This is a genomic window from Curtobacterium sp. NPDC089991 (assembly GCF_044748425.1).
Lineage (GTDB): Bacteria > Actinomycetota > Actinomycetes > Actinomycetales > Microbacteriaceae > Curtobacterium.
In genome coordinates this window covers 398,753-445,416 of record NZ_JBIVGB010000004.1, presented here as the reverse complement: position 1 = coordinate 445,416, position 46,664 = coordinate 398,753, and the positions used below count along the sequence as shown (strand labels likewise).

Annotated in this window: 50 protein-coding genes (1 of these 50 cut by a window edge); 33 read left to right on the top strand and 17 right to left on the bottom strand. The window is 71.2% G+C overall.

Going from position 1 to position 46,664, the window contains the following annotated elements; all coding sequences use genetic code 11:
* Nucleotides 1–210: 210 nt before the first annotated feature.
* Complete coding sequence (locus ACIPV1_RS14180) at nt 211–813, bottom strand: DUF1992 domain-containing protein (RefSeq protein ID WP_402726677.1); 603 nt, start codon at nt 811–813, stop codon at nt 211–213.
* A gap of 13 nt (nt 814–826) precedes the next feature.
* Nucleotides 827–2,656, bottom strand: coding sequence for a glycoside hydrolase family 15 protein (locus ACIPV1_RS14175; RefSeq protein WP_402726676.1), 1,830 nt, complete (start codon nt 2,654–2,656; stop codon nt 827–829).
* 497 nt (nt 2,657–3,153) lie between these two features.
* On the opposite strand from ACIPV1_RS14175, the gene ACIPV1_RS14170 reads away from it, so the two are divergent.
* The 4 genes from ACIPV1_RS14170 to ACIPV1_RS14155 all read left to right on the top strand — a co-directional run bounded on the left by ACIPV1_RS14170 (nt 3,154) and on the right by ACIPV1_RS14155 (nt 7,428).
* Nucleotides 3,154–4,320: an RtcB family protein gene (locus ACIPV1_RS14170; RefSeq protein ID WP_402726675.1), complete on the top strand. Its 1,167-nt coding sequence runs from the start codon at nt 3,154–3,156 to the stop codon at nt 4,318–4,320.
* Nucleotides 4,321–4,428: 108 nt separating this feature from the next.
* On the top strand, nt 4,429–5,262 hold the full coding sequence (locus ACIPV1_RS14165) for a DUF1206 domain-containing protein (RefSeq protein ID WP_402726674.1): 834 nt from the start codon (nt 4,429–4,431) through the stop codon (nt 5,260–5,262).
* Between the two features lie 139 nt (nt 5,263–5,401).
* Nucleotides 5,402–6,277, top strand: a complete 876-nt coding sequence (locus ACIPV1_RS14160; protein ID WP_402726673.1) for an SMP-30/gluconolactonase/LRE family protein — start codon at nt 5,402–5,404, stop codon at nt 6,275–6,277.
* 71 nt (nt 6,278–6,348) lie between these two features.
* The gene (locus tag ACIPV1_RS14155) at nt 6,349–7,428 is read left to right on the top strand and encodes an alpha/beta fold hydrolase (RefSeq protein ID WP_123937341.1); all 1,080 of its coding nucleotides are present in this window, start codon (nt 6,349–6,351) and stop codon (nt 7,426–7,428) included.
* Between the two features lie 99 nt (nt 7,429–7,527).
* Here ACIPV1_RS14155 and ACIPV1_RS14150 read toward each other — a convergent pair whose 3' ends face one another.
* The 5 genes from ACIPV1_RS14150 to ACIPV1_RS14130 all read right to left on the bottom strand — a co-directional run bounded on the left by ACIPV1_RS14150 (nt 7,528) and on the right by ACIPV1_RS14130 (nt 11,385).
* Nucleotides 7,528–8,721 (bottom strand): NAD(P)/FAD-dependent oxidoreductase, encoded by a 1,194-nt coding sequence (locus tag ACIPV1_RS14150; protein ID WP_402726672.1) that lies wholly within the window; start codon nt 8,719–8,721, stop codon nt 7,528–7,530.
* Between the two features lie 14 nt (nt 8,722–8,735).
* Nucleotides 8,736–9,536 carry an SDR family NAD(P)-dependent oxidoreductase gene (locus tag ACIPV1_RS14145; RefSeq protein ID WP_131844787.1) on the bottom strand — a complete coding sequence of 267 codons (801 nt, stop codon included), beginning with the start codon at nt 9,534–9,536 and terminating at the stop codon, nt 8,736–8,738.
* 8 nt (nt 9,537–9,544) lie between these two features.
* Nucleotides 9,545–10,051, bottom strand: a complete 507-nt coding sequence (locus tag ACIPV1_RS14140; RefSeq protein WP_123293434.1) for a Dps family protein — start codon at nt 10,049–10,051, stop codon at nt 9,545–9,547.
* A 111-nt stretch (nt 10,052–10,162) separates the two neighbouring features.
* Nucleotides 10,163–10,675, bottom strand: coding sequence for a MarR family winged helix-turn-helix transcriptional regulator (locus ACIPV1_RS14135; RefSeq protein WP_123293435.1), 513 nt, complete (start codon nt 10,673–10,675; stop codon nt 10,163–10,165).
* A gap of 152 nt (nt 10,676–10,827) precedes the next feature.
* Entirely contained in the window at nt 10,828–11,385 is a 558-nt protein-coding gene (locus tag ACIPV1_RS14130) for an NADPH-dependent FMN reductase (RefSeq protein ID WP_111086916.1), read from the bottom strand.
* A gap of 121 nt (nt 11,386–11,506) precedes the next feature.
* Between ACIPV1_RS14130 and ACIPV1_RS14125 the strand changes: the two genes are divergently transcribed.
* The 6 genes from ACIPV1_RS14125 to ACIPV1_RS14100 all read left to right on the top strand — a co-directional run bounded on the left by ACIPV1_RS14125 (nt 11,507) and on the right by ACIPV1_RS14100 (nt 17,723).
* Entirely contained in the window at nt 11,507–13,162 is a 1,656-nt protein-coding gene (locus ACIPV1_RS14125; protein ID WP_402726671.1) for a glycoside hydrolase family 13 protein, read from the top strand.
* A gap of 110 nt (nt 13,163–13,272) precedes the next feature.
* Complete coding sequence (locus ACIPV1_RS14120) at nt 13,273–15,237, top strand: hypothetical protein (protein WP_402726670.1); 1,965 nt, start codon at nt 13,273–13,275, stop codon at nt 15,235–15,237.
* A 146-nt stretch (nt 15,238–15,383) separates the two neighbouring features.
* Nucleotides 15,384–16,043, top strand: a complete 660-nt coding sequence (locus ACIPV1_RS14115) for a DUF308 domain-containing protein (protein WP_123293438.1) — start codon at nt 15,384–15,386, stop codon at nt 16,041–16,043.
* A complete protein-coding gene (locus ACIPV1_RS14110; protein ID WP_111086912.1) occupies nt 16,040–16,303 on the top strand; it encodes a hypothetical protein in 264 nt (87 codons plus the stop codon). Before ACIPV1_RS14115 ends, ACIPV1_RS14110 begins: the two co-directional genes overlap by 4 nt.
* A gap of 123 nt (nt 16,304–16,426) precedes the next feature.
* Complete coding sequence (locus ACIPV1_RS14105) at nt 16,427–16,966, top strand: RNA polymerase sigma factor (RefSeq protein ID WP_111086929.1); 540 nt, start codon at nt 16,427–16,429, stop codon at nt 16,964–16,966.
* A complete protein-coding gene (locus ACIPV1_RS14100; RefSeq protein ID WP_131844783.1) occupies nt 16,956–17,723 on the top strand; it encodes a hypothetical protein in 768 nt (255 codons plus the stop codon). Before ACIPV1_RS14105 ends, ACIPV1_RS14100 begins: the two co-directional genes overlap by 11 nt.
* Before the next feature lie 72 nt (nt 17,724–17,795).
* Here ACIPV1_RS14100 and ACIPV1_RS14095 read toward each other — a convergent pair whose 3' ends face one another.
* A complete protein-coding gene (locus ACIPV1_RS14095; RefSeq protein ID WP_402726669.1) occupies nt 17,796–18,707 on the bottom strand; it encodes a LysR family transcriptional regulator in 912 nt (303 codons plus the stop codon).
* A 48-nt stretch (nt 18,708–18,755) separates the two neighbouring features.
* Between ACIPV1_RS14095 and ACIPV1_RS14090 the strand changes: the two genes are divergently transcribed.
* Nucleotides 18,756–20,039 carry an MFS transporter gene (locus ACIPV1_RS14090; protein WP_402726668.1) on the top strand — a complete coding sequence of 428 codons (1,284 nt, stop codon included), beginning with the start codon at nt 18,756–18,758 and terminating at the stop codon, nt 20,037–20,039.
* A gap of 131 nt (nt 20,040–20,170) precedes the next feature.
* Nucleotides 20,171–20,776, top strand: a complete 606-nt coding sequence (locus tag ACIPV1_RS14085) for a hypothetical protein (RefSeq protein ID WP_402726667.1) — start codon at nt 20,171–20,173, stop codon at nt 20,774–20,776.
* Nucleotides 20,777–20,949: 173 nt separating this feature from the next.
* On the opposite strand, the gene ACIPV1_RS14080 is transcribed toward ACIPV1_RS14085, so the two are convergent.
* On the bottom strand, nt 20,950–21,870 hold the full coding sequence (locus tag ACIPV1_RS14080) for a cation diffusion facilitator family transporter (RefSeq protein WP_111086907.1): 921 nt from the start codon (nt 21,868–21,870) through the stop codon (nt 20,950–20,952).
* Nucleotides 21,871–21,917: 47 nt separating this feature from the next.
* On the opposite strand from ACIPV1_RS14080, the gene ACIPV1_RS14075 reads away from it, so the two are divergent.
* From ACIPV1_RS14075 to ACIPV1_RS14065, 3 genes are read left to right on the top strand one after another with little or no spacing between them, the layout of a single operon-like run.
* Nucleotides 21,918–22,472, top strand: a complete 555-nt coding sequence (locus tag ACIPV1_RS14075; protein ID WP_402726666.1) for a DUF4166 domain-containing protein — start codon at nt 21,918–21,920, stop codon at nt 22,470–22,472.
* A gap of 32 nt (nt 22,473–22,504) precedes the next feature.
* Nucleotides 22,505–22,645, top strand: a complete 141-nt coding sequence (locus tag ACIPV1_RS14070; protein WP_402726665.1) for a hypothetical protein — start codon at nt 22,505–22,507, stop codon at nt 22,643–22,645.
* Between the two features lies 1 nt (nt 22,646).
* Nucleotides 22,647–23,624 carry a DUF1731 domain-containing protein gene (locus tag ACIPV1_RS14065; protein ID WP_173169944.1) on the top strand — a complete coding sequence of 326 codons (978 nt, stop codon included), beginning with the start codon at nt 22,647–22,649 and terminating at the stop codon, nt 23,622–23,624.
* Here ACIPV1_RS14065 and ACIPV1_RS14060 read toward each other — a convergent pair.
* A complete protein-coding gene (locus tag ACIPV1_RS14060; protein WP_402726664.1) occupies nt 23,593–24,567 on the bottom strand; it encodes an EamA family transporter in 975 nt (324 codons plus the stop codon). The two genes, ACIPV1_RS14065 and ACIPV1_RS14060, sit on opposite strands and share 32 nt — an antisense overlap.
* Nucleotides 24,568–24,638: 71 nt before the next feature.
* Between ACIPV1_RS14060 and ACIPV1_RS14055 the strand changes: the two genes are divergently transcribed.
* A complete protein-coding gene (locus tag ACIPV1_RS14055) occupies nt 24,639–25,568 on the top strand; it encodes a LysR family transcriptional regulator (RefSeq protein WP_402726663.1) in 930 nt (309 codons plus the stop codon).
* A gap of 86 nt (nt 25,569–25,654) precedes the next feature.
* Here the strand turns inward: ACIPV1_RS14055 and ACIPV1_RS14050 are convergent, their stop codons facing one another.
* From ACIPV1_RS14050 to ACIPV1_RS14030, 5 genes are all read right to left on the bottom strand, one after another.
* Complete coding sequence (locus ACIPV1_RS14050; protein WP_402726662.1) at nt 25,655–26,464, bottom strand: L,D-transpeptidase family protein; 810 nt, start codon at nt 26,462–26,464, stop codon at nt 25,655–25,657.
* Nucleotides 26,465–26,466: 2 nt separating this feature from the next.
* Nucleotides 26,467–27,732 (bottom strand): hypothetical protein, encoded by a 1,266-nt coding sequence (locus tag ACIPV1_RS14045; protein ID WP_123937356.1) that lies wholly within the window; start codon nt 27,730–27,732, stop codon nt 26,467–26,469.
* A 134-nt stretch (nt 27,733–27,866) separates the two neighbouring features.
* Nucleotides 27,867–29,252, bottom strand: a complete 1,386-nt coding sequence (gene purB / locus ACIPV1_RS14040) for an adenylosuccinate lyase (protein WP_123672158.1) — start codon at nt 29,250–29,252, stop codon at nt 27,867–27,869.
* Nucleotides 29,249–29,761 carry a low molecular weight protein-tyrosine-phosphatase gene (locus ACIPV1_RS14035; RefSeq protein WP_111087056.1) on the bottom strand — a complete coding sequence of 171 codons (513 nt, stop codon included), beginning with the start codon at nt 29,759–29,761 and terminating at the stop codon, nt 29,249–29,251. Before ACIPV1_RS14035 ends, purB begins: the two co-directional genes overlap by 4 nt.
* 47 nt (nt 29,762–29,808) lie before the next feature.
* Nucleotides 29,809–30,207 (bottom strand): phage holin family protein, encoded by a 399-nt coding sequence (locus tag ACIPV1_RS14030; protein ID WP_123293450.1) that lies wholly within the window; start codon nt 30,205–30,207, stop codon nt 29,809–29,811.
* Nucleotides 30,208–30,279: 72 nt separating this feature from the next.
* On the opposite strand from ACIPV1_RS14030, the gene ACIPV1_RS14025 reads away from it, so the two are divergent.
* The 6 genes from ACIPV1_RS14025 to ACIPV1_RS14000 all read left to right on the top strand — a co-directional run bounded on the left by ACIPV1_RS14025 (nt 30,280) and on the right by ACIPV1_RS14000 (nt 36,739).
* Nucleotides 30,280–31,359, top strand: coding sequence for a histidinol-phosphate transaminase (locus ACIPV1_RS14025; RefSeq protein WP_123293828.1), 1,080 nt, complete (start codon nt 30,280–30,282; stop codon nt 31,357–31,359).
* Nucleotides 31,360–31,382: 23 nt separating this feature from the next.
* Nucleotides 31,383–32,519, top strand: coding sequence for a thiamine pyrophosphate-dependent dehydrogenase E1 component subunit alpha (locus ACIPV1_RS14020; protein ID WP_111087051.1), 1,137 nt, complete (start codon nt 31,383–31,385; stop codon nt 32,517–32,519).
* 86 nt (nt 32,520–32,605) lie between these two features.
* On the top strand, nt 32,606–33,565 hold the full coding sequence (locus ACIPV1_RS14015; protein WP_131845166.1) for an alpha-ketoacid dehydrogenase subunit beta: 960 nt from the start codon (nt 32,606–32,608) through the stop codon (nt 33,563–33,565).
* Nucleotides 33,566–33,611: 46 nt separating this feature from the next.
* Nucleotides 33,612–35,222 carry a dihydrolipoamide acetyltransferase family protein gene (locus ACIPV1_RS14010; RefSeq protein WP_402726661.1) on the top strand — a complete coding sequence of 537 codons (1,611 nt, stop codon included), beginning with the start codon at nt 33,612–33,614 and terminating at the stop codon, nt 35,220–35,222.
* 71 nt (nt 35,223–35,293) lie between these two features.
* Entirely contained in the window at nt 35,294–35,875 is a 582-nt protein-coding gene (locus ACIPV1_RS14005) for a GNAT family N-acetyltransferase (protein ID WP_165901144.1), read from the top strand.
* 129 nt (nt 35,876–36,004) lie between these two features.
* Complete coding sequence (locus ACIPV1_RS14000; protein WP_123293453.1) at nt 36,005–36,739, top strand: GntR family transcriptional regulator; 735 nt, start codon at nt 36,005–36,007, stop codon at nt 36,737–36,739.
* A gap of 88 nt (nt 36,740–36,827) precedes the next feature.
* Here ACIPV1_RS14000 and ACIPV1_RS13995 read toward each other — a convergent pair whose 3' ends face one another.
* Nucleotides 36,828–37,280, bottom strand: a complete 453-nt coding sequence (locus tag ACIPV1_RS13995) for a glucose PTS transporter subunit IIA (RefSeq protein ID WP_123293454.1) — start codon at nt 37,278–37,280, stop codon at nt 36,828–36,830.
* A complete protein-coding gene (locus ACIPV1_RS13990; protein ID WP_071253138.1) occupies nt 37,277–37,513 on the bottom strand; it encodes a PTS transporter subunit EIIB in 237 nt (78 codons plus the stop codon). The genes ACIPV1_RS13995 and ACIPV1_RS13990 overlap by 4 nt, the downstream gene beginning before the upstream one ends.
* A gap of 178 nt (nt 37,514–37,691) precedes the next feature.
* On the opposite strand from ACIPV1_RS13990, the gene ACIPV1_RS13985 reads away from it, so the two are divergent.
* The 11 genes from ACIPV1_RS13985 to ACIPV1_RS13935 form a co-directional block, all read left to right on the top strand.
* Nucleotides 37,692–38,960: a PTS transporter subunit EIIC gene (locus tag ACIPV1_RS13985; RefSeq protein WP_133937539.1), complete on the top strand. Its 1,269-nt coding sequence runs from the start codon at nt 37,692–37,694 to the stop codon at nt 38,958–38,960.
* A 187-nt stretch (nt 38,961–39,147) separates the two neighbouring features.
* Complete coding sequence (locus ACIPV1_RS13980; protein ID WP_402726660.1) at nt 39,148–40,059, top strand: metal ABC transporter solute-binding protein, Zn/Mn family; 912 nt, start codon at nt 39,148–39,150, stop codon at nt 40,057–40,059.
* Between the two features lie 47 nt (nt 40,060–40,106).
* Nucleotides 40,107–40,952, top strand: coding sequence for a metal ABC transporter ATP-binding protein (locus tag ACIPV1_RS13975; RefSeq protein WP_123293829.1), 846 nt, complete (start codon nt 40,107–40,109; stop codon nt 40,950–40,952).
* A complete protein-coding gene (locus tag ACIPV1_RS13970; RefSeq protein WP_243834061.1) occupies nt 40,952–41,923 on the top strand; it encodes a metal ABC transporter permease in 972 nt (323 codons plus the stop codon). The genes ACIPV1_RS13975 and ACIPV1_RS13970 overlap by 1 nt, the downstream gene beginning before the upstream one ends.
* Entirely contained in the window at nt 41,920–42,363 is a 444-nt protein-coding gene (locus ACIPV1_RS13965; RefSeq protein ID WP_123293457.1) for a Fur family transcriptional regulator, read from the top strand. The genes ACIPV1_RS13970 and ACIPV1_RS13965 overlap by 4 nt, the downstream gene beginning before the upstream one ends.
* A gap of 10 nt (nt 42,364–42,373) precedes the next feature.
* Nucleotides 42,374–43,066 carry an alpha/beta fold hydrolase gene (locus tag ACIPV1_RS13960; protein WP_402726659.1) on the top strand — a complete coding sequence of 231 codons (693 nt, stop codon included), beginning with the start codon at nt 42,374–42,376 and terminating at the stop codon, nt 43,064–43,066.
* Between the two features lie 230 nt (nt 43,067–43,296).
* A complete protein-coding gene (rpmB, locus tag ACIPV1_RS13955; RefSeq protein ID WP_111085377.1) occupies nt 43,297–43,533 on the top strand; it encodes a 50S ribosomal protein L28 in 237 nt (78 codons plus the stop codon).
* Nucleotides 43,533–43,703, top strand: coding sequence for a 50S ribosomal protein L33 (gene rpmG / locus ACIPV1_RS13950; RefSeq protein ID WP_017886456.1), 171 nt, complete (start codon nt 43,533–43,535; stop codon nt 43,701–43,703). The genes rpmB and rpmG overlap by 1 nt, the downstream gene beginning before the upstream one ends.
* Nucleotides 43,704–43,705: 2 nt before the next feature.
* Entirely contained in the window at nt 43,706–44,011 is a 306-nt protein-coding gene (gene rpsN / locus ACIPV1_RS13945) for a 30S ribosomal protein S14 (RefSeq protein ID WP_111085378.1), read from the top strand.
* 278 nt (nt 44,012–44,289) lie between these two features.
* Nucleotides 44,290–44,577, top strand: a complete 288-nt coding sequence (locus ACIPV1_RS13940; protein WP_111085379.1) for an HU family DNA-binding protein — start codon at nt 44,290–44,292, stop codon at nt 44,575–44,577.
* Nucleotides 44,578–44,785: 208 nt separating this feature from the next.
* Nucleotides 44,786–46,664, top strand: the 5' portion of a protein-coding gene (locus ACIPV1_RS13935) for a cytochrome c oxidase assembly protein (RefSeq protein WP_402726658.1). 59 nt of this gene lie beyond the right edge of the window; the window shows 1,879 of its 1,938 coding nt (coding positions 1–1,879); it begins with the start codon at nt 44,786–44,788; the stop codon falls past the right edge of the window.

Below are 46,664 nucleotides of genomic sequence, written 5' to 3'. Positions count from 1 at the left end.
AACGCCATCCTGACCGGCACCACCGTCCACGTCTCCGAAGACGCCGCCGGCCTGCTGAACAAGACCTTCGGCACCGACGCCGTCAAGCGCGGCCTGCTCGTCGGCACCGCCACCATCACCGCACAGATCAAGTAACACCCCGCACCACACGCACCACCGCACCACTCGTGAAGGGCCGCCCCGGGCAACCGGGACGGCCCTTCACCACGTTCAGTGACGCCGGCGCCACCACCGACGAGGTCGGTCGTCAGACCCGGCCGCCAGTGCAGCCGCAGCCGCTGCGGCCACAGCGAGACGGGCCTCCCGGCGGTCACGCCACGCGGTGACCTCGTCATCGACGTCCCGCAGCGGCGTCACGACCGGCGGCCCACCGAGCAGCTGACGTCGGGCTTCCTTCACCCGGGCGTTGAAGTCCACCAGGACATCGCGCACGTCGGCCTCCGTCGACAGTGCGTCGAGGGCATCGTCGAGTTCCGCGTCCTCGGTGCGGAGTGCGAGAGCGGGAGGAGCGATACCGCGGATGTCCTCGCGTTCGATCTTGGAGCGGATCCACCAGTCCGGGTCGTGCTGCCCGTCGTTCCCGGGCAGGGGCTTGCCGTGGTACGGATTGCCCTCGAAGACGCCGCGGCGCTCGGCCTCCTCGATCTGCGCCCGAGCGTGCGCGGCGACGTCGGCCGCCTTCAGCAGCCGGCGTTCCTCACGCACCTCGTCCGGATCGAGCGACCCCCGCTCGATCTCACTGTCGACCAGCTGCTGGTAACGGTAGCGAGCGGCCCTGCGGAGCCGGTCCATCCGTGCATCGACGTCGTTCATGACCCCTCCATGATCACTCCGAGTGGTCGTCCTCGCCAGTCAGTTCCTCGATGGTCAGCGCTGCCTGGATGAGCGCCAGGTGCGACAGTCCCTGGGGGAGGTTGCCCATGAACGAGCCGTCCTCGCTGATCATCTCGCTGAACAGCCCGACGTCGTTCGCCTGGCCGACCATCTCGTCCATCAGGGTCCGAGCGTCGTCGATCCGGCCCGTGCAGGCCATCGCGGCTGCGAGCCAGAACGAGCACGCGACGAAGGGCGACTCCTCGTCCTCGATGCCCGAGTAGCGGTACACCAGCGGTCCGCGCTGCAGCTGCTCCTCGATCGCCCGGATGGTCGACGCCATGCGTGGGCCGCGGTCGAAGGAGCTCATCGCGTGCAGCAGGATCGACGTGTCGAGCCCATCCGAACCCGGGTACATCACGTAGTGACCGCGTTCCTCGTCCCAGCCGTGTTCCGCGACCCACTGCGTGATCAGTTCGCGGTTCTCGACCCACTTGGCGCGCGGCCCGTCGATCATGCCGGCATCGTGGAGGTCCACCGCGGCGTCGAGGGCCTGCCAGCAGCCGATCTTGCTCGTGACGTAGTGCTGGGTGTCCTCGAGCTCCCACATGCCCGAGTCCGGTTCCTCCCACCGGTGGCAGGCGTCGTCGGCGAGTTGCTGCAGGACGGCCGCGGTCTTCCGGTCCAGGACGTTGCCGGCGTTCACGTACTGGCGCAGGATCTCGAAGACGTCACCCCAGACCCCGAGCTGCAGCTGGTCGCCAGCGCGGTTGCCCACCGTGACCGGGCCGATGCCGTTCCACCCGGGGACGTCGCGCTCCTCGACGTCGTCGCTCTTCGTGCCGTCGAGCTCGTAGAAGATCGGCATGTCCTCGTCGTGCTCGGCGATGGTGCACATCACCCACGACACCGCCGCGTGGGTCTCCTCGCGCAGGCCGAACCGGGTCAGGGCGTGCACGGTGTACGACAGGTCGCGCACCCAGGCGAACCGGTAGTCCCAGTTCTTGCCGCCGGTCCGGTCCTCGGGCAGGCTCGTGGTCGGCGCCGCCGCGATCGCACCGGTCGGCGAGAAGATGAGCAACTTCAGGGCGAGGGCGCTGCGCTGCACCGCCTCGGCCCAGGGGCCGTCGTAGGAGAACTCCTCCGACCAGGTCGCCCAGTTGTCGATCGTCCGGTCCATCGCGGCGAGTGCACTCTCCGGCCGCGGCATGAAGATCGGCTCGTCGTGCGTGCCCACGATGGTCAGGATGTGCTTCGATCCGTCGCCGGTGGTGAACCGGCCGGAGAAGCGCGGGCGGTCGTCGTCCACCGGATCGAACCCCTGCTCGACGATCGCGATCGTGATGCCGTCGATGCCGATGACGGCGCCGTTCGCGGTGTCGAGGCGCTTCGGCTCAGCGGTCCCCAGCAGGGTGCCGGGCACGACGGCCCACTCGAACTCCACGGACCCGTTGACCCCCTGGACACAGCGCGCGACCTCGGCCCACGGCAGGCGACCGGCGACCCCGGTGACCATCGCGTCCGTCACCGTCGCCCGCCCGGACGGTGTCGTCCACGTGGTGACGAGCACGTTGGTGCCGGGCAGGTACTCGCGGGTGACCTCGGCCGATCGGTCCACCGGGCGGAGCGCCACGTGGCCGCCGTGTTCGGCGTCGAGGATCTCCGCGAACACGGGCGGCGAGTCCATCGAGGGGATCGGCAGCCAGTCGATCTGTCCGTCGCGGGCGATGAGCGCGACGGTCCGACCATCGCCGATCGCTCCGTAGGTGCGGAGCGGGGCGTAGCCGTCGGTGCGTGCGTGGGTGTCGACCGCGTCGAGGGTGTCTTCGGTGCGCTCCGTCATGCACCCAGACTGCCCGCGCCCGAGGCGCGACCATCAGGCGGACGTACCCCGCTGTGGAGGACGCGGGACGGACCTCCCGGCTGTGGACGACCGCGACACGCCCGGGTGAGTTGCGCATCCCGGGCGTGTCGCACTACTGTCGCTCTCCTGCCCAACGGCAGGAACGCCAGCGGCACCAACGCCGCCGGCAGGAACGCCCGTCCCGGGCACACCGGAAGGACCGCGCATGCGCGCCGTGCAGCACAACGAGGAACGCGTCGAGCTCCAGCTCGACGCGACCGCCGTGCTGCCCGAACCGCAGCAGCAGTGGTCCCTCCGCTATCCCGCGTAGGCACGGAACGTCCCACGACGCCCCGTGCCCACCCGGCCCGGGGCGTTCGTCGTCCTGCTCATCCTCGCCACGTCGCGCTCGACGTCGCCCGGAGCGCAGGCCGGACACCGTCCCGGACCGTCATCGAAGACCGTCCAGACGGCCATCCTGAAAGCGAGACGAAGCAATGAAGAAGATCAACGACCGCCTGCTGAGTTGGGCCTCGATGCTCGAGGACAACACCGAGCAGCAGGCCCGCACGACCGCACGCATGCCGTTCGTGTTCCCGCACCTGGCCCTGATGCCGGACGCCCACCTCGGCCTCGGCGCCACCGTCGGGTCGGTCATCCCGACCCTCGGCGCGGTCATGCCGGCTGCCGTCGGCGTCGACATCGGCTGCGGCATGATCGCGGTCCGGACCCAGTTCACCGAGGCCGACCTGCCCGACGACCTGCAGGAGCTGCGTGAGCAGATCGAGCGCGCGATCCCGCTGTCGGCCGGCGCGTCGAACCGCAAGATCGTCGCGACCGCCGAGCCGCGGATCGCCGAGCTCGAGGCGATGGCCGACGCCGCCGGGTTCGACCCCGCACAGGCGCACGGCGGGTGGCGCAACCAGCTCGGCACGCTCGGCTCCGGGAACCACTTCATCGAGGTCTCCCTCGACGAGGAGAACAGGGTCTGGCTCTTCCTGCACTCCGGATCGCGGGGCGTCGGCAACAAGATCGCACAGCGGCACATCAAGGTCGCCAAGCGGCTGATGGAGCGCTGGTGGATCCAGCTGGCGGACCCCGACCTCGCCTACCTGGTCGAGGGCACGCCGGAGTTCGACCGGTACATCGCCGAGCTGCGGTGGGCACAGCACTTCGCCCTGCTCAACCGCGAGGAGATGATGGACCGCGTCGTGCGGCAGCTGTCCGAGGTCGTCGGTACCCCCGTCGACGAGCAGGAGCGGATCAACTGCCACCACAACTTCACGCAGCGCGAGACGCACTGGGGGAAGTCCGTGTGGGTGTCCCGCAAGGGTGCGATCCAGGCGACGGCAGGTCAGGCCGGCCTGATCCCCGGGTCCATGGGCACGGCGTCGTACGTCGTCGAGGGCCTCGGCAACAAGCCGTCGCTCGAGTCGTCGCCGCACGGAGCCGGTCGGCTGTTCTCGCGGAGCGCGGCACGGCGGACCTTCACGCACGACCAGCTGCGGGAGGCGATGGTCGGCATCGAGTACCGCGACACCGACGCGTTCCTCGACGAGATCCCGGGCGCGTACAAGCCGATCGACCAGGTCATGGCGGACGCGTCGGACCTCGTGTCGATCCGGCACACGCTGCGGCAGGTCGTCAACGTGAAGGGCGACTGACGGGAGGCGCGGGTGCAGCCCGCCCCGCGCCGCCCGTCCGGCTCCGGGTCAGCCCCACTGCCCGGCGCGGCCCGGACAGACCGGCCCGCGTCGGGCACGCTTGACCGGATGAGCGACACAGCAGAGCACGCAGCACGGGAGACCGGACGACAGGTCCGACGAGCGGCGGACAGCCGCTGGTTCGAGCTGACCGCTCGCGCCGGCTTCGTCGGCAGCGGCATCGTCCACCTGCTGATCGGGTACCTCGCGATCCTGCTCGGCATCGGCAACGCGTCCTCCGGCGGTGAGACCGACCAGTCCGGAGCACTGCAGCAGATCGCTGCCGTGCCGGGCGGGGTCTTCCTGCTCTGGCTGATCGCGATCGGCACGGCAGCACTCACCGTGCGGCTGATCGTCGAGGCCGTCGTCGGCGGCCGGTTGGACAGCACGCGTGGGTGGCTCGCCCGGGCGAAGGACGTCGCGAAGGCCGTGGTCTACGGCATCATCGCGTACTCGTCGGCGTCGTACGCCCTCGGCGCCGGGTCGAGTTCCAGCAGCTCGTCGCAGAGTGCCGCGGCGAAGACCCTCGCGACGCCCGGCGGGGTGTTCGTGCTGCTCCTCGCCGGCGCGATCGCGGTCGCGGTCGGCATCGGGCTCGTGGTCATCGGGTGTCGGCGGACGTTCCGGAAGCAGATCACCCGACCGTCCGGGACGCTCGACCGGGTGGTCACGGTGCTCGGGGTCGTCGGGTACGTCGGCAAGGGCATCGCCGTGGTCATCGTCGGTGTGCTCATCGGTGTGGCCGGACTGCGGAGCGACCCGGAGCAGGCGACGGGCCTCGACGCGGCGTTCGACGCGGTGCGCTCGATGCCCGGTGGCGTGTTCGTCCTGGTCGCGATCGGCATCGGGTTCCTCGCCTTCGGCGTCTACAGCTTCTTCCGCGCGAGGTACGCCCGCCTCTGATCGAAGCGGGGCCTGCGGACTTTCGTGCCAGGCGACACTCCACGCGCCCGCGGTCTCGTGAGGTGTCGCCCAGCGCGTGAACTGGTGGGCAGCGCGCCCGGCTGAGGGAGCACGGAGCCGGCGCCGGTAGACCGGTCCGATGAACACCAGCGCGACGACCGGGCCCGTGACCGTCTTCTCCGACGCCCGGGCGGTCCTCGCCGAGAGCATCGTGTGGGACCCGTCGGCGCAGCTGCTCCGCTGGACCGACATCACCCTCGGCACCCTCGTCACCGCGCAGTCCGACGGCACCGTGGTGTCGACGGTCCCGCTCCCGCCGCCGCTCGCGAGCTTCCAGCCGCGGGCCTCTGGCGGCTTCGTCGCAGCGCTCGGGGACACCGTCGTCGTGACGGACGAGCACGGGGTGGTCGAGCGTGAACTCACCCGCGTCGAGCACGCCACGGCCGGGCTCCGGTTCAACGAGGGCAAGTGCGACCCGTTCGGCCGGTTCCTGGTCGGCAGCATGAACCTGACGACGGGCGAGCCGGACGGTGCGCTGTACTCGGTCGAGGCAGACGGCACGACGCGACTGCTCCGCGGCGGCTTCGGCGTGACCAACGGCTTCGAGTGGTCGGACGACGGCACCGTGATGTACGTCACCGACACGAGCGCGTCGACGATCTACCGTGGGTCGTACGGTCCGGACGGCGAACTCGGCGAGCTCGAACCGTTCGTCGTCGGCCACGCCCACGACGGCCTGGTCCGCGACGACGAGGGCTGCTCGTGGAGTGCGGTCTACGGCGGCGGCCGGGTGGAGCGGTACGGCCCTGACGGATCGCACCTCGAGACCGTGGAGCTGCCCACCCCGAACGTGACGTCGGTGGCCTTCGGCGGCCCCGACATGTCGACGCTGTTCGTCGCCTCGGCACGGGAGAACCTCACCGAGGATCAGCTGGAGCAGCACCCGTCCTCTGGGGCGATCCTGGCGGTGCCGACGCGGGTGCACGGGTTCCCCGCGAACACCTTCAGCGGCTGACCGGGCGGGAGCGCACGCTGCGGCGGTGTCCGCGGGTATCGTGGGCGCTCGCCCGACCCGAGGAGACCCACGTGAACGACGAGCGCACGGCAGCCACCCCGGACCCGGCCGGCGAACTCGCGGAGGCCGAGAACGCCGACGTCACCGTCGAGGTGGACCGGGTCGCGGTCGACGGCACGTACGTCCGCGTGAGTTCGATCGGCGAGCCGGGGGAGCGCGCCTTCCTGCTCGTCGCCGGCCTCGGCATCGCGGCCACCTACTACGAGCGGCTCGCCCCGCACCTCAACGAGAACGGCCCGGTGCACGCCCTCGACCTGCCCGGCTTCGCGGGCGTTCCCCGGTTCCGCGGGAAGGTCTCGATCGAGCGGTACGCCGACGCCGTCGAGAAGGTCATCGACGACCTCGGCCTGGTCGACCCTGTCCTGGTCGGCCACTCGATGGGCACCCAGGTCGTGACCGAGGTCGCGGCGCGTCACCCCGAGATCTCGGACCTCGTGCTCATCAGCCCGGTCGTCGACTCGCACGCGCGCACGGTCCGCCAGTCCGCGTTCCGGTTCCTGCGGTCGACCCTGCACGAGCCCTCGGCGGTCCGGTGGCACGGCATCACGGCGTACGCGCTGTGCGGGTGGCACTGGTTCTCGAAGGTGCTGCCGCGGATGATCGCGTTCCCGATCGAGGAGCGCGCGGCCCACGTGCAGGCGCGCACCCTCATCGTCCGCGGCGAGCACGACGCGATGGTCCCGCGGGACTGGATCCGCCGGCTCGCGCGGGTGTTCCCCTACGCGGTGCTGCGCGAGGTCGTCGACGGCGCCCACTCCGTGATGCACGCCCAGGCCGACGCGGTCGCACGGCTTGCGGTCGCGCACGTCGACCACCGGCTGCCGGACCGCGGGGTGGGTTCGCTGCAGCGGGTGCGCGACGACTCGACGGCGTCCGACCTGTCGCGCCTGAGTCCGAGCGAGGCGTGGATGCTCGTGAAGTCGCGCTTCGTCGAACTGGTCGGCATGGCGAAGAACGACGACGAGACCCTCGAGGCGGCGAAGTCCGCCCACGCGGTCGCGATGGCCGACGGCGACGACCTGCCGGTCGACCCCGCCGACCGCAAAGCGGTCGTCGACGCGGTCGCACCCGAGGCCGACCCGAACCGCTGACACCGGGCACTGCAGGCGACGTACAGGAGGCCCGGTGCCGGTTCACGGAACCGGCACCGGGCCTCCCGTCGGTCGCGTCCAGGGCGACCAGCGTGCCGGTCAGGCGGTGATGCGGCCCGGCAGCATGTCCGACGTCAGGGAGTTCGCCTCGGCGAGGACCTTGCGGGCCTCGTCGGTCTTGTCCCACACGTTCCAGAGCAGCACGCCGCGCACCGTGTCATCGTCGTCCAGGTAGTAGACGACACCGGTGACGGTCGGGTCCTGCCAGTCCTCGACGGTCCGGAGCTTCGTGGAGACCTGCCCCACCGCCTCGTACCCCATGTCGAAGACGTCGGAGTAGAACATCGGCGTGTGGTCGTAGGTCTCGTCGGCATCGGCGAGGTTCCGGCCGGCCTGCCGACCCTGCTGCTGCGCGTTGTCGACGTGCTCGACCCGACGGGTCCCGAGGATCCGGTCCGGGTACTCGGCGACGTCGCCGGCCGCGAAGACCGAGTCGTCGTCGGTGAGCAGCGTCGACGAGACCACGATGCCGTCGCGCACGGTCAGACCGGCGTCGGCGGCGAGCTGGGTGGCGGGCTCGATGCCGAGTCCGGCGACCACGGCGTCTGCTTCGAGCACGGAGCCGTCGTCGAGCGTGAGCGTGACCCCGTCGGCCGTCTGCGTGCCGGACTCGACCCGGCGTCCGAGTCGGAGGTCCACGCCGGCGTCGACGAAGCGCTGTTGGAACGCGCGCGCGAGGTCGTCCGGGAACATCCGGCCGCCCACGATGTCGTCGGGGTCGACCAGGGTGACGCGGGCGCCGTTCTGCACGACCCCCGCGGTGATCTCCTGGCCGATGTAGCCGCCACCGACGACGACCACGTGCGCCCCGGCGTCGGCGAGCTCGCGGAGCTTCCGGTAGTCGTCGGCGCTGCGGTAGTCGAGCACGCGGTCCGAGGGCTCCAGGCCCGGCAACCCGCGGGGCTTGCCGCCGGTCGCGATGAGCAGCCGCTCGTAGCCGTGGGTCTGGCCGTCGGCCGTGGTCACGGTCTTCGATGCACGGTCGATCCCCGTCACCGCGGTGCCGAGGACGAACGACGCCCCGGTCTCCTCGGTGTGCAGGTCGACCTTCTCTTCCCAGCTGAAGTCCGGGTCGGTCCACAGCTTCTTCGACAGGGCCGGGCGGGCGTAGGGCCGGTCGACGTCCTCACTGAGGATGCCGATCGTGCCGTCGGCGTCGAGCTCGCGGACACCGCGGGCGGCGGCGTCGGCGACCATCCCGCCGCCGATGATGAGGTATCGGTAGTCGGTCACGGTGCCTCCCGGCGTCAGATCGTGGCGACCGAGCCGGAGTCGACCCGGTAGTTGGAGCCGTTGACGAAGCTCGCGAGGTCGGAGCAGAGGAACGCGATGACGTTCGCGACCTCTTCCGGCTCACCGCGGCGCTTCAGCTCCATGTAGGGACGTTCCTCGTCGAGGAAACTCGTGATCGCGTCGTCGAAGCTCTGGTTCGTCTCCTTCGCCCGCTTGTTCATCATCGCGTCCGTCATGGGCGTGTGGATGAACGCGGGGCTGACGGTGTTCACGAGCACGCCCTCCCGCGCGTAGGTGCGCGACAGGCCCTTCGCGAACGACAGGACCCCGGCCTTCGCGGCGCAGTAGGGCAGTTCGTCGTCGTAGGGCTGCGAGGCGTCCTCGGACACGAGGTACACGATCCGGCCCCACCCGCCCTGCCGCAGGTCGCCGATGAACTCGCGCGTGATGCGGACAGGACCCATCAGGTCGACGTCGATGGTGTCGGCCCAACCCTGCTCGTCGATCTCGTGGAACAGTCCCTGGGCGCCGGTGACGCCCGAGGACTGCACCAGGATGTCGATCGCGCCGACGGCGTCCCGCACCTTGCCGTGCAGGTCCGCCAGGCTCGCCGCGCTCGTGACGTCGGCCGCGAACGCGTGCAGCTTGCCGAGCGGCGCTTCGAGCTGGTCGGCGCTGTTGTCGAGCTGCGCCTGGTCGAGGTCGCTCACGACCACGGTCGCACCCTCCGCCAGGAGGATGCGAGCCGTGTTCCAGCCGATGCCGGAGTCGGCACCGAAGACGAGCGCGGTCTTGCCCTGGATGCCGAGGTCCACTCGGTCCCCTAGGCGTGCGCCGAGGCGTCGGCGACGGCAGGCGTCGTGGCAGATGCCAGCGGCGTGCTCGGTGCGCGGTTCTCGGCGGAGACCATCCACGCGAGCTGCTCGAGGCGCTCGATGAAGCCGTGGAGCAGGTCCGCGGTCGTCGGGTCCTCGTCGTCGACCTCGTCGTGGACGTCGCGCATGGTGCCGGTCGCCTGGTAGAGGCGGAGCGTCACCTGGTCGATTGCGTCGTGCGTGGTGATCTCACCCTCGGGGAACTGGTCGAGGTGGCTCGACGCAGCGACCGTGCTCGAGCGTCCGTCCGGCACGGCGTACAGGGCGCGCATGCGCTCTGCCGTGTCGTCGGCGAACTCGCGTGCGGCGTCGACGATCTCGTCGAGCTGCAGGTGCAGGTCGCGGAAGTTCGTGCCGAGGATGTTCCAGTGGGCCTGCTTGCCCTGGAGGTGCAGGTCGATGAGGTCCACGAGGACCGCCTGGAGGTTCTTGGCCATCTTGTCCGAAGCGTGCATGGTGGTGGCTCCTTTCGCGTCGGTGACCCTTCCGGTCTACGCGGTGCGGCCGTGACCACTCTCAGTGCGCACGGAACCGCACTGTCCCCCGGGGTGGTGGCGGGGCGACGCTCAGTGCGCGGGGGCCGGGTCGACCTGGTCGACGGCGCCGCGCATCTGCTCGAGGAACGACGCGACGATGCGTGCCTCGTCCGCTGGCAGTCCCTCGGCGATCGACATCATCCGGCGGTGCATGATGCCGAGGGTCGCGCGGACCTCGTCATCGGTCTCGGTCGTCGGGGTGATCACGAGCGCTCGACGGTCGGTGGGGTGCGGGTCTCGGCGCACGTGGTTCGACTTCACCAGGCGGTCGATCAGGATCGTGGTCGACGCCGACGAGATCTTCAGGTAAGCGGCGAGGTCCTTCGGGCTGACGCTGCGGCCCGAGCGCTGCGACTGCAGCAGGAAGCGCACGGCGAGCAGGTCGGTCTCGCCCATGCCCATCGAGTCGCGGGTGCGGCGGCGCATCGCGGTCTCGGCGGCCCGGTAGCGACGCAGGGCGTTGAGCACGGCGACCCCGCGCTGGGTCGCGTCGTCGTCGGGGAACCAGTACCCGGACGCCTCGGTGATCTCCTGCGTTGCCATTGCCACAGGCTAGTCCGTCTCGTATGGAGGCCGTCTAGCGACTTCCTGTGGGTGTGCCTGCTCCGTTCCCGCATGCAGGACGGGAGGCCCGTGGCGGGGTCGCCACGGGCCTCCCGTCCGTCCTGTGGTGCGGTCGACCGCACCCGGTCGCTCTACGCGGCGGCCTGCTCGGTCGAGGCGTCGGCGAGTGCGTTCAGCGCGCCCTGGACGAGCGAGGTGACCTCGGCGTCCTCGCGCGGGTGGGTCTCCGCGAAGCGGACGACCGACTGCGGGATCGCGACCTTGACGTCCTCGAGGACCTTCGCACCGGCGATGCCGGCGACCTTGCGGGCGTCGTCGTGGGCCCACACGCCGCCGTACTGCCCGAACGCGGAACCGATGGCGGCGAGCGGCTTGCCGGACAGCGGCGAGGCGCCGAACGGACGCGATGCCCAGTCGAGGGCGTTCTTCAGCACGGCCGGGATCGTGCCGTTGTACTCGGGGGTGACGAGCAGGACGGCGTCCGCGGCGGCGATCGCGTCGCGGAAGGCGACGGCGGCGGCCGGCGGGGTGTCGCCGTCGATGTCCTCGTTGTAGAACGGCAGGTCGACGATGCCGTCGAACGTGGTGACCTCGATGCCCTCCGGCGCGTGGTGCGCCGCGGCCTCGGCGAGCTTGCGGTTGATGGAGTCGGCGCGGAGGCTGCCGACGAGTGCGAGGACGTTCGTCATGGTGATCCTTCTGGTTCGAGACGTTGTTCTGGGACGGAAAGGTGTCTGCGACAACCAATCCGAGCCTACGGCGTGCTATTCCCAGACCGCTGGGTACGGTGGCGATGGGTACGGTGGCGACGTGAGCACGCTTCGGACGCCGGCCAGTACGCCCCGCACGACGAACCCGGACTGGTGGCGCGACGCCGTCGTCTACCAGGTCTACCCACGCAGCTTCGCGGACTCGAACGCCGACGGCCTGGGCGACGTCGCGGGCATCACCAGCCGCGTGGCGTACCTGGCGGCGCTCGGCGTCGACGCCCTCTGGCTCTCACCGTTCTTCCCGTCGCCCCTCGCCGACGGCGGGTACGACGTGGCCGACTACCGGGCGGTCGACCCACGACTCGGCTCGCTGGCGGACCTGGACGCCCTGCTCCGGGCCGCGCACGAGCACGACCTGCGGGTGATCGTGGACATCGTGCCGAACCACACCTCGGACGAGCACGAGTGGTTCCGGGCGGCGCTCGCATCCGCGCCGGGCTCGCCGGAACGGGCGCGCTACGTCTTCCGCGACGGGGCGGGTGTGTCCGGGGAACTGCCGCCGAGCGACTGGGTGTCGAACTTCGGCGGGAGCGCCTGGACCAGGGTCGCGGACGGTCAGTGGTACCTGCACCTCTTCGCACCCGAGCAGCCCGACCTGGACTGGTCGAACCCGTCCGTCCGTGCGGATTTCGAGGACACGCTGCGCTTCTGGTCGGACCGCGGGGTCGACGGCTTCCGGGTGGACGTCGCACACGGCCTGGCGAAGGACCTGTCGACGCCGTACCGCGCATCGAACGAGCACGCGCTGCCGCTCGACGGCTCCGACCCGCTGTACGACCGCGACGAGGTGCACGAGGTCTTCGCGTCCTGGCGCACCGTGCTGGACGAGTACGACCCGCCCCGGGCCGCCGTCGCCGAGGCCTGGGCACCGGCCCCGCGACGCGTCCTGTACGCCCGGCCCACCGAACTCGGGCAGGCGTTCAACTTCGACCTGCTCGAGGCGCCGTTCGAATCCGCTGCGTTCCGGAGCATCATCGAGCGGAACCTGGCGGCGTCCGAGCAGTCCGGTGCGTCGAGCACCTGGGTGCTGTCGAACCACGACGTCGTGCGGCACGCCAGCCGGTACGGCCTGCCGGACGACACCGACACCGACGCCTGGCTGCTGACGGACGGCACCGCGCCCGAGCTCGACCGGGAGCGGGGCCTGCGCCGAGCCCGTGCCGCGACCCTGCTGATGCTCGCGCTGCCCGGGTCGTCGTACGTCTACCAGGGCGAGGAACTCGGCCTGCACGAAGCCGCCGCGATCCCGCGTGACCAGCTGCAGGACCCGAAGTGGCTCCGTTCCGGGCACACCGTCAAGGGCCGGGACGGGTGCCGTGTGCCGATCCCGTGGACGACCTCCGGACCGTCGTTCGGCTTCGGGGACGTCGCGCCGCTGCTGCCGCAGCCGGCGGACTTCGGAGCGTCGTCGGTTCAGGCGGAGGACGGGGATCCCGCGTCCACCCTGACGCTGTACCGGGCAGCGCTGGACGCCCGCCGTCGGCTGCAGCGGGGCGAGGAGCTCACCTGGCTGGAGTCCGGCGACGGCGTCGTGGCCTTCGCCCGGCACGACGGGTGGCGGTCGGTCACGAACTTCGGCACGACGCCCGTTCCGCTGCCGTCGGGTGACGTCGTGGTCGCGTCCGGGCCGCTCGGTGACGCGGCCGGCGTGCTGCCGGGTGTCCTCCCCGGCGAGACGACGGTCTGGTTGGCCTGAGCGGACCAGCTCCGTCCGTTCTTCCTCCACAGCCAGGAGGCCCGTGGCCGCGTTCCACAGATCGGTTCCGGCCCGCCGTCCGGTGACGCCCGGATCGCGACGATCGGGGCATGACAGAACCCACTGCTCCAGCATCCGTCCCACGTCCGGTCCGGTCGCGGGTGGCCCGTCGCCTCGCAGCGGCGTGCACCGCGCTGACCGCGCTCGCCGTGCTCGCGGCACCGACGATCCTGCCCACGGGGTCGAGTGCGGCGACGCTCGACTTCCCCTACGTCAACCAGTTCTCCAGTGCGTCCGGCGGTGCCCTGCACGGTGACGCCGCGGTCTCCGGCGGACGACTCCGGCTGACCGCGGACATCCGCAACCAGGCCGGCGCCTGGTCGACGAACGACACGTTCCCCTCGGACACCGGGCTCGAGATCGAGTTCACCTACGCGATGCACACCGCGAAGGACGACCCCGGGGCCGACGGCCTGCTGCTGTACCTCGCCGACGGTGCAGCGGCACAGGGCGTGGGGTCGTTCGGTGCCGGGCTCGGGTACGCCTGCCGCAAGGAGGCCACCGAGGGCGGCGGGCGGCTGTGCGACCTGCCGGGGGTGCCCGGTGGCTTCGCGGGGATCGCGATCGACCACTACGGCAACTTCTCGTCGCGCATCAACGCCTCCGGGCCGGGCGCCCAGCCGGACCACGTCGTCGTCCGCGGCTCCGGCAACGGGCTCGAGGGCTACCGGTACGTCGCCGGGGCTCCCGCTCCCGGCGGCACGGTGACGAACGGGTCGACGCCGCGCACGGTGCGCATCACCCTGCTGCCGGGGGATGCCGGCGAGCTCTCGATGACCGTCCGGCTGCAGGTCGGCTCGACGATGCGCACCGTGCTCGACGCGGTCCCCCTGCACGGGGACGACCAGGCGCCGCTGCCGAGCACCCTCCGCCTCGGGTTCGCCGGCGCCACCGGCAGCCACGTGAACAACCACGAGGTCGACGCCTTCAGGGTGTGGAAGCCCGCCGACCTGTCCGTCGAGCACGACCTGCCCGCCACCGCGGTCGCCGGGGAACCCGTCCGGTACACCGTCACGGCGCGCAACCCCGGACCGAACGCCGCCGACCCCAGCCCGCTGCAGGTGGACGTCCCGGACACGATCGAGGGCGCTTCCTGGACGTGCGAGGCGGCGGAGGGCTCCGGCTGCGCCACCCCGTCCGGGCAGGGTGACGTGGCGACCGACCTCGACCTGCCCCGCGGTGGTTCGGCGGTGGTGACGGTCGAGGGGCGGATCGCCGACGGCGTAGAGGGGCCGCTCGAGAGCGTCGCCACCATCGCACCACCGACGTCGTTGTCCGACACGAACGAGTCCGACAACACCTCGCGGGCGAGCACGACCGTCACCACGCCGCCGGTCGTCGCCCACGTCGAGACGGACAAGACGGTGTCGCCGTCCACCGTCGAACCCGGCGACGAGGTGGAGTACACCGTGACCGCACGGAACCGCGGACCGTCGGTCGCCCAGCAGGTCGGCGCGGTGGACGACCTGCCCGAGGCGATGCGCTTCGTCGGGTCCGACGACGGCTGCACGGCCGAGGGGCAGCGGGTGACCTGCCGGTCGGACGTGGCGCTCGCCGTGGGGGAGACCCACGACTTCCGGCTCCGTGCCGTCCTCGACCCGGAGTACCAGGGGGACGGGTCCGACGTGGTGAACGTGGCCACGGCGACCTCCCCGACGGACCCGGACGGCGGCGACCCGTCGACCGAGGTCGCGATCGTCGTCGAGCAGGACGACGACGGGCCCGCGCCGAGCCCGTCCCCGTCCCCGGCGCCCGGACCCGACGACGAGGCATCGGTGCCCGATGCGCCCCGCGGTGACGACGGCGACGGCGACGGCGACCGGGATCCCCGTGGCCCGGTCGCCGACGCGGGACCGCAGGCTGCCCGCGGCGCCCTCGCCTACACCGGCGTCGACGACCTCGGGCTGCTCGCCGCGCTCGCCGCGGTGGTCGTCGCGGCCGGTTCGACCTGCTGGTGGCTTGCTCGTCGGCGTGGACGGCGGTCGGTGGTGACGGACGACCAGCCGCGGTCCTGATCCAGCGAACGGGGTGGCGTCGTTCGGGCGACGCCACCCCACCGGGTATTCGAGCATCCTCAGTGCTGCGGGACCCCCGGCGGTCGGTCGGCTGCCACCGCGGCGGTAGGATCGATCTCACGATCCGCATGCCTGAAAGAGGTCCCGTGTCCGACACCGTGGACGACGCCACCACCGTGAACGAGGCGACCCAACGCGCGCGGTACTGGCCGATCCCGATCCTCCGGGCCGTGCCCGCCGCGGTCGTCGCGCTCGTCATCACCTTCTCGACGAACCACGCCGCCGGCTACGGCCTGCTGCTGTTCGCCGGCTTCGCGTTGGTCGAAGGACTCGTGCTCCTGTGGGCGGGCGTCGCGCGGCTCCCGCTCGACGGTCGGTCCCGCCGCACCACGTTGCTGCAGGCCGTCATCACCCTGCTCGCCGCCGTCGCCGGGTTCGCCGGCAACGGTCTCGGGCTGCCGGCGTTCATCTCGGTCATCGTCGCCTTCGCGGTGCTCACCGGGGCCCTCGAGCTGGCACAGGGACTGCGGGCTCGTCGTCGTTCCCCCTTCGCGCGGGACTGGACCACGATCGGCGCACTCACCCTGCTGCTCGCGATCGCGTTCCTCATCACCCCGCCGGACTACTCGCAGCAGCTCGGTGGGGTGGAGCAGGTCACCGGCACGCTGGACGCCTCGATCGTCCTGGTCGGCCTGCTCGGCGCCTACCTCGCCATCACGGCGGTCTTCCACGTGATCGCCGGCCTCTCGCACAAGTGGGGCACGGCCACGCCGGCCGTCGCCCCGGACGGAGCACCACACGCATGACCACCCCCAGCCGTCGTGACCGTCTGCGCCCGGTCGAGCTCCTCGGGATCTCCGCGATCATCGCGGTGTTCACCGGGCTCGTCGTGCTGTTCTCGACGCGGGAACTGCAGCTGGCCGTGATCTTCCTCGGCGTCGCGTTCATCGTGGTGGTCGTCGTGCTCGCGATGCTCCAGCTCGCGTCGACCAGCGACCAGGACGACAACGACATGCTCGGCGGGCACAAGACGCCCGGCGACGGCGAGGGCGACGACTTCCACTGATCCACTGCGGGCGCCGTCGCGCGCATCGCTGTGCGGACACGCCCGGGATCACGTTTCCGCCACGGTCCTGTCAGGATCGCGCATCCTGCCGACACCTCTGGGTGAAGGAGGTGGGATGTGGACGTGACGACCGGCACCGACACGGACGAAGGACTCGTCCGTGCGATCGCGCAGGGGGACACCGGTGCGCTCGCACGGGTGTTCGACCGCTACGCCGCCACGCTCACCCGGTACGCCTGGGCACTCGTCGACGACCGGTCCGACGTCGAGGAGATCGTGCAGGACACGTTCCTGACGCTCTGGCAGCGAGCGGTGACGCTCGAGCTCCCGGCCGACACCGTGCTGCCGTGGCTGCTCGTCGTCTGCCGGAACCACGCCTTCAACACCGGCCGGAAGCAGGCCCGTCGGCGCGCTGACGAGCTGCCCGAACACCTGGCCGCTCCCACCGACCAGGACGAGGCCCGTGACCTCCTGCGCTGGGTCCGCGACGAGATCGCCGCGCTCCCCGCCACCGACCGCCGCATCTGCGAGCTCTGCCTGCTCGAGGGGTACTCGTACGCCGAGGCCGCCGAGATGCTCGGACTCAGTGTCGGAGCGGTCACGCAGCGGGTCTCCCGCAGCCGACGCCGACTCAAGAAGGTGGTGACGCACGATGAACACTGAACCTCCCGAGGGAGACGACCTGCAGCGCATGCTCGTCTCGATGAAGCAGAACGTCCTCGAGCGCGCCACCCCGCGGGCCGCGCGGCGTCGTGGCCGATCCGGCATCGTCATCGGTGTCGTCGCGCTCCTGGCCGTGGGCACCGCGACCGGAGCCGTCGCCCTGACGCTCTCCCAGCAGGACACCCCGGTCGCCGCGCCCACCCAGACGCAGGCGCCCGAGCCCTCGCCCACCGCGACGACCCCGTCCTCCGCGCCGATCACCGGTGCACCGACCCCGACGTCCACACCGAGCGCCCCGGTGGACGTGGCGACGATCCCGACGGACTGTCGCGCGCTCGTCTCGGCAGCGGACTACGACCGCTTCTTCGGGGACACTCCGTTGACGCAGGCCGATCCGCCGTCGGGAACCGATCGGGTCCCCGACGGCCAGGACCCGGCAGGCGTCGAGTCGAAGGTCTCCTGCACGTGGCGTGACCCGCGCGCAGACGTCTCGGGGATCGAGGTCCGGGTCGGGACCGCCACCGAGGCCGCCATCCAGCAGGAGATCGACGAGTTCCCGGCGCACGACGGCGGGGGGACGTGCACCGAGCGCGACGGCGGGACGTTCTGCCAGTCCCGCGGGATCGTGGAGCCCTACGGCGTGGAAAAGGCGTACACGTACTTCGCCCGAGGTGACACCTGGATCACCATCGAGCAGACCAACGTCCCGACCGACGGGCTCCTGCCCGCTCTCATCGCGACGATCTGGGGGGACTGACGGCCGGGAGGCGCGCGGCGGACCCGCCCTGCGCCTCCCGTCCGTCGGTGGGACCCACCATCCGGCGCCGCGTCACACGACGCGCGCGGCGACGAGGTCGCGCGCGAGCGTCCGGACGGCACGGTTCGGCTCCGGACTCGTGCGGATCGCCAGGCCGATGCAGAGCGGTTCGACCGCGTCCTCGAGCTCGAGGACCGCGCCGTCGTGCCGCACCCCGGAGTCCGGCACGACCCCGACCCCCAGCCCCGCCGAAGCGAACCGGATCACCGCGGGCATGTCGTTCATCTCGGCGACGATCCGCCGCCGGATCCCGAGCCGTTCGAGTGCGCCGTCCAGGATGATCCGGTTGCCGAACCCGTGCGCGGTGTCGACGAAGGGCTCGTCCGCGAGCTCGGCGAGCGACACCGAGGCGCGCCCCGCCAACGGGTGGTCCGACGCCGTGAAGACCCGGAACGGCATCTCGCGCAACGGTTCGACCACCACTCCCGCCGGCACCGTCGGCAGTCCCGTGTACGCGAGGTCGAGGCGCCCGGCGACGAGGTCCTGCACGAGCCCGGTCGTGCCGGACGGCGAGGTCATGAGCTCCACGGTGACGAGCGGGTGCCGCCGCCGGAACCGCTGCAGCACGCCGGTCAGGTCGACGATGTCCATGCTCGTGAAGATCCCGAGCCGCACCCGTCCGCGCAGGTCGGCGTCGTCCACCGTCGCCAGGTCGCGCATCCGGTCGAGCGACTCCAGCACGGCGCGGGCGTGGGGGAGCAGGTCCTCGCCGGCGGTCGTGAGCACGAGGTGCCGTCCGGTGCGGTCGAACAGCCGCACGCCGAAGGTCCGTTCGAGCGAGGCGATCCCGGCCGACACCGTGGACTGCGCCGCCCAGAGCCGTTCGGCCGCGCGGGTCACGCTGCCCTCGGCGGCGACGGTGACGAACTGTTCGAGCAGGCGGGTCTCCATCTCCCCATCATCGATCCGATCGATGGACGGCATCAAGAGCATCCGTTGGACTCGATGCTCGGCGCGCGCGATCATCGGAGCATGTCAACCGTGACCGACACCCCGACGGGCGCTCTCCCCGCCACCCCAAGCGCTCCCGCGAGCGACCGCGTCCCGGCCCCCCGTGGCCGTCGTGCGCACACCCGTCGGCGCCACGGCTTCGGCTTCTGGGCCGTCGCCTTCGCGTTCCTGTCGGTGATGGCCTTCGCGACCGTCCCCGCACCGCTGTACGTCATCTACCAGGCACGAGACGGCTTCCCGACGTTCACCACCACGATCATCTTCGCCGCGTACGGCGTCGGGGTCGTCGGGTCCCTGTACCTGGCCGGGCACCTCAGCGACGTGCACGGGCGGAAGCCGTTGATCCTCGTGTCGATCGCCCTCGAGCTCGTCGCCGCCGTGCTGTTCCTGGTCTGGAACGACGTCACCGGCCTGATCGTCGCGCGGCTCGTGACCGGCCTCGGCGTCGGCACGCTCACCGCCACGGCGACCGCCCACCTCGGTGAGCTGCGGGTCCGTGCGACCGGTTCGTCCGACTCGGCGAAGGGCGCGAGCGTCGCCGCCGGTGCCGTGAACCTCGGCGGGCTGTCGCTCGGCGCCCTCGTCGGGGGTGCGCTCGCCGAGTTCGTCGGAGCGCCGCTCATGGTGCCGTACGTCGTGTTCGTCGTCGCGCTGACCGTGGCCTTCGTGCTCGTCCTCGTCGTGCCGGAGACCGTCGCCCGCCCCGAGACCCGTGTGCCCTACCGCCCGCAGCGCATGCAGGCGCCGGAGGGCAAGGCCGCCGCGTTCTGGGCAGCCGGTGCCGCAGCGTTCGCGGCCCTCGCGGTCCAGGGGCTCTTCACCTCGGTCGCCCCGACGTTCCTCGGCACCACCTTCCACGTCACCGACCGACTGGCGGCCGGTGCGACGACCTTCGGGGTGTTCGCCGCGAGCGCCGTCTCGCAGATCGTGTTCGCCCGACTCACGCAGCGCACGCAGATCCGACTCGGCATGGTGCTCCTGGTCGGCGGCCTGGCGGTGCTCGCCGTCGCCGCGGTCCTGCTGCAGGTCGCCGGCTTCATCGGCGGTGGCGTCGTGGCGGGCGCCGGGGTCGGGCTGCTCTTCCGGGCCAGCATCGCGAGTGCCGGAGCCCTGGTCGGTCCCGAGCGTCGGGGCGGGGTGCTCGCGGCCACGTTCCTCATCGCGTACGCCGGGCTGACGGTGCCGGTCGTGGCCGTCGGGGCGGCGCTCCTGGTGATCCCGACCCTGCCGGTCCTGATCGGGTACGTGGTGCTCGTCGCCGTCCTGGCCGTCGTCGCCGGTACCCGACTGGCCGCGCGCGCCTGACGCGGGGCGGGCCTCCCGTCCGCCCGTCGCATCCCGGAACCTGGTTCCGGACACCGCACCACGCGATCGCGCGGTGTCGTGTCCGGAACCTGGTTCCGTCGTGCGGGTCGCACTCCCGGCATACTGGGCGCGTGCCCCAGAACCGCAACCGTCCCGTGATCACGGGGATCGCGGCCGTGGTGGCCGCCGGTCTCCTCGCCGGCGGGCTGTTCCTGACGGCGCGGCAAGGCGCGGACGACCCGACCATCGGCGCCGGATCGAGCTCCGGGACGCCGAGCGACGCTGCGACCGCCTCCGGCGACGGCACCGTCACGATCACCCGCACCGGGCCGGACCTGCCCGGCGACAGCACCCTGGCGCGGTGCGACTCCACGACCCAGGCGGCCGTCGCCCAGTACGACACCGCGGCGCTCGGGCGGGTCACGCTGCAGTGCGGCACGTCGGCGCAGGGCTACGAGCACATCCGGCAGCGACACACCGCCGACTGGCAGGAGGTCGTCGCGGGCCACGGCTCCCGCGACTGGGACGACGCGATGCTCACGGCCGTGCAGACGGCGCTGGTCGCACCGCGAGCGGGGTTCCCGGTCGACGCCGGCGACGGCAAGGTCTGCTACGCGGCGCCGGTCCGGTTCGACGACGGGTCGCGCCCGGATGCGGACCCGTTCGTGAAGGTCATCGTCTCCGCCACCACCGACCGCGTCATCACGGCGTACCCGACGCGCACCGACGACTGCTGACGCGGGCGCGGGCGAACGCCGACCCCGAACGACACTCTCGATGTCGTACGACGTCGAGGATGTCGTCTCCGGGCACCGGCAACAGTGCGCGCGTGCAACGAACGACGAAGCCGATGTCGTACGACGTCGACGAAGTCGTTCCGCGTCGACAAGCACAACGCCCGCCAGCACCCCTACGCGTGCACCTCGTGCTCGTGCCGCCGGTGCGACGCGGGCTCCAGCTGGAAGGTCGAGTGCTCCACGGGCACGTCGAAGTGCTCCGCCACGCACTGCTGCAGCTCGTCGAGGATCCGCGGAGCGTGCGCCGTCGAGAAGCACTCGTCGTCCACCACCACGTGGGCGGTCAGGTTCGGGACCCCCGTCGCCACCAGGGTCGCGTGCAGGTCGTGCACGGCGATGACGTGCTCGAGCTCGAGGATGTGGCCCCGCACGTCATCGAGGTCGAGCCCCGGCGGCGTGGACTCCAGCAGCACGTTCGCGGTCTCGCGCAGCAGCCGGATCGCCCGCGGCAGGATGAGCAGGCCGATGAGGATCGCGGCGACCGAGTCGGCACGCTCCCACCCGGTGAGCATGAGCACGACCGCGGCGGCGATGACGGCGACCGAGCCGAGGGTGTCGTTGAGGACCTCGAGCCGGGCGGCGCGCGAGGTGAAGCCCTCGCCGGAGGCCCGCAGCAGCACGCCGTAGGCCACCAGGTTGCCGACGAGTCCGATGATGCCGAACACGAGCAGTGGCCCGGAGTGGATCTCGGCGGGCACGAACAACCGTTGGATCGCGGAGATGATCACGAAGACGCCGACCGCGAGCAGGATCGCCGCCTGGGCGGTGGCACCGAGTACCTCGGCACGTTGGAAGCCCCATGTGCGCTGCGTCGTCGGGCTGCGGCGGGCGAGCCGCGTCGCGACGAGTCCGATGCCGAGCCCACCGGTGTCGACGACCATGTGCCCAGCATCGACCAGCAGCGCGAGGGAACCCGTGACGACGGCGCCGACGACCTCGGCCAGCAGGATCGTCGCCGAGATGCAGAACGCGATGAGCAGTGCGCGCTCGGACGCGTGCCCGTGCGAGTGCCCTGCTCCGTGGTCGTGACCCATGTGCCACATCGTAGGGATCGGCACCGACGACATGCCAGGATCGGGACGTGACCCGGTCGCCCTACGAGCTGTCCACACCATCCGACGTGCTGGCCCGGTTGCACCCGCGGCTGTCGGCGTACTTCGGCGCGATCCCGCCGGGCCACGTCGGCCGCGGTGAAGGGGTGTTCGACGTCGTCGGCACACCGCGCCGGTGGCTGTGGCCGCTGCTCGCCTGGTTCGCCCGCGATGCCGTCATGTTCCCGGTCTGGGAGCGGGACGTCCCCTTCACGGTCGAGAACCACCCGGCTCGCGTCCGTCGTGGTCGTGCCGGACGGGAGGCCCGCCCCGCGGTCCGCGCGCACCGCACCTTCCGGTTCCGCTCCGGCAGCCGCACGATGGTGGACGCCATCACCGCCGAACCGGACGGCCTGGTCGACCACCTCGGTCGCCACGGGCGCGTCAGCGCCCGGCTCCGGGCGGAGGTCGACGCGCACGGGCCGGACGCGGGCGCCCTGCGCCTGGTCTCCACGCGCGTGACGTTCCGTGCGCTGGGACGCGAGGTGACCGGGCTCGCAGGCTCGCTCGGCGCGGCCCGCGCGCCGCTGGCGCGTCGCCGCTGAGCGGGCCGCGCCCGGCCGCCCTGTCACCACGTGTGACGCTCACAGAACGATTCGATGACGAAGCGGACCTCCAGCGCGTGTCCCTGGTGCTCTCGGCGCCGGTGCTCGGCACGCTGTACCGGTACGAGGGGGCGTTCCGGTACGAGATCGCGCCGGACACAGGACGGGGATGAGATGAGCGACCAGAAGGGCCGCGTCGTGATCGCGGGAGCGAGCGGGTTCGTGGGGCAGTACCTGCGCGATGCCTTCACCGAAGAGGGCTACGAGGTCGTCACGGTGGGCCGGACCGGTGATGCGGTGTGGGGCAACACCCTGCGCATCCGCGAGCTCGTCGACGGTGCAGCCCTCGTCGTGAACATGGCGGGCAAAAGCGTCAACTGCCGGTACGGCCGCCAGAACCGCGCCGAGATCACGCGCTCCCGGGTCGACACCACGCTCGAGCTCGCCGAGGCCATCCGCACCGCCGAGCAGCCGCCACCGCTGTGGCTGAACGCCTCGACGGCGACGATCTACCGGCACGCCGACGACCGCCCCCAGGACGAACTGACCGGCGAGCTCGGCGAGGGCTTCTCGGTCTCGGTGGCTCGCGCGTGGGAGGACGCCTTCTTCGGCGCGGACCTGCCGTCGACCCGCCGGGTGGCACTCCGGATGGCGATCGTGTTCGGCGACGGCAGCGCACTCGTGCCGCTCCTCCGGCTGGCGCAGACGGGCCTCGGTGGGCCGCAGTACGACGGCGCCTGGGTGCCGACCCGGTCCCGGCTGCGGGCGGGGACGTACCACCACCACCGACCGACCCGCGGCCGACAGCGGTTCAGCTGGGTGCACATCGCCGACGTCCTCGGCTCGATCCGGTTCGTCCGCGACCACCCGGAGCTCGAGGGGCCGGTGAACGTGTCGAGCCCGAACCCGTCCGACAACCGGACCGTGATGGCGACGATCCGCGACGCCGTGGGCCGCCGGTTCGGACTGCCGACGCCTCGGTGGATGCTCGAGGTCGGGTCCTTCGCCATCCGCACCGAGACCGAACTGGTGCTCAAGAGCCGGTGGGTGGTGCCGACGCGGTTGACCCAGGCGGGTTACGAGTTCCGCTACCCGCACCTGCGCGGTGCGCTCGCCGGGATCATCGCGGAGCGTCGCCAGCACCGGGGCTGAGCGCCGGCACCGGGACCCCGTCGATCGGCGTCGGCACCAGGACCCCGTCGACCGGCGTGGGGACCGGCTCGTCTGACAGCCGCGCCGGTCGCGACGACCACAGCACCGCCCCGACCACGACGGCGCCGGCGAGCACCTCGACCAGGTCGGGCACCTCGCCGAAGGCCGCCCACGACGCGAGCACACCGACGACCGGCACGAGCATCGAGAACGGGGCGACCGTGCTCGACGGGTAGGTCGCCATCAGCCGCGACCAGATCCCGTAGCCAACCAGGGTCGCGACGAGCACGATGTAGAGCAGGCCGAGGTCCGCCGGCAGGGCCTCGGTGGTGAAGGCCGTGCCGAGTGCGGCGCCGATGCGGTCCGGCCCCTCGACCACGAACGACAGCACGGCTATCGGGATCGGCGGCACGACCGACCACCAGAGCGTCAGGTGCAGCGGGTTCGCGGCTCCTGCTCGTCGGGTCGCCACGTTGCCGATCGCCCACCCGAGCGCGCCGCAGAGCGCCAGCACCACCGGGAGAAACGCCGCCGTCTGCGACCGGTGCAGGGCGATCAGGCCGAGGGCGGCGACCGCGATCGTCACGCCGATGACCTGTCGCCCGGTGAGCCGTTCGCGCAGGAACACCCCGGCGAGCACCACGGTGAACGGTGCCGAGGCCTGCAGCACGAGCGAGGCGAGCCCGGACGGCATCCCCGACGCCATGCTCAGGTACAGGAACGAGAACTGCAGCACCCCGAGCCCGAACCCGACGAGCAGCAGCCGTCCGATCGGGATCTTCGGCCGCGGGACGAACAGCAGCGTGGGGACCGCCAGGATCGTGAACCGCAGGGCCGCGAGCAGGAACGGCGGGAAGTGCTCGAGGGCGAGCGCGGTCGCGGGGAAGTTCAGGCCCCAGACGACGGCGACGACCAGAGCGAGGAGGCGGTCACGGGTGGTCATGCTCTGATCTTGGTGGCTCCGAAGGTGTAGGACCAGCGAATTGTTCGCAACCGACGTTGTAGCCTCCCTGCATGGTCGACTTCGACGTGCACCTGCTCGCCGTCCTCCGCGAACTCGCCGAGCGCGGCAGCGTCACCGCCGTCGCCGAGGCCACGCACCGCACGCCCAGCGCGGTGTCGCAGCAACTGCAGACGCTGCAGCGGCAGGTGGGCGTCCCGCTCGTCGAGCGCATCGGACGCGGCGTCCGGCTCACCGCCCACGGCGAGGTGCTGGCCGGCCTGTCCGCCGGCGTCGCCACGGCGATCGCCCGGGTCGACGCCGCGTGGCAGGAGCACCTGGGCGGCGCGACGGGCCGCGTCGACCTCGCGATCTTCCCGTCGGCGGCCGAACTGCTGCTGCCCGGAGTCCTCACCCGGATGCGCGCGCACCCCGGTATCGAGCTCGCCCTCGTCGACGTGGACGTCAGCGAGGGGGAGTTCGCACCCCTGGCCGCCGACCACGACATCGTCGTCGGACACCGGTCGGACGGGGTGCGGCCGGCGGACCAGGGATCGGTCGAGACCGTGCCGCTCCTGCGCGAACCGCTCGACGTCGCGGTGCCGCCGGGGCACCGGCTCACCGGTCGCGAGCGGGTCGGGATCGACGAGGTCGTCGGCGAGACCTGGATCGGCGAGACCTGGATCGGCGTGCCCGAGGGCTACCCGATCGACCGGGTCCTGCAGGCGATGGCGGCGGCGTCGGACGCGCCGCCGAGCGTCGCCTTCCGGACGATCCACCTGCCCGTCATCGAGAACCTGGTCGCCGCGGGGCACGGGGTCGCGCTCGTGCCGCGGTACACCTCGGGCACCCGGGCGTCCGGCCGGTTCCACCTGGCCGAGCTGGCCGACGTGCGTGCGGGGCGCCGGATCGAGGCGCTGGTCCGCCCCGACCGTGCGGTCCGCCCCGTGGTGCGCACCGTCCTGGAGGCGCTGGTCGCCGAGGCCCTGGACGTCACCACCTGAGACGGTCGCGCCCACTGCCGGGCGCACGCCGTGCCTCCAGTCCGGGTGTGCGCCACGGCAGACCCGTTTCGTGCGCGGAAACGCGCTCAGCGCACCTGGAACGGTGTGCCGAGCGGCAGGAGCTCGGCCAGGGCGCTGATGTCGGCGTTGTGCATGCGGATGCAGCCGTGCGAGGCAGCGGTCCCGATGCTCGAGCTGTCGTCGGTGCCGTGCAGGCCGATCTGGCCCGGGCCGCCGCCGAACGAGTTGAGCACGTCCGAGAACGCCGTCGTGCCGTACGCGTACGGGCCGTAGCCGCTGTTCGTCGGGGCGAGCAGCTCGGTCAGGGCGAAGCGGCCGGTCGGTGACGGGGTGCCGCCGGTGCCGGTCGCGACGGGGTAGCTGTCGACGACCTTGCCGTCCTTGTACAGGTCGAGCGTGTTCTCCGCGCGGGTGACCACGATGGCGTACGGGTCCTCGGTGAGGGTGACCGCGCTCGTCGGGACCCACCCGGTGCTGCCGTTCGGGCGCTGTGCGAGCTGTACCTGCGCCCAGCCGTCCTCCTGGTCGACCACACGGAAGACGAGTGGTGCGCCGGACTGCTGCGGGTTCGACAGGGTGGTCGTGGCCGTGCCACCGGGCGTACTGCTGACCGGCACGCTGTCACCGCGGACTGCGGCGACGGTGGTGCTCGCGGGCGCGTCGACCGCATCGGTGGGGCCCGCGGAGCGCGTCGGGCCCGGTGTCGCCGTGGGGGTCGGCGTCGCGCTCGCGGCGACGGACCGTGTCGGGGTCGGCGCGGGGGCCGCCGACAGGGGGCCGAGGGCGACGAACGCCACTGCCCCGGCGCAGACGACAGCCACGGCGGCGGCGATCAGTGTCGCGCGCCGCCGTGGCTCGGTCGGGAGGATCGGCAAGATCAGCCCGTGAAGGTCGCCGTTCCGGGCACCGGCACGGCGACCGGCGCCGTGGCGGCGTCAGCCGTCACGGTGAGCGTCGTCGCGGCCGTCTGCCCCGACGACAGGCCGACGAGACCGAGCACGTAGGTGCCGGCCGAGTCGACGAGGTCGGCGGGCAGGACGATGGTCCCGGAGACGTTGCCGTCAGCGTCGGCGCGGAACTGGACGCCGGGGATCGCGACGGCGTCGGCTGCGTCGCCGACCGCAGCGGTGACGACCTCGTTCGGGGCGAAGCCCGAGCCCTGCACGCGGACACCGGTGGTGGTGGCCTCGGTCAGCGTGGCGGAGGTGGTGAGCAGACGTGCTGCCGCGGTGGGCTGCGGCGTGAAGTACGTCGTGGTGTCGTCGATGCGCAGGGCCGAGATCGAACCGCTGGCGTCGGCGGCGAGGGCCTGGGCGTCGGACTCGAGCGGCGAGGCGAGGCTCTTCAGCTCGCCGCCGGGGGCGGTGGTCGCGTCAGGAGCCTCGGTGGTCGGCGGCGTCGGGGCGGTCGTCGGCGTCTCGGTGGGCGCGGGGGTCTCGGTCGGAGCCGGGGTCTCGGTCGGAGCCGGCGTCTCGGTCGGGGCGGGCGTCTCGGTCGGCTCGTCGGTCGCGGGCGGTGCGGGGACCTCGGCGGTGATGTCGATGCCGACGTAGACGACGTAGCCGACGACCTCGGCGTCTGCTGCCTTCAGGTCGGTGGCGAGCTTCGAGGTCGACTCGACCTCGCCGGTGGCGGGGTCGATCCACCGGGTGAGGCCGTCGCTGACACCGTCGGTGTTGCGGGCGTCGGTGGCGAAGACGACGGTCTGGGCGCTGGTGTCGCCGCCCTCCTGGATCGCGAGGCCGAAGCTCGTCGCCCCGGTCGTCGTGGTGCTGAGGCCGGAGGCGAGCGCCCCGACCTCGCCGCCGGGCACCGGCTTCGTCAGGCCGCGGACCAGGCCGACGGCCTCGCCGTCGGAGACCGACAGGCCGTCCTCGTCGAGCGTCGCGAAGTCGGTGATCTTCCCGCCGGCGGTCGGGTCGGACAGTGCCGCCCAGTACCACTTGTCGTTCAGCGGGACGGTGCCCTCGGGTGCCGCAGTGAAGTCGGCGGCCGAGTCGGTCCAGGTCACGATCGCCGACGCGGCGGTGGTCGTCTGGTTCGCGGTGGAGACGGTGGGGACGAGCGCAGCGGTGACGCCGAGCACGGTGGCGCCGACGGCGGCCGCGGTGATGCGGGAACGAAGCACGGTGTGGAGATCCATCCGGTCAGAGGACAGGGGTCGTCCTCTGTGACGCCCCCGTGCTGAGACGATGCTCAGCGGAACGAACCTACCGACTTCATGAGGATTCCGCACCCCTTTGGGGCACAGGGTTCACATCGTGCAGGTGAACAGCGTCAGACGTCGAGGTGGTCGACCAGCTCGTCCGCCAGGCCCGTGTACGTCGCCGGCGTCAGGTTCGTCAGCCGGGCCTTCGCGCCGTCCGAGATGTCCAGGCCGTTCACGAACACGATGAGGTCCTGCTGGGTCACCCGCTTGCCGCGGGTGAGGTCCTTGAGCATCGCGTAGGGGTCCTCGATGTTCGACTGCCCGGCGGTGACCTCGGCACGGATGACCGTCTGGATCGCCTCGGCGAGGACCTCCCAGTTGTGGTCGAGGTCGTCGGCGAGCTTGGCCTCGTTCACCGAGATCTCGCCCAGGCCGCGGCGCAGGTTGTCGAGCGCGAGCAGCGAGTGCCCGAACGCGACGCCGATGTTCCGCTGCGTGGTCGAGTCGGTCAGGTCGCGCTGTAGGCGGCTCGTCACGAGGGTCTCGGACAGGGTGGAGAACAGCGCCGACGAGATCTCGAGGTTCGCCTCGGCGTTCTCGAACTTGATCGGGTTGATCTTGTGCGGCATCGTCGACGACCCGGTGGCACCGGCGACCGGGATCTGCGTGAAGTACCCCATCGAGATGTAGGTCCACACGTCGGTCGCCAGGTTGTGCAGGATGCGGTTGGCGTGCCGGATCCGGTCGTACAGCTCGGCCTGCCAGTCGTGCGACTCGATCTGCGTGGTGAGCGGGTTCCAGGTGAGCCCGAGGCCCTCGACGAACTCGCGCGACAGCGTCGGCCAGTCGGCCTCGGGGTCGGCGGCGAGGTGGGCTGAGAAGGTGCCGGTCGCGCCGGAGAACTTGCCGAGGTACTCGCCGCCCTCGATCTGGGCCAGGACGCGCTCGAGCCGGTAGACGACGACCGCGAGTTCCTTGCCGAGCGTCGAGGGGGTCGCGGGCTGCCCGTGCGTGTGGGAGAGCATCGGGACGGCGCGCAGCTCGACGGCGAGGGTCCGCAGCTTCTCGAGCACGGCACGGTACGCCGGCAGCCAGACCTGGTCGACGGTGTCGCGCACGGTCAGGGCGTACGACAGGTTGTTGACGTCCTCGCTCGTGGCGGCGAAGTGGGTCAGCTCGGCGATGGCGTCCAGCCCGAGCTCCGAGAGCCGGCGGCGGACGAAGTACTCGACGGCCTTGACGTCGTGGCGGGTCGTCGCCTCGATCTCGGCGAGTTCGGCGATCTGGTCGTGGCCGAAGGTCTCCACTATGCGCCGGAGTGCGGCCTTGTCGTCGACGCTGAGCGGCGAGGTGGTGAACATCGCGTGGTCGGTCAGGAAGACCAGCCACTCGACCTCGACCACGATGCGCGCACGGTTGAGCCCGGCCTCGGAGAGGTGCTCGCCCACCGTGTGCACGATCGGGTAGTAGCGCCCGTCGAGCGGGCTGATCGGCTGCGGGGGAAGGGGGGTCATGGGGCTCCCTGACGGACGGCCGGCTCGAGCTGGTGGAAGAGCGCCCGGCAGGCCCGTTCGACGGTCGAGAGCACTCGGTCGAACTCGTGCCGGTCCGCGTAGTACGGGTCCGGCACGTCGGTCTGCTGGGGCCAGGCGTCGTCGTACCGCAGCAGGAGCGTCACCTTGGCGGAGTCGTCCATGGTCGGTGCCCACGATCGCAGGACGCGTTCGTGGGAGCGGTCGAGTGCGACCACCAGATCGAGGTCCGGGAACCGGTCCGGGTCGAACTGACGGGCGCGATGCCTGCTGCCATCGTATCCGCGTGCCGCGAGGGCTGCGATCGTGCGCTCATCGGCCGGTTCGCCGACGTGCCAGTCACCGGTGCCGGCGGACTCGACGTGGAAGCGGTCGGCGAGCCCGGCGTCCGCGGCGATCTGTGCGAAGACGACGCCGGCCATCGGGGACCGGCAGATGTTGCCACTGCAGACGAACGAGACGCGGAACGGGGCGTCGACGTCCGGGGCCATGGTCACATCATGACGCAGGGAGGTGTCCTCCGCGAGGTCCGTCCGCGTCACGCCCGCTGGCGGTTCAGCACCGGGCGGACGAACAGCCCGATCAGCCAGGCGAAGACGGCGAGCACGAAGGCCCCGACGATGCCCCAGCCGAACGACTCGACCTCGAGCCCGAAGCCGAACGCGTCCGAGATGCCCGCGACGATGAGCAGCAGGACCGCGTTCACGATGAAGGAGATCAGCCCGAGGGTCAGGATGTAGATCGGGAACGCCACGATCCGGATCAGCGTGCCGATCACGGCGTTGACGAGCCCGAACACGAAGGCCACGAGCAGGTAGGTGAGCACGGTCGCCGTGGTCCCGCCGTCGCCGAACGCGGTGACGGAGACGCCGCTGACGATGAGCGTGGTGAGCCAGAGGGCCACGGCGTTGACGACGAGGCGGACGAGGAATCGCATGCACCCATGATGCCCTCCGACACCCGCGCAGTCACCGACACTGCCCGCACGGCCGCGGGTTAGCCTGTGCAGGTGACTGACGAGCGTGTGCACATCCGGCCCGAGATCGCGGTCCTCCCCGCCTACAAGCAGGGACGCCAGGCCGCCGACGACGCCTTCAAGCTGTCCAGCAACGAGAACCCGTTCCCCCCGCTCCCCGGGGTGGTCCAGGCCGTGCAGGCGCAGACCGCGTTCAACCGCTACCCCGACGCCACCGCCCTGGCCGTCCGTGCCGCGCTCGCGAACCGCTTCGGACTGACCGCCGACGAGGTGCACGTCGCCCCCGGCAGCGTCGCGATCCTGCACGAGCTCGCCCGCGCGACCTCCGGCCCGGGCGACGAGATCGTCTACGCCTGGCGGTCGTTCGAGGCCTACCCCGGCGTCGTCACCGTCGCGGGTGCCACGAGCGTGCAGGTGCCGAACCGGCCGGACGGCGGCCACGACCTCGACGCGATGGCCGCCGCCGTCACCGACCGCACCCGCATGGTGATCGTGTGCACGCCCAACAACCCGACCGGCCCGATCGTCACCGAGTCCGAGTTCGCGTCCTTCATGGCCGCGGTGCCGCAGTCCGTGCTGGTCGTGCTCGACGAGGCATACGCCGAGTTCGCCACCGACGAGGCCGCCGTGCACGGGCATCCGTTGCTGGCCCGCTACCCGAACCTGGTCGTCCTCCGGACCTTCTCGAAGGCGTACGGTCTCGCCGGTCTCCGGGTCGGCTACGCCCTCGGCCCGGTGTACGTGCTCGAGGCGGTCCGCGCGTGCGCGATCCCCCTCTCCGTCACGGCCCAGGGGCAGGCGGCCGCGCTGGCCAGCCTGGAACGCGAGGGCGAACTGCTCGAGCGGGTCTCCGAGATCGCCGCGCTCCGCGACCGCATCGTCACCGAGCTCCGCGAGCAGGGATGGGCCGTGCCGGACGCCCAGGGCAACTTCGTCTGGCTGCCGACGGGGGACCGTACGGTCGCCGCGGCCGCCGCCTTCGAGGAGGCCGGCATCATCGTGCGGGCCTTCCCACCGGAGGGCATCCGCATCTCGATCGGCGAGCACGAGGCTGTGGAAACGCTCCTCGAAACGGCCCGCTCGCTTGTGGGGGACCTCCAGGTGGCCGACTGATGCCTGCCGCTACGCTGGCCCGCATGTCATTCCGCGCCGCGGCTCCCGCGACGACCACCGTCCGGCTCCTCGACCCCGAGGGTCGGTTCGTGGAGTCCGACGAGAACGCCGAGTTCGCCGCCGCCGCGCGGGCGATCCCCGACGAGACCCTGCTGGCGATGCACCGCCGCATGGTGCTCACCCGACGGTTCGACCACGCCGGCCACAACCTGCAGCGGACCGGCCAGCTCGGCCTCTGGGTGCCGAGCCACGGGCAGGAAGCCGCGCAGACCGGCTCCGCGTTCGCCCTGCGCGCCCAGGACCACGTCTTCCCCTCGTACCGCGAGCACGCCGTCACGATGCAGCGCGGTGTCGAGCCGATGGAGATCATCGCGATGTACCGCGGGCAGACCCACGGTGGATGGGACCCGGACCAGCGCGGCAACACGCACATCTCCACCCTGGTGATCGGCTCGCAGACCCTGCACGCCACGGGCTACGCGCTCGGCCAGAAGCTCGACGGTGATGTCGGCACGGGCGACCCCGACCGTGACGCGTGCTCCATCGTCTACTTCGGCGACGGCGCGACGAGCCAGGGCGACGTGAACGAGGCGTACGTGTTCTCGGCGTCCACCAAGGCCCCCGTCGTCTTCTTCCTGCAGAACAACCACTGGGCGATCTCGGTGCCGGTGTCGGTGCAGTCGCCGACGCCGCTCGTCGACCGTCCGCGCGGCTTCGGGATCCCGAGCGTGCTGATCGACGGCAACGACATCCTCGCCTCGTACACGGCCTCCGTCGTCGCCACCGACCACGCCCGCAGCGGTCAGGGTCCGGCCTTCATCGAGGCCGACACCTACCGCATCGGTGCGCACACCAGCTCGGACGACCCGAGCCGGTACCGTGCCGACGGCGAGCTCGAGGACTGGGTCCGCCGCGACCCGATCGTCCGCTCCGAGGCGTACCTGCGCTCGAAGGGCGCGACGGACGAGCAGTTCGCCGCGTTCGACGAAGAGGGCGAGGACATCGCCGCCGACGTCCGCCGCCGCACCGTGGCGCTGACCCCGCCGTCCGTCGACGTCATGTTCGACAACGTCTACCGCGAGCCGCACCCGCTGGTCGCCGAGCAGAAGGCCTGGCTCGAACAGTACGAGGCCGGCTTCGAAGGGGGCGCCCACGCATGAGCACCACCGAGCAGCTCTTCGACTACACGCTGCGCTCCCACCCGGGCGCCGGCGAAGTCCCGAGCGACCCGACCCCGACCCTGCCGATGGCGAAGGCCCTCAACGCCGGGCTCGCCGCGGCGATGCAGGCGGACGACAAGGTCCTGCTGATGGGCGAGGACATCGGCCAGCTCGGCGGTGTCTTCCGCATCACCGAGGGCCTGCAGGACCGCTTCGGCCCCGAGCGCGTGCGGGACACCCCGCTCGCCGAGGCCGGCATCATCGGCACCGCGATCGGCCTCGCCCTGCGCGGCTACCGCCCGGTCGTCGAGATCCAGTTCGACGGCTTCGTGTGGCCCGGCTTCGACCAGATCACCTCGCAGCTCGCGAAGATGGCGAACCGGCTGCCGGCGCACATGTCGCTGCCCGTCGTCATCCGCATCCCCTACGGCGGCCACATCGGCGCCGTGGAGCACCACCAGGAGTCGCCCGAGGCGTACTTCGCGCACACCCCCGGTCTGCGCGTGGTCAGCCCAAGTACCCCGAACGACGCCTACTGGATGATCCAAGAGGCAATCGCCTCGAAGGACCCGGTGATCTTCCTCGAGCCGAAGTCGCGCTACTGGCCCAAGGGCCAGGTCGACCTCGTCGACGGGCACGTCCCGATGCACACCACGCGTGTGGCACGCACCGGCACCGAGGTCACCCTCGTCGGCCACGGTGCGATGGTCGCGACCCTCATGCAGGCCGCCGAGCTCGCCGAGTCCGAGGGCACGAGCTGCGAGGTCATCGACCTCCGCTCGATCTCGCCCATCGACTGGGACCCGATCCTCACCTCGGTCCGCAAGACCGGTCGCCTCGTCATCGCGCAAGAGGCGTCCGGCTTCGTCAGTGTCGGCAGCGAGATCGCCGCCACGGTCGCCGAGAAGGCGTTCTACACGATGCAGGCGCCGCCGCTGCGGGTGTCCGGGTTCGACATCCCGTTCCCGGTCTCGAAGCTGGAGCACCTGCACCTGCCGGACGCCGACCGCGTCCTCGAGGCCGTCGACCGCGCCCTCGCGTACTGATCCAGCTCGACTGACCCAACTCGTCCGAACGCCGAAGGAGCCGTAAGTGGCCGTCGCCGAATTCCCCCTGCCCGACGTGGGCGAAGGCCTCACCGAGGCCGAGATCGTGCAGTGGCGCGTCGCGATCGGGGACGAGATCACCGTCGACCAGGTCCTGGTCGAGATCGAGACCGCGAAGTCGCTCGTCGAGCTGCCGTCGCCGTTCGCCGGCACCGTCACGGGGCTGCTCGTGTCCGAGGGCGACACGGTCGAGGTCGGCAAGCCGATCATCCGTGTCGAGTCCGACGCGTCGGTCGCGTCCGGTGCGCCGGTCGCCGCTCCAGCCGCGCCGGCGGTTCGGCCGGGAGGCCCGGCACCGGTCGCCGACAGCGTCCCGACCTCGCCCGTGGTCGCCCCGACCCCGCCGGCAGCGCCCGCCCCGGTGGCTCCGGTCGCGCAGACCCAGCCCGCCCCCGCGGCGGCCCCGGCACCTGCTGCTGCACCTGCTCCCGTCGTCGCCGCCGCGCCCACAGCTGCACCGGCAGCATCGGTGCAGCCCGTCGCCGACAGCGCCTCCGTCGTCGGGACGGACGAGTCCTCCGGCGCCGTCCTCGTCGGCTACGGCTCGGCGACCTCGTCGCCGTCCCGTCGCAAGCCGGGCGCCCGCCGGGCCGCAGCCCTGGCAGCCGAGGCGAGCCGTGCCTCCAGTGTGGATGCCGCAGCAGCGGCCGAAGCGGCCAGCGATCCCGGTGAGGACACCACCGCCGAGGCGATCGCCGGTCTGGCTTCCGCGCCCGCGCGCAAGCAGACCCTCGCGACCAACGTGCTCGCGAAGCCGCCGATCCGGAAGCTCGCGAAGGACCTCGGTGTCGAGCTGACCGAGATCGTCGCGACCGGGTTCGCCGGCGAGGTCACTCGCGACGACGTCATCCGGCACGCGAAGCAGGCCAGCGTCTTCCGCAACATCGAGACGCCCGAGTGGGGCGAGGTGCGCAGCGAGACGATCCCGGTCAAGGGCGTCCGCAAGGCCATCGCGACCGCGATGACCACCTCGGCCTTCACCGCACCGCACGTGTCGCTGTTCGTCGACGTCGACGCGACCCACACGATGGAGTTCGTCAAGCGGCTGAAGGCCTCGCCGACGTTCGCCGGCGTCAAGGTCTCGCCGCTGCTCATCGTGGCGAAGGCCGTCATCTGGGCCGTCCGCCGCAACCGTTCGGTGAACTCGACCTGGACCGACCGCGAGATCATCGTCCACCACTTCGTGAACCTCGGCATCGCCGCGGCGACCCCTCGTGGGCTCATCGTGCCGAACATCAAGGACGCGCAGGACATGTCGCTGCTCGAGCTGGCGCAGGCGCTCGAGGAACTCACCCTCACCGCCCGTGACGGCAAGACGACGCCGAAGCAGATGGCGAACGGCACGGTCTCGATCACGAACATCGGCGTGTTCGGCATGGACACCGGGACCCCCATCCTCAACCCGGGCGAGGTCGCGATCGTCGCCATGGGCACGATCAAGCCGAAGCCGTGGGTCGTCGACGGCGAGGTCCGGTCGCGCATGGTGACGACCATCGGCGCCTCGTTCGACCACCGGGTCGTCGACGGTGACGTGGCGTCGCGCTTCGTGCACGACGTGGCCTCGGTGCTCGAGGAGCCGGCGCTCCTGCTCGACTGAGTGCGTGCGGCCTTCCGCAATCGTCGCGTGGTGTTCACACGGATGTCGGTGGTGCGGGGGATGATCGGGGCATGGTCCACCAGCTCCTGACCCCCTCGCAGGAGATCCGAACGGATCGCCTCCTGCTCACCCCGCTCACGCCGGCCGACATCGACGACGTGCACGCGGTGTTCGCTGACGCCCGCACCTGGCAGCACCTGCCGAGCGGACGGCACGTCGCCCGGAGCTCGAGCGTGGACCTGGTGCAGCGGAAGATCGGTGGTCGGGCCCGACACGGACTCGGTTCGTGGGCCGTCCGCACGGCTGCAGACCACGCGTTCGTCGGGGTCGGCGGGGTCGACATGACCGCCGGTGGGGTCTGGAACCTCGGGTACCGGTTGGCTCCCGCGGCCTGGGGGCAGGGCTTCGCGTCCGAGATCGCCCTCGCTGCCGTGCGAGCCGCCGCCGAGACCGCGCCGGACGTCCCCGTGACGGGTCGCGTGCTCACGAACAACCCCGCGTCCGCCGCGGTGCTCCGTCGGGCCGGGCTGTCACTCGTGTGGCAGGGGGCTCCCGGGGTGCAGACGTCCTCCGCCGCGGGGGTCGAGGGGCAGGTCTGGACCGACCGGCTGCTCTCCGACGAACAGTTCGCCTGGCTCGTCCGCAACGCCTGAACCCTCCCGCCGGTCCACGCGGAACATCACGCACGTTGGCGTTCCGAGGTCGACTCGCTACTGTGATGGGAACTGGTCATGTCCGCGCATGACCACCACCCAGGACCAGCAACGGAGCACGAGGGACGCATGACGAGCCGCATCACCGAGGGTGCCGAACCGAAGCACCAGCAGTTGCGGCGCATCCTGCTCGACCTCGCCACCGCGCGCCTGGCCCCCGGCGCCGCGATCCCGTCCGAACGCCAGCTCATCGCCGAGTACGGCGTCTCACGGATCACCGTGCGCGAAGCACTCGGGCAGCTCGTCAACGAGGGCTACCTCGAGCGCGTGCGCGGCAAGGGCACGTTCGTGGCGCACCGCCCCGTGCAGTCGACGCTGCACCTCGCGTCGTTCACCGAGGAGATGCGCGCGATGGGCCACGTCCCGACCACGGTTGTGCTGGTGCGCGAGGAACGTGTGCCGCCGAGTGACACCGTGGCGGCGCTGCGGCTCGACGCCGAGGTGTCGGCCTTCCACGTGAAGCGACTCCGGATGGCGGACGGCGCTCCGGTGTCGATCGACGACGCCTGGCTCGTGGCCGATGCGTTCCCGGGCCTGCTCGACCACGACCTGTCCGGGTCGGTTTACTCGATCATCGCGAACGAGTACGGCACCCCGATCGACCGGGCACAGCAGACGGTGGCCGCGAACCCGGCCGCCGACGACGTCGCGACCCTGCTCGGCACGAAGACCGGTGCTCCGGTGCTCGAGTTCGACCGGGTGTCGTACGCGGGGGAGCGCCCCGTGGAGCACACCCGCAGCTGGTACCGCTCGGACCGCTACCGCGTGCAGATGGAGGTCACCGCGACCCCGGCGGTCGCGTAGTCCGGCACGAACGCGAAAGCGACTCTGTGCTGCGAACGTTCCGCAGCACAGAGTCGCTTCGGCAAGGAAGAACCGGGGTGCGCCCGGGTCAGACCTCGAACAGGGTGTCGCCGTCGAGCACCGAGGTGCCCACCGTGCCCTGGTCGACGGTGTCCGGCGCGGAGCCGAGCACCACGACGGGGCAGATCGGCGAGTAGCCGGCGGCCGAGATCACCGACGGGGTGAACCGGACGACGGGGTCGCCGGCCGTGACCGTCGAGCCCTCGGTGGCGAGGAGCTCGAAGCCCTCGCCCGACAGCTTCACGGTGTCGATACCGACGTGCACGAGGACGTCCGTGCCCGCCGAGCCCTGCAGGGCGAACGCGTGCGGGTGCAGCTTCACGATGGTGCCGTCGACCGGGGCCACCGCGGTGACCGCGCCCTCGACGCCCGTCGGGTCGACGGCCACACCGGCGCCGACGAGCTGGCCGGCGAACACCGGGTCCGGCACGTCAGCGAGGGCGACGACCGGGCCGGCGAACGGCGTGCGGACCGCCGTCACAGTTCGTCCTGGATGTCCTGCGCGAGGTTGTCGGCGACCGTGCCGACGATGACCTGCCAGCCGGTGCCGCCGCCGACGACGGCCTGGGCGCCCGCAGCCTGCAGCGCGGCCTTGTCGACGAGGTCGCCGTCCTCGACCTCGACACGGAGGCGCGTGATGCAGCCCTCGACCTCTTCGATGTTGTCGGCACCGCCGAGCGCGGCGATGATGTCGGCTGCCTTGATGTCGGCCATCGTTTCCTCCTCGTTAAGGGTTTTCGTACCAGGTTGACACGGGACCGGTCTCGGTTCAGACTACGGAACTGGTCATGACCGGACAGGACCGGACCTGGCGACACCGCCGAGGTTACCTGCGCTGGCTGCACGACTCAACTCACCCCGACAGCTCCACCCAATGACGAGAGGACCTCCGATGAGCGCCACCACTGCCACGGACGTGCCGGAGAAGAAGAAGCCGAAGAAGCAGTCCCGGCTCTTCGCCAACGCCCAGCGCCTCGGACGGAGCCTGCTCCTGCCGATCGCGGTCATGCCCGCCGCGGGCATCCTGAACCGCATCGGGCAGCCTGATCTGCTCGGCGCGATCCCCGGCTTCGAGACGGGAGCGGGAGTCATCTCGGCTGCCGGACAGGCCATCTTCACCTGGTTGCCGCTCCTCTTCGCGGTCGGCATCGCGATCGGGTGGGCGAAGAAGTCGGACGGCACGACCGCTCTGGCCGCAGTCGTCGGGTACATGGTCATGTACCAGGTGTTCGCAGTCATGTCGCCGGTTGTGCTCGCGGGGGTCAAGGACGCGAACGGTGACCAGGCGACCATCAACTTCGGTGTCCTCGGCGGCATCGTGATGGGGCTCGTCTCGGCGGTCATGTGGGAGAAGTTCCACCGCACGAAGATGCCCGACTTCCTGGGCTTCTTCTCCGGTCGTCGCCTCGTCCCGATCCTGACCGCTGCGGCTGGTCTCGTCATCGCCGTGCTCATGGCATTCGTCTACCGCTACTTCGACATCGCCCTCACGGCTGCCGGTACCGCCGTTGCGGACAACGCTGTGATCGGTGGCGGCATCTTCGGGTTCGCGAACCGCATGCTCATCCCGATCGGCCTGCACCAGCTGCTCAACTTCTTCCCGTGGTTCCAGCTCGGCAGCTTCACGAACGCGGCCGGCGACATCGTGCACGGCGACATCCCGCGCTTCCTCGCCGGCGACCCGACCGCTGGTATCTTCCAGACCGGCTTCTTCCCGATCATGATGTTCGCGCTGCCGGCCGGTGCGCTCGCCATCTGGCGCAACGCCAAGCCGCAGAACCGCAAGCTCGTCGGCGGCATCATGATCTCGGCCGCGCTCACCTCGTTCGTGACCGGCATCACCGAGCCGCTCGAGTACTCGTTCATGTTCGTGGCGTTCCCGCTGTACGTCATCCACGCGGTGCTCACCGGGACGTCGCTGGCGCTGGTCAACGCGCTCGGGATCCACGACGGGTTCTCGTTCTCGGCCGGTGCGATCGACTACGTGCTGAACTTCGGCAAGGCGGACGGAGCGATCTGGCTCATCCCGATCGGCCTCGGCTACGCGGTCGTGTACTACTTCCTGTTCAGTTTCGTGATCAAGAAGTGGAACCTCCGCACGCCCGGGCGTGAAGAGGACACGATCGCCGAGAACACGATCGACGCGGCCACCAAGCCGTAGACGTCACCACGTGACGGACAGGCGCGCCCCGCTCAGCGGCAACGCGAAGCGTTGCGCGGGGCGCGCCGACCGAGCCTGCGAGGGAGGCGGTGCCAGCTGGCACCGCGCCTCCTGTCCGTCTGTCGTTACCACCAGAGCGCTGATACCGGTTTTGACAATCGTTATCAGCAAGCGCTACCGTCGGAGCATGCACAACCGCCTCCTCGCCCTCCCGCTCGTCGCCGGCACCGCCGCGCTCGCTCTGACGGGCTGCGCGACCTCCTCGGCCTCGGGCAACGCCAGTAGCGACGGGAAGATCGCCGTCGTCGCCTCGACCAACGTCTACGGCTCGATCGTCCAGTCGATCGGCGGCGACCAGGTGTCGGTCACGAGCATCCTGAACGACCCCTCGCAGGACCCGCACTCGTTCGAGTCGAGCGCTCGCACCCAGCTCGCGGTGTCGAAGGCCGACCTGCTCATCGAGAACGGCGGCGGGTACGACGACTTCATGACCACGCTCGCCGACGCCTCGGACACCAAGGCCGACACCATCAACGTCGTGAAGCTCTCGGGCTTGGACAAGGGTGGCGACGCCGAGTTCAACGAGCACGTGTTCTACAGCTACCCGACGATGGTGAAGCTGGTTGACGACGTCACGAAGCGCCTGTCCGCGCTCGACGCGGGCGACAAGACCACGTTCGAGCAGAACGCCGACGCGCTCACGACGAAACTCGAGGGCCTCGAGTCCCAGACCGCCGACTTGAAGAAGACGTACGACGGCGAGGAGGTGGCGTACACCGAGCCGGTGCCGGGCTACCTCTTCGACGCGATCGGTCTCGACAACGTCACCCCCGAAGCGTTCTCCGAGGCGATCGAGGAGGGCGACGACGTCCCGCCGGCAGCCCTCAAGGACACCCTCGCGCTGTTCAGTGGCAAGAGCGTGGAGCTGCTCGCCTACAACGACCAGACCTCGAGTGCCGAGACCGAACAGGTCAAGAAGGCCGCCGACCAGGACGACGTCCCGGTGGTCGGTGTCACGGAGACGCTCCCCAAGGGGCAGGATTACGTCTCGTGGCAGCAGGCGAACATCGACGCGGTGAAGGCAGCGCTCCAGAAGTGACGACCTCGACCGCAGCAGCGGCGACCGACAGCCCGGCGACCACCTCGGTGGACGACCGGGCTGCGGCCCGTCCGGTCCTGGCCCTGCGCGACGCCGGACTGTCCTTCGGCGAGCGGAAGCTCTGGGGGCACCTCGACCTGGACATCGCGCCGGGGGAGTTCGTCGCGGTCCTCGGCCCGAACGGCGCCGGCAAGACCTCGCTCCTGCGCACGGTGCTCGGGCAGCAGCGCCTGACGAGCGGCACGATGTCGTTCCTCGGCCAGCCCGTCCGTCGTGGGCACCGGAAGATCGGCTACATCCCGCAGCAGCGACTCATGGAGGCCGGCACCCCCCTGCGCGCGCGGGACATGATCGCGCAGGGTGTGACGGGGCACCGGTGGGGCGTCCTGCCGACGTCGAAGGCCGACCGCGCCCGCATCGACCGCATCCTCGACGAGGTCGGCGCCACCGCGTTCGCAGACGCCCCGGTGGCCGAGCTGTCCGGCGGCGAGCAGCAACGCACCCGCGTCGGTCAGGCCATCGCCGCCGACCCGGCACTGCTGCTGTGCGACGAACCCCTCATCTCACTCGACCTGCGGCACCAACGCGGCGTCACCGAGCTCATCGACCGGCAGCGTCGGCAGCAGGGTGCCGCGGTGCTCTTCGTGACGCACGACGTGAACCCGATCCTCGACGTCGTCGACCGAGTCCTGTACATCGCCGGCGGCCGGTTCCGGATCGGTTCCCCCGACGAGGTCCTGCGCGCCGACGTCCTGAGCGACCTGTACGGCACCCCCGTCGACGTCGTCCGCACGATGGGACGCATCGTCATCGTCGGCGCGAACGACGCGCACGACCACCACCACGGCGAGGTCGACCCGCACGCCCCGGCGTCGGACGAAGGGCGGATCTGATGGACGTCCTGTCGACGGTCTTCTCGTTCCAGGACTACGGCGAGCTCGTGGCCCTGGTGCAGAACTCGATCTGGGCCGGCGCGGTGCTCGGCATCGTCGGCGGGCTCATCGGCCCGTTCGTCGTCGCCCGGAACATGCCCTTCGCGGTGCACGGCATCTCGGAGCTGTCCTTCGCCGGCGCGAGCGCGTCCTTGCTGCTCGGTGTCAACGTCGTCACGGGCTCGCTCGTCGGGTCGGTGATCGCGGCGCTGCTCATCGGGGTGCTCGGCTCGAGAGCGCGCGACCGCAACTCGATCATCGCCGTGCTCATGCCGTTCGGCCTCGGGCTCGGCATCCTGTGCCTGGCGCTCTACAAGGGACGTGCGGCCAACAAGTTCGGGCTGCTCACCGGCCAGATCGTGTCGGTGGACAACCCCCAGCTGACGTTCCTCATCGTCATCGCCGCCATCGTGGTCGCGACCCTGCTCGTCATCTGGCGGCCGCTGATGTTCGCGTCGGTCGACCCCGACGTGGCCGCGGCCGCAGGCATCCCGGTGCGGACGCTCGCGATCGTGTTCATGCTCGTCCTCGGCCTGGCCACCGCGGTGTCGGTGCAGATCGTCGGCGCGCTGCTCGTGCTGTCGCTGCTCGTCACCCCGGCCGCTGCGGCCCTGCGGCTCAGCTCGCACCCGGTCGTCGTGCCGGTGCTGTCCACGGTGTTCGCCGTGGTGTCGGTCGTCGGTGGCATCCTGCTGGCACTCGGCGGCGGCCTGCCGATCAGCCCCTACGTGACGACGATCTCGTTCGCGATCTGGGTGGTCTGCCGGATCGTCGGGGCCAGGCGCGACCGCCGTGGACGCGACCGGGTCGTCCGCCGCGACCAGCGTGGCGGGGGCACACCGGGCCTCCCGTCCGGAACGAACGGAACCGGAACCGGAGCCGGAACCGGTTCCGGAACGTCAGCCGAAACGAAGGTGGGTGCACCAGCATGAACGCCGTGCAGAAGGTCAAGCGGAACACGTGGCAGCGCGAAGCGGTGCGCGGTGCCCTCGACTCCACCGAGGGGTTCGTCAGCGCGCAGGCGCTGCACCAACACCTGCGTGACGAGGGCTCGACCATCGGCCTCGCCACCGTCTACCGGGCGCTCGCCGACCTGGCGACCGAGGGTGACGCCGACTCGTTGCAGCAGGACGGCGAATCGCTGTACCGGGCGTGCACGACGGACGCGCACCACCACCATCTGATCTGCCGGAACTGCGGCCGGACCGTCGAGATCGAGGCGGACCCCGTCGAGCAGTGGGCGCAGGACGTCGCCGCCGCCAACGGGTTCACGAACGCCAGCCACGTCGTCGACATCTTCGGCGAGTGCGCGGTGTGCACGGCATCTGCCGCCGCAGCCGGACCGCGGACCGGCGACGCCGACGGCGAGTAGCGTCCGCGCCATGCACGTCATCCTGGTCCCCGGGTTCTGGCTCGATGCGAGCGCGTGGGACGACGTCGCCCCGGTGCTGCTGCAGGCGGGCCACACGGTCGAGGCGATCACCCGCGACGGCGACACGCTCGACGAGCAGGTCGCGGCGCTCGTGGAGCGCCTAGACGACGTCGCCAGCCCGGACGAGCCCGTCGTGCTCGCCGGACACTCCGGTGCCGGACCGATCGCGTACATGGCCGCCGACCAGCGGCCCTCGCTCGTCGCACACCTGCTCTACGTCGACACGTTCCCCGGTCCCGCCGGCGGCTGCGTGAACGACGAACTGCCCGTGGTGGACGGTGTGGTGCCGCTGCCGTCGTGGGAAGTCTGGGAGCCGGCCACAGTGCGCGGGATGACCCCGGCGTTGCGGGAGTCCTTCGGGCACCGCGCGATCCCGGAGCCGGCCGCCGTGCCGTCCGACCGGTTCCACTACGCCGACGCCGCCCGGCACACGATCCCGGCGACGGTGATCACCTGCGAGATCCCGGCGACCGAGCTCGCGACGATGGTGGCTGACCACCAGACCTGGGCCGCGGAACTCGTCGCGACCGAGGAACTCAGCATCGTCGGACTCGAGACCGGACACTGGCCGATGTTCACGGCGCCGCGCGAACTCGGCGAGCTCATGGTGCGTGCGCTTGCGACACGCCCGGAGCTCGCGTAAGCTCTTCCCTTGGTCCTCCACGTCCGCGTGGTGGACCCGTTGTTCCAAGCCCTCCGACCGTCGCGAACGCCGCGGTCGCGTGGTGTCCGTTCCCCCTTCGACAGGGGCTGCGGGCCTGGGCGGTGTGCACAACCCCCTCGCATGCACCACTCCGGTGGTCCTGCGCGTGCGCACCAGGCAAGTGAACTTGGGTGCGGCCGTCCGGTCGCACGGTACCTCAGGAGGAAACCATGGCAGCAGTGTGCCAGGTGACCGGCGCCGTTCCCGGCTTCGGTCACAACATCTCGCACTCGCACCGCCGGACGAAGCGCCGCTTCGACCCGAACGTGCAGAAGAAGACGTACTACGTGCCGTCGCTGCGTCGCAACGTGACGCTCAACGTCAGCGCTAAGGGCATCAAGGTCATCGACGCGCGGGGCATCGAGTCCGTCGTCAAGGACGTCCTCGCCCGTGGGGAGAAGATCTGATGGCGAAAAAGGGTCAGGACATCCGTCCGATCATCAAGCTCCGCTCGACGGCGGGCACCGGGTTCACGTACGTGACCAAGAAGAACCGTCGGAACAACCCCGACCGTCTCGTGCTGAAGAAGTACGACCCGGTGATCCGCAAGCACGTCGACTTCCGTGAGGAGCGCTAAGCATGGCGAAGAAGAGCAAGATTGCGAAGAACAACCAGCGTGCCGTCATCATCGCGCGCTACGCCGAGCGTCGTCTCGAGCTGAAGAAGGCCCTCGTGGACCCGAACGGCTCCGACGAGTCGCGTGAGGCCGCTCGCGTGGGCCTGCAGAAGCTGCCCCGCGACGCATCCCCGATCCGCTACCGCAACCGCGACGCGATCGACGGCCGCCCCCGTGGCCACCTGGGTGAGTTCGGCATCAGCCGTGTCCGCTTCCGCGACATGGCCCACCGTGGAGAGCTCCCCGGCATCACGAAGAGCTCCTGGTAAGCACTCGCAGTACCCGACGCCCCGTCACCTCCTGGTGGCGGGGCGTTCGCTGTGTCCGGGGTACAAGGGCGCCTCAGGGGTCACATCTGCCCCGTTGGACCCGCGACAAGCCCGGAAATCCGGGCGAGTCGGCTGAAAACGTCCGATGTGGCTGGTAGGTTCAACTCCGGTTCCGCCGGGCCCTCGGCCCACTGGCACCGTGGCACGGGGCAACCGCTCCGGGCGCCGGACGGCACGTCCGTCCGACCGATACTGCAAGAAGTCCGAGGAGGACATCCATGGCTGACAAGTCACTGAACCGCACCGAGCTCGTCGCTGCCGTCGCCGCCGAGTCCGGCCAGAGCCAGGCCACCGTCAACGGCGTCGTCGACGCGCTCTTCAGCGTCGTCTCGTCGTCCGTCGCGGACGGCACGAAGGTCACGATCCCCGGTTGGATCGCCTTCGAGAAGACGCACCGCGCCGCCCGCACCGGCCGCAACCCGCAGACGGGTGAGGCCATCGAGATCGCCGCGAGCGACTCGGTCAAGGTCAGCGCCGGCTCGAAGCTCAAGGCTGCGGTCAAGTAAGACTGTTCCGCGCATCGAGAGGGACGGCTTCGGCCGTCCCTTTCGTCGTTTCCAGGGTGCGTTCGGTGCGTCGGGTCGCGTTCGTCCTGTCGCGTTCGTCGCGTCGGGTCGCGTTCGTCGCGCTGCGTCGACCGGGAGGCCCGTGCCGGTTCCCACAGGTCGGCCCGGCCGGTTCGGTGGCCGGGTGGGCACCGCCTAGGCTTGACGGGTGAATCGGATCGCGCGCATCGCCGGTCCCGCCGTGCTCCTGCTCGTCGGGTTCGTGGCGCTGCTCACGGCACTCGTCATCGGCGGTGGTGCGAACGCAGCGCTGATCGCCGACCCCGGTGCCCTGGTCCGGTTCGGTCTGCCGATCTCCCGGTTGGTCGTGGACCTGTCCGCCGCTGCGACGATCGGCGGCCTCGCGTTGGCCACCGTCGGACTCTCGCGCTCCGGCCCGGAGTGGAACCGCGCCATCGACGTCGCGGCCGCCGCCAGCGGGCTCTGGACGGTGTCGTCCGCGGTCACCACCTTCTTCACGTTCCTGAGCGTCGCCGGCTCGAAGATCAGCATCGACGAGCAGTTCGGCCAGTCGATGGGCGTGTTCCTCACCGGAACGGACCTCGGGCTCGCCTGGCTCGTGACGGTGCTCGTCGCGGCTGCCGTCACGGTGCTCTGCTTCGCCGTCCGTTCCCGGGGCATGGTCGCCCTGACCGCCGGTGTGTCGATGATCGGCCTCATCCCGCTCGCACAGCAGGGCCACGCCGCCGGCACCGCGAGCCACGACGCCGCCGTGACCGCGCTCGGGCTGCACCTGGTCGGCGCCGCGCTCTGGGTCGGTGGCCTGACCATGCTCGTGCTCCTGCGCGGCGTGCTGCCCGGTGACCGCCTGGCCGTGGTCGTCGCGCGGTACTCGAGCATCGCGCTCGGGTGCTTCGTGCTCGTGGCGGTGTCGGGTGTCGCCTCGGCACAGATCCGCGTGGGTGCCCTGTCGAACCTGTTCACGCCGTACGGCACCCTCGTGCTGGTCAAGATCGGCGCGATCGTCGCCATCGGGGTCCTCGGTGCCGTGCAGCGTCGGCGTGCGATCCGCTCCCTGACCGAGGCGCCGGCACGGCACCGCCCGTTCTGGACCCTGATCGTGGTCGAGCTCGCCGTGATGGGCGTCGCATCGGGTTTCGCCGCGGCGCTCGGACGCACGGCCACCCCGGTCGACCAGATCGCGCTGAGCAAGACGACCGACCCGAGCCCCGCCGAGCTGCTCACCGACGACCTGCTGCCGCACGCGCCCGGGGCCTGGGGCTGGCTGACGCAGTGGAACATCGACCTGTTCTGGCTGATGGCCGCCGTGCTGCTCGCTGCGACCTACGCGGCCGGTGTCGTGCGCCTGCGCCGCGCCGGGGTCCACTGGCCGGTGCGCCGTTCGGTGGCGGCAGCCCTCGCGATCATCTCGCTCGTGGTCGCGACGTCCGGTTCGCTGCACCAGTACGACCGGTTCCTGGTGTCGGCGAACGTCGGCGCGCACGTGCTGCTCGGCCTGGTGGTGCCGGCGCTGGTGTGGGCGGCGGCTCCCGTCGTGCTCATCCGGGCCGCGGTGCACCCGCGCGACGACGACAGCACCGGGGTGCGCGAGTGGACCGGTGTGCTGGTCGACAACGCCGCGGTCCGCTACCTGGTGCAGCCCTTCCCGGCGTTCCTGCTCGCCGCAGCGGTGTGGTGGGCGTACTTCGCCACCGATGCCGTCCGGTGGTCGGTGAGCGACTCCGCGGGGCGCACGGTCATCGACGTGGGCTTCCTGCTCGTCGGGCTCCTGGCGATGCCGACGCTCTTCACACCGGTCGCGGCCGGCCAGCAGTACCCGACCCGCGCAGCAGCGATCGTCCGGATCGTCGGGGCCGCGGTCGTCGCCGCCGGAGCGGTGTCGCTCGGCGTCGCGATGCGCGGGCCGCTCGGACTGCTGCAGGCGTCGTGGTTCGGGGCGATGGGGCGGACGTGGGGCCCCGATCCGCTCGTCGACCAGGCCCGTGGCGGGCTCGTGCTCGTGGTCGCCGGGGTGCTGCTCCTGGTGGCGGTCGTCGTGGTGGTGCTCGTGCAGCTTCGGCGGGCTG

Excerpts from the sequence above, each read along its gene's own strand:
- ACIPV1_RS14140 (WP_123293434.1), bottom strand. The coding sequence starts at position 10,051 with ATGCACGCTTCGGACAAGATGGCCAAGAACCTCCAGGCGGTCCTCGTG.
- ACIPV1_RS14090 (WP_402726668.1), top strand. The coding sequence starts at position 18,756 with ATGTCAACCGTGACCGACACCCCGACGGGCGCTCTCCCCGCCACCCCA.
- rpmB (WP_111085377.1), top strand. The coding sequence starts at position 43,297 with ATGGCAGCAGTGTGCCAGGTGACCGGCGCCGTTCCCGGCTTCGGTCAC.
- ACIPV1_RS13990 (WP_071253138.1), bottom strand. The coding sequence starts at position 37,513 with ATGGCCGACATCAAGGCAGCCGACATCATCGCCGCGCTCGGCGGTGCC.
- rpmG (WP_017886456.1), top strand. The coding sequence starts at position 43,533 with ATGGCGAAAAAGGGTCAGGACATCCGTCCGATCATCAAGCTCCGCTCG.
- ACIPV1_RS14100 (WP_131844783.1), top strand. The coding sequence starts at position 16,956 with ATGAACACTGAACCTCCCGAGGGAGACGACCTGCAGCGCATGCTCGTC.
- ACIPV1_RS13985 (WP_133937539.1), top strand. The coding sequence starts at position 37,692 with ATGAGCGCCACCACTGCCACGGACGTGCCGGAGAAGAAGAAGCCGAAG.
- ACIPV1_RS14045 (WP_123937356.1), bottom strand. The coding sequence starts at position 27,732 with ATGGATCTCCACACCGTGCTTCGTTCCCGCATCACCGCGGCCGCCGTC.
- ACIPV1_RS13940 (WP_111085379.1), top strand. The coding sequence starts at position 44,290 with ATGGCTGACAAGTCACTGAACCGCACCGAGCTCGTCGCTGCCGTCGCC.
- ACIPV1_RS14030 (WP_123293450.1), bottom strand. The coding sequence starts at position 30,207 with ATGCGATTCCTCGTCCGCCTCGTCGTCAACGCCGTGGCCCTCTGGCTC.
- ACIPV1_RS14065 (WP_173169944.1), top strand. The coding sequence starts at position 22,647 with ATGAGCGACCAGAAGGGCCGCGTCGTGATCGCGGGAGCGAGCGGGTTC.
- ACIPV1_RS14135 (WP_123293435.1), bottom strand. The coding sequence starts at position 10,675 with ATGGCAACGCAGGAGATCACCGAGGCGTCCGGGTACTGGTTCCCCGAC.
- purB (WP_123672158.1), bottom strand. The coding sequence starts at position 29,252 with ATGACCCCCCTTCCCCCGCAGCCGATCAGCCCGCTCGACGGGCGCTAC.
- ACIPV1_RS14170 (WP_402726675.1), top strand. The coding sequence starts at position 3,154 with ATGAAGAAGATCAACGACCGCCTGCTGAGTTGGGCCTCGATGCTCGAG.
- ACIPV1_RS14120 (WP_402726670.1), top strand. The coding sequence starts at position 13,273 with ATGACAGAACCCACTGCTCCAGCATCCGTCCCACGTCCGGTCCGGTCG.
- rpsN (WP_111085378.1), top strand. The coding sequence starts at position 43,706 with ATGGCGAAGAAGAGCAAGATTGCGAAGAACAACCAGCGTGCCGTCATC.
- ACIPV1_RS14180 (WP_402726677.1), bottom strand. The coding sequence starts at position 813 with ATGAACGACGTCGATGCACGGATGGACCGGCTCCGCAGGGCCGCTCGC.
- ACIPV1_RS13960 (WP_402726659.1), top strand. The coding sequence starts at position 42,374 with ATGCACGTCATCCTGGTCCCCGGGTTCTGGCTCGATGCGAGCGCGTGG.
- ACIPV1_RS13980 (WP_402726660.1), top strand. The coding sequence starts at position 39,148 with ATGCACAACCGCCTCCTCGCCCTCCCGCTCGTCGCCGGCACCGCCGCG.
- ACIPV1_RS14110 (WP_111086912.1), top strand. The coding sequence starts at position 16,040 with ATGACCACCCCCAGCCGTCGTGACCGTCTGCGCCCGGTCGAGCTCCTC.
- ACIPV1_RS14130 (WP_111086916.1), bottom strand. The coding sequence starts at position 11,385 with ATGACGAACGTCCTCGCACTCGTCGGCAGCCTCCGCGCCGACTCCATC.
- ACIPV1_RS13970 (WP_243834061.1), top strand. The coding sequence starts at position 40,952 with ATGGACGTCCTGTCGACGGTCTTCTCGTTCCAGGACTACGGCGAGCTC.
- ACIPV1_RS14060 (WP_402726664.1), bottom strand. The coding sequence starts at position 24,567 with ATGACCACCCGTGACCGCCTCCTCGCTCTGGTCGTCGCCGTCGTCTGG.
- ACIPV1_RS14015 (WP_131845166.1), top strand. The coding sequence starts at position 32,606 with ATGGCGAAGGCCCTCAACGCCGGGCTCGCCGCGGCGATGCAGGCGGAC.
- ACIPV1_RS14160 (WP_402726673.1), top strand. The coding sequence starts at position 5,402 with ATGAACACCAGCGCGACGACCGGGCCCGTGACCGTCTTCTCCGACGCC.
- ACIPV1_RS14055 (WP_402726663.1), top strand. The coding sequence starts at position 24,639 with ATGGTCGACTTCGACGTGCACCTGCTCGCCGTCCTCCGCGAACTCGCC.
- ACIPV1_RS13965 (WP_123293457.1), top strand. The coding sequence starts at position 41,920 with ATGAACGCCGTGCAGAAGGTCAAGCGGAACACGTGGCAGCGCGAAGCG.
- ACIPV1_RS14005 (WP_165901144.1), top strand. The coding sequence starts at position 35,294 with ATGGTCCACCAGCTCCTGACCCCCTCGCAGGAGATCCGAACGGATCGC.
- ACIPV1_RS14080 (WP_111086907.1), bottom strand. The coding sequence starts at position 21,870 with ATGGGTCACGACCACGGAGCAGGGCACTCGCACGGGCACGCGTCCGAG.
- ACIPV1_RS14165 (WP_402726674.1), top strand. The coding sequence starts at position 4,429 with ATGAGCGACACAGCAGAGCACGCAGCACGGGAGACCGGACGACAGGTC.
- ACIPV1_RS14020 (WP_111087051.1), top strand. The coding sequence starts at position 31,383 with ATGTCATTCCGCGCCGCGGCTCCCGCGACGACCACCGTCCGGCTCCTC.
- ACIPV1_RS14175 (WP_402726676.1), bottom strand. The coding sequence starts at position 2,656 with ATGACGGAGCGCACCGAAGACACCCTCGACGCGGTCGACACCCACGCA.
- ACIPV1_RS14035 (WP_111087056.1), bottom strand. The coding sequence starts at position 29,761 with ATGGCCCCGGACGTCGACGCCCCGTTCCGCGTCTCGTTCGTCTGCAGT.
- ACIPV1_RS14000 (WP_123293453.1), top strand. The coding sequence starts at position 36,005 with ATGACGAGCCGCATCACCGAGGGTGCCGAACCGAAGCACCAGCAGTTG.
- ACIPV1_RS14095 (WP_402726669.1), bottom strand. The coding sequence starts at position 18,707 with ATGCCGTCCATCGATCGGATCGATGATGGGGAGATGGAGACCCGCCTG.